General features: G+C 44.6%; 62 protein-coding genes and 4 tRNA genes (1 of these 66 cut by a window edge). 26 read left to right on the forward strand and 40 right to left on the reverse strand.

The window, feature by feature from the left end:
- From nhaC to RBK99_RS01920, 11 genes are all read right to left on the reverse strand, one after another.
- A protein-coding gene (nhaC, locus tag RBK99_RS01870) for a Na+/H+ antiporter NhaC (RefSeq protein WP_317502945.1) crosses the window boundary here: on the reverse strand, positions 1-34 show its 5' portion. It extends 1,421 nt beyond the left edge of the window; only the first 34 of its 1,455 coding nucleotides appear in the window; it begins with the start codon at positions 32-34; its stop codon lies beyond the left edge, outside the window.
- A gap of 12 nt (positions 35-46) precedes the next feature.
- A complete protein-coding gene (locus tag RBK99_RS01875) occupies positions 47-1,432 on the reverse strand; it encodes a sodium-dependent transporter (protein ID WP_317502946.1) in 1,386 nt (461 codons plus the stop codon).
- 111 nt (positions 1,433-1,543) lie between these two features.
- Positions 1,544-3,601, reverse strand: coding sequence for a carboxy terminal-processing peptidase (prc, locus tag RBK99_RS01880; protein ID WP_317502947.1), 2,058 nt, complete (start codon positions 3,599-3,601; stop codon positions 1,544-1,546).
- 9 nt (positions 3,602-3,610) lie between these two features.
- Positions 3,611-4,237, reverse strand: a complete 627-nt coding sequence (gene proQ / locus RBK99_RS01885) for an RNA chaperone ProQ (protein WP_317502948.1) — start codon at positions 4,235-4,237, stop codon at positions 3,611-3,613.
- Positions 4,230-4,520: a hypothetical protein gene (locus RBK99_RS01890; protein WP_317502949.1), complete on the reverse strand. Its 291-nt coding sequence runs from the start codon at positions 4,518-4,520 to the stop codon at positions 4,230-4,232. The genes proQ and RBK99_RS01890 overlap by 8 nt, the downstream gene beginning before the upstream one ends.
- A 1-nt stretch (position 4,521) precedes the next feature.
- Entirely contained in the window at positions 4,522-4,995 is a 474-nt protein-coding gene (locus RBK99_RS01895; protein WP_317502950.1) for a GAF domain-containing protein, read from the reverse strand.
- A gap of 14 nt (positions 4,996-5,009) precedes the next feature.
- Positions 5,010-5,291: a YeaC family protein gene (locus RBK99_RS01900; protein ID WP_317502951.1), complete on the reverse strand. Its 282-nt coding sequence runs from the start codon at positions 5,289-5,291 to the stop codon at positions 5,010-5,012.
- A gap of 4 nt (positions 5,292-5,295) precedes the next feature.
- Positions 5,296-5,625 (reverse strand): eL43 family ribosomal protein, encoded by a 330-nt coding sequence (locus RBK99_RS01905; protein WP_317502952.1) that lies wholly within the window; start codon positions 5,623-5,625, stop codon positions 5,296-5,298.
- Between the two features lie 129 nt (positions 5,626-5,754).
- Positions 5,755-7,431, reverse strand: a complete 1,677-nt coding sequence (locus tag RBK99_RS01910; RefSeq protein ID WP_317502953.1) for an alanine/glycine:cation symporter family protein — start codon at positions 7,429-7,431, stop codon at positions 5,755-5,757.
- Between the two features lie 45 nt (positions 7,432-7,476).
- A complete protein-coding gene (locus tag RBK99_RS01915; protein ID WP_317502954.1) occupies positions 7,477-8,604 on the reverse strand; it encodes a M14 family metallopeptidase in 1,128 nt (375 codons plus the stop codon).
- A 65-nt stretch (positions 8,605-8,669) separates the two neighbouring features.
- Positions 8,670-10,115 (reverse strand): glyceraldehyde-3-phosphate dehydrogenase, encoded by a 1,446-nt coding sequence (locus tag RBK99_RS01920; protein WP_317502955.1) that lies wholly within the window; start codon positions 10,113-10,115, stop codon positions 8,670-8,672.
- 156 nt (positions 10,116-10,271) lie between these two features.
- Between RBK99_RS01920 and RBK99_RS01925 the strand changes: the two genes are divergently transcribed.
- A complete protein-coding gene (locus RBK99_RS01925) occupies positions 10,272-11,060 on the forward strand; it encodes a DUF2989 domain-containing protein (protein ID WP_317502956.1) in 789 nt (262 codons plus the stop codon).
- Here RBK99_RS01925 and msrB read toward each other — a convergent pair.
- Positions 11,042-11,443 (reverse strand): peptide-methionine (R)-S-oxide reductase MsrB, encoded by a 402-nt coding sequence (gene msrB, locus RBK99_RS01930; protein ID WP_317502957.1) that lies wholly within the window; start codon positions 11,441-11,443, stop codon positions 11,042-11,044. The genes RBK99_RS01925 and msrB overlap by 19 nt on opposite strands.
- Positions 11,444-11,547: 104 nt before the next feature.
- Between msrB and pyk the strand changes: the two genes are divergently transcribed.
- Positions 11,548-12,978, forward strand: coding sequence for a pyruvate kinase (gene pyk, locus RBK99_RS01935; protein ID WP_317502958.1), 1,431 nt, complete (start codon positions 11,548-11,550; stop codon positions 12,976-12,978).
- Here the strand turns inward: pyk and RBK99_RS01940 are convergent.
- The 4 genes from RBK99_RS01940 to RBK99_RS01955 are packed head-to-tail and all read right to left on the reverse strand — an operon-like array spanning position 12,975 to position 16,424.
- Positions 12,975-13,820 carry a DUF6279 family lipoprotein gene (locus tag RBK99_RS01940; RefSeq protein ID WP_317502959.1) on the reverse strand — a complete coding sequence of 282 codons (846 nt, stop codon included), beginning with the start codon at positions 13,818-13,820 and terminating at the stop codon, positions 12,975-12,977. The two genes, pyk and RBK99_RS01940, sit on opposite strands and share 4 nt — an antisense overlap.
- Positions 13,821-13,822: 2 nt before the next feature.
- The gene (locus RBK99_RS01945) at positions 13,823-14,641 is read right to left on the reverse strand and encodes a LytR/AlgR family response regulator transcription factor (protein ID WP_317502960.1); all 819 of its coding nucleotides are present in this window, start codon (positions 14,639-14,641) and stop codon (positions 13,823-13,825) included.
- A complete protein-coding gene (locus tag RBK99_RS01950; RefSeq protein ID WP_317502961.1) occupies positions 14,641-15,732 on the reverse strand; it encodes a sensor histidine kinase in 1,092 nt (363 codons plus the stop codon). The genes RBK99_RS01945 and RBK99_RS01950 overlap by 1 nt, the downstream gene beginning before the upstream one ends.
- 2 nt (positions 15,733-15,734) lie before the next feature.
- Positions 15,735-16,424 (reverse strand): flagellar brake domain-containing protein, encoded by a 690-nt coding sequence (locus RBK99_RS01955; protein WP_317502962.1) that lies wholly within the window; start codon positions 16,422-16,424, stop codon positions 15,735-15,737.
- A gap of 76 nt (positions 16,425-16,500) precedes the next feature.
- On the opposite strand from RBK99_RS01955, the gene RBK99_RS01960 reads away from it, so the two are divergent.
- Positions 16,501-18,270, forward strand: a complete 1,770-nt coding sequence (locus tag RBK99_RS01960) for a M61 family metallopeptidase (protein WP_317502963.1) — start codon at positions 16,501-16,503, stop codon at positions 18,268-18,270.
- Here RBK99_RS01960 and RBK99_RS01965 read toward each other — a convergent pair.
- Genes RBK99_RS01965 through RBK99_RS01975 form a run of 3 tightly spaced genes read right to left on the reverse strand, consistent with a single transcriptional unit; the run spans position 18,267 to position 20,670 of the window.
- The gene (locus RBK99_RS01965; RefSeq protein WP_317502964.1) at positions 18,267-19,088 is read right to left on the reverse strand and encodes a M23 family metallopeptidase; all 822 of its coding nucleotides are present in this window, start codon (positions 19,086-19,088) and stop codon (positions 18,267-18,269) included. The two genes, RBK99_RS01960 and RBK99_RS01965, sit on opposite strands and share 4 nt — an antisense overlap.
- Positions 19,081-19,965 (reverse strand): 6-carboxytetrahydropterin synthase, encoded by an 885-nt coding sequence (locus RBK99_RS01970; protein ID WP_317502965.1) that lies wholly within the window; start codon positions 19,963-19,965, stop codon positions 19,081-19,083. Before RBK99_RS01970 ends, RBK99_RS01965 begins: the two co-directional genes overlap by 8 nt.
- A 60-nt stretch (positions 19,966-20,025) precedes the next feature.
- Positions 20,026-20,670: a LysE family translocator gene (locus RBK99_RS01975; RefSeq protein ID WP_317502966.1), complete on the reverse strand. Its 645-nt coding sequence runs from the start codon at positions 20,668-20,670 to the stop codon at positions 20,026-20,028.
- 83 nt (positions 20,671-20,753) lie between these two features.
- Here RBK99_RS01975 and RBK99_RS01980 point away from each other — a divergent pair, with 83 nt between their 5' ends.
- The 6 genes from RBK99_RS01980 to alkB all read left to right on the forward strand — a co-directional run bounded on the left by RBK99_RS01980 (position 20,754) and on the right by alkB (position 24,418).
- Positions 20,754-21,638 carry a LysR family transcriptional regulator gene (locus tag RBK99_RS01980; RefSeq protein WP_317502967.1) on the forward strand — a complete coding sequence of 295 codons (885 nt, stop codon included), beginning with the start codon at positions 20,754-20,756 and terminating at the stop codon, positions 21,636-21,638.
- Positions 21,639-21,735: 97 nt separating this feature from the next.
- Entirely contained in the window at positions 21,736-22,254 is a 519-nt protein-coding gene (locus tag RBK99_RS01985; protein ID WP_317502968.1) for an acyloxyacyl hydrolase, read from the forward strand.
- Positions 22,255-22,327: 73 nt separating this feature from the next.
- Positions 22,328-22,618, forward strand: coding sequence for a PepSY domain-containing protein (locus RBK99_RS01990; RefSeq protein WP_317502969.1), 291 nt, complete (start codon positions 22,328-22,330; stop codon positions 22,616-22,618).
- A gap of 21 nt (positions 22,619-22,639) precedes the next feature.
- Positions 22,640-23,152, forward strand: coding sequence for a cytochrome b/b6 domain-containing protein (locus RBK99_RS01995; protein WP_317502970.1), 513 nt, complete (start codon positions 22,640-22,642; stop codon positions 23,150-23,152).
- Between the two features lies 1 nt (position 23,153).
- Entirely contained in the window at positions 23,154-23,762 is a 609-nt protein-coding gene (locus RBK99_RS02000; RefSeq protein WP_317502971.1) for a GNAT family N-acetyltransferase, read from the forward strand.
- Positions 23,763-23,764: 2 nt separating this feature from the next.
- Positions 23,765-24,418, forward strand: a complete 654-nt coding sequence (gene alkB, locus RBK99_RS02005; protein ID WP_317502972.1) for a DNA oxidative demethylase AlkB — start codon at positions 23,765-23,767, stop codon at positions 24,416-24,418.
- Here alkB and RBK99_RS02010 read toward each other — a convergent pair whose 3' ends face one another.
- Positions 24,419-25,729 carry a TPR end-of-group domain-containing protein gene (locus RBK99_RS02010; RefSeq protein ID WP_317502973.1) on the reverse strand — a complete coding sequence of 437 codons (1,311 nt, stop codon included), beginning with the start codon at positions 25,727-25,729 and terminating at the stop codon, positions 24,419-24,421.
- 390 nt (positions 25,730-26,119) lie between these two features.
- Here RBK99_RS02010 and RBK99_RS02015 point away from each other — a divergent pair, with 390 nt between their 5' ends.
- From RBK99_RS02015 to RBK99_RS02035, 5 genes are read left to right on the forward strand one after another with little or no spacing between them, the layout of a single operon-like run.
- Positions 26,120-26,794 (forward strand): FAD-binding oxidoreductase, encoded by a 675-nt coding sequence (locus RBK99_RS02015; protein WP_317502974.1) that lies wholly within the window; start codon positions 26,120-26,122, stop codon positions 26,792-26,794.
- A 29-nt stretch (positions 26,795-26,823) separates the two neighbouring features.
- The gene (dkgB, locus tag RBK99_RS02020) at positions 26,824-27,615 is read left to right on the forward strand and encodes a 2,5-didehydrogluconate reductase DkgB (RefSeq protein ID WP_317502975.1); all 792 of its coding nucleotides are present in this window, start codon (positions 26,824-26,826) and stop codon (positions 27,613-27,615) included.
- Between the two features lie 39 nt (positions 27,616-27,654).
- The gene (locus RBK99_RS02025; RefSeq protein ID WP_317502976.1) at positions 27,655-30,051 is read left to right on the forward strand and encodes an intermembrane phospholipid transport YdbH family protein; all 2,397 of its coding nucleotides are present in this window, start codon (positions 27,655-27,657) and stop codon (positions 30,049-30,051) included.
- A 12-nt stretch (positions 30,052-30,063) separates the two neighbouring features.
- Positions 30,064-30,249 carry a YnbE family lipoprotein gene (locus RBK99_RS02030; RefSeq protein WP_317502977.1) on the forward strand — a complete coding sequence of 62 codons (186 nt, stop codon included), beginning with the start codon at positions 30,064-30,066 and terminating at the stop codon, positions 30,247-30,249.
- 17 nt (positions 30,250-30,266) lie between these two features.
- The gene (locus RBK99_RS02035) at positions 30,267-30,632 is read left to right on the forward strand and encodes a YdbL family probable chaperone protein (protein WP_317502978.1); all 366 of its coding nucleotides are present in this window, start codon (positions 30,267-30,269) and stop codon (positions 30,630-30,632) included.
- Between the two features lie 156 nt (positions 30,633-30,788).
- Here RBK99_RS02035 and RBK99_RS02040 read toward each other — a convergent pair whose 3' ends face one another.
- From RBK99_RS02040 to RBK99_RS02095, 12 genes are all read right to left on the reverse strand, one after another.
- On the reverse strand, positions 30,789-31,298 hold the full coding sequence (locus RBK99_RS02040) for an outer membrane beta-barrel protein (protein ID WP_317502979.1): 510 nt from the start codon (positions 31,296-31,298) through the stop codon (positions 30,789-30,791).
- Between the two features lie 397 nt (positions 31,299-31,695).
- A complete protein-coding gene (locus tag RBK99_RS02045; RefSeq protein ID WP_317502980.1) occupies positions 31,696-32,292 on the reverse strand; it encodes a hypothetical protein in 597 nt (198 codons plus the stop codon).
- Between the two features lie 123 nt (positions 32,293-32,415).
- Positions 32,416-32,502, reverse strand: a tRNA-Leu gene (locus RBK99_RS02050).
- A 25-nt stretch (positions 32,503-32,527) separates the two neighbouring features.
- Positions 32,528-32,601, reverse strand: a tRNA-Cys gene (locus RBK99_RS02055).
- A gap of 6 nt (positions 32,602-32,607) precedes the next feature.
- Positions 32,608-32,682, reverse strand: a tRNA-Gly gene (locus tag RBK99_RS02060).
- Between the two features lie 96 nt (positions 32,683-32,778).
- Positions 32,779-33,327 carry a CDP-diacylglycerol--glycerol-3-phosphate 3-phosphatidyltransferase gene (gene pgsA, locus RBK99_RS02065; protein WP_317502981.1) on the reverse strand — a complete coding sequence of 183 codons (549 nt, stop codon included), beginning with the start codon at positions 33,325-33,327 and terminating at the stop codon, positions 32,779-32,781.
- A gap of 23 nt (positions 33,328-33,350) precedes the next feature.
- Positions 33,351-35,189, reverse strand: a complete 1,839-nt coding sequence (uvrC, locus tag RBK99_RS02070) for an excinuclease ABC subunit UvrC (protein WP_317502982.1) — start codon at positions 35,187-35,189, stop codon at positions 33,351-33,353.
- Positions 35,186-35,836 (reverse strand): LuxR C-terminal-related transcriptional regulator, encoded by a 651-nt coding sequence (locus RBK99_RS02075; protein WP_317502983.1) that lies wholly within the window; start codon positions 35,834-35,836, stop codon positions 35,186-35,188. The genes uvrC and RBK99_RS02075 overlap by 4 nt, the downstream gene beginning before the upstream one ends.
- A 207-nt stretch (positions 35,837-36,043) precedes the next feature.
- Complete coding sequence (locus RBK99_RS02080) at positions 36,044-36,637, reverse strand: DNA-3-methyladenine glycosylase family protein (protein ID WP_317502984.1); 594 nt, start codon at positions 36,635-36,637, stop codon at positions 36,044-36,046.
- 6 nt (positions 36,638-36,643) lie between these two features.
- The gene (locus RBK99_RS02085) at positions 36,644-37,438 is read right to left on the reverse strand and encodes a thioesterase family protein (RefSeq protein WP_317502985.1); all 795 of its coding nucleotides are present in this window, start codon (positions 37,436-37,438) and stop codon (positions 36,644-36,646) included.
- A 29-nt stretch (positions 37,439-37,467) separates the two neighbouring features.
- On the reverse strand, positions 37,468-38,373 hold the full coding sequence (locus tag RBK99_RS02090; RefSeq protein ID WP_317502986.1) for a DUF3667 domain-containing protein: 906 nt from the start codon (positions 38,371-38,373) through the stop codon (positions 37,468-37,470).
- 130 nt (positions 38,374-38,503) lie between these two features.
- A tRNA-Ser gene (locus RBK99_RS02095) sits at positions 38,504-38,595 on the reverse strand.
- A gap of 232 nt (positions 38,596-38,827) precedes the next feature.
- On the opposite strand from RBK99_RS02095, the gene RBK99_RS02100 reads away from it, so the two are divergent.
- The 5 genes from RBK99_RS02100 (at position 38,828) to RBK99_RS02120 (ending at position 40,840) form a co-directional block, all read left to right on the forward strand.
- Positions 38,828-39,496 (forward strand): Bax inhibitor-1/YccA family protein, encoded by a 669-nt coding sequence (locus RBK99_RS02100; RefSeq protein ID WP_317502987.1) that lies wholly within the window; start codon positions 38,828-38,830, stop codon positions 39,494-39,496.
- Between the two features lie 67 nt (positions 39,497-39,563).
- Positions 39,564-39,908 carry a sulfurtransferase complex subunit TusD gene (gene tusD / locus RBK99_RS02105; RefSeq protein WP_317502988.1) on the forward strand — a complete coding sequence of 115 codons (345 nt, stop codon included), beginning with the start codon at positions 39,564-39,566 and terminating at the stop codon, positions 39,906-39,908.
- 6 nt (positions 39,909-39,914) lie between these two features.
- On the forward strand, positions 39,915-40,232 hold the full coding sequence (locus RBK99_RS02110; protein WP_317502989.1) for a DsrE family protein: 318 nt from the start codon (positions 39,915-39,917) through the stop codon (positions 40,230-40,232).
- Complete coding sequence (locus RBK99_RS02115) at positions 40,229-40,501, forward strand: hypothetical protein (RefSeq protein ID WP_317502990.1); 273 nt, start codon at positions 40,229-40,231, stop codon at positions 40,499-40,501. Before RBK99_RS02110 ends, RBK99_RS02115 begins: the two co-directional genes overlap by 4 nt.
- Positions 40,502-40,510: 9 nt before the next feature.
- Complete coding sequence (locus tag RBK99_RS02120) at positions 40,511-40,840, forward strand: TusE/DsrC/DsvC family sulfur relay protein (RefSeq protein WP_317502991.1); 330 nt, start codon at positions 40,511-40,513, stop codon at positions 40,838-40,840.
- Here RBK99_RS02120 and serS read toward each other — a convergent pair.
- The 6 genes from serS to lrp form a co-directional block, all read right to left on the reverse strand.
- The gene (serS, locus tag RBK99_RS02125) at positions 40,837-42,129 is read right to left on the reverse strand and encodes a serine--tRNA ligase (RefSeq protein WP_317502992.1); all 1,293 of its coding nucleotides are present in this window, start codon (positions 42,127-42,129) and stop codon (positions 40,837-40,839) included. The two genes, RBK99_RS02120 and serS, sit on opposite strands and share 4 nt — an antisense overlap.
- A 7-nt stretch (positions 42,130-42,136) precedes the next feature.
- Positions 42,137-42,526: a fluoride efflux transporter CrcB gene (gene crcB / locus RBK99_RS02130; protein ID WP_317502993.1), complete on the reverse strand. Its 390-nt coding sequence runs from the start codon at positions 42,524-42,526 to the stop codon at positions 42,137-42,139.
- On the reverse strand, positions 42,519-43,859 hold the full coding sequence (locus RBK99_RS02135) for a replication-associated recombination protein A (protein ID WP_317502994.1): 1,341 nt from the start codon (positions 43,857-43,859) through the stop codon (positions 42,519-42,521). Before RBK99_RS02135 ends, crcB begins: the two co-directional genes overlap by 8 nt.
- A gap of 5 nt (positions 43,860-43,864) precedes the next feature.
- Positions 43,865-44,467, reverse strand: coding sequence for an outer membrane lipoprotein periplasmic chaperone LolA (gene lolA / locus RBK99_RS02140; protein ID WP_317502995.1), 603 nt, complete (start codon positions 44,465-44,467; stop codon positions 43,865-43,867).
- A gap of 3 nt (positions 44,468-44,470) precedes the next feature.
- A complete protein-coding gene (locus RBK99_RS02145; RefSeq protein ID WP_317502996.1) occupies positions 44,471-46,873 on the reverse strand; it encodes a DNA translocase FtsK in 2,403 nt (800 codons plus the stop codon).
- 91 nt (positions 46,874-46,964) lie between these two features.
- On the reverse strand, positions 46,965-47,456 hold the full coding sequence (lrp, locus tag RBK99_RS02150; protein ID WP_491015850.1) for a leucine-responsive transcriptional regulator Lrp: 492 nt from the start codon (positions 47,454-47,456) through the stop codon (positions 46,965-46,967).
- A gap of 141 nt (positions 47,457-47,597) precedes the next feature.
- Here lrp and ald point away from each other — a divergent pair, with 141 nt between their 5' ends.
- The 6 genes from ald to infA all read left to right on the forward strand — a co-directional run bounded on the left by ald (position 47,598) and on the right by infA (position 53,621).
- Positions 47,598-48,725 (forward strand): alanine dehydrogenase, encoded by a 1,128-nt coding sequence (ald, locus tag RBK99_RS02155; RefSeq protein ID WP_317502997.1) that lies wholly within the window; start codon positions 47,598-47,600, stop codon positions 48,723-48,725.
- Between the two features lie 154 nt (positions 48,726-48,879).
- Positions 48,880-50,826 (forward strand): alpha/beta hydrolase family protein, encoded by a 1,947-nt coding sequence (locus tag RBK99_RS02160; RefSeq protein WP_317502998.1) that lies wholly within the window; start codon positions 48,880-48,882, stop codon positions 50,824-50,826.
- A gap of 157 nt (positions 50,827-50,983) precedes the next feature.
- Entirely contained in the window at positions 50,984-51,943 is a 960-nt protein-coding gene (gene trxB, locus RBK99_RS02165) for a thioredoxin-disulfide reductase (protein ID WP_317502999.1), read from the forward strand.
- Positions 51,944-51,954: 11 nt separating this feature from the next.
- On the forward strand, positions 51,955-52,665 hold the full coding sequence (gene aat / locus RBK99_RS02170) for a leucyl/phenylalanyl-tRNA--protein transferase (RefSeq protein WP_317503000.1): 711 nt from the start codon (positions 51,955-51,957) through the stop codon (positions 52,663-52,665).
- Entirely contained in the window at positions 52,665-53,393 is a 729-nt protein-coding gene (locus tag RBK99_RS02175) for an arginyltransferase (RefSeq protein ID WP_317503001.1), read from the forward strand. The genes aat and RBK99_RS02175 overlap by 1 nt, the downstream gene beginning before the upstream one ends.
- A 9-nt stretch (positions 53,394-53,402) precedes the next feature.
- Complete coding sequence (infA, locus tag RBK99_RS02180; RefSeq protein ID WP_008489926.1) at positions 53,403-53,621, forward strand: translation initiation factor IF-1; 219 nt, start codon at positions 53,403-53,405, stop codon at positions 53,619-53,621.
- Positions 53,622-53,692: 71 nt separating this feature from the next.
- On the opposite strand, the gene clpA is transcribed toward infA, so the two are convergent.
- Both clpA and clpS read right to left on the reverse strand, forming a co-directional pair.
- Positions 53,693-55,960, reverse strand: coding sequence for an ATP-dependent Clp protease ATP-binding subunit ClpA (gene clpA, locus RBK99_RS02185; RefSeq protein WP_317503002.1), 2,268 nt, complete (start codon positions 55,958-55,960; stop codon positions 53,693-53,695).
- 27 nt (positions 55,961-55,987) lie between these two features.
- The gene (gene clpS / locus RBK99_RS02190) at positions 55,988-56,296 is read right to left on the reverse strand and encodes an ATP-dependent Clp protease adapter ClpS (protein WP_317503003.1); all 309 of its coding nucleotides are present in this window, start codon (positions 56,294-56,296) and stop codon (positions 55,988-55,990) included.
- A gap of 212 nt (positions 56,297-56,508) precedes the next feature.
- On the opposite strand from clpS, the gene cspD reads away from it, so the two are divergent.
- On the forward strand, positions 56,509-56,724 hold the full coding sequence (gene cspD, locus RBK99_RS02195; RefSeq protein ID WP_054487879.1) for a cold shock domain-containing protein CspD: 216 nt from the start codon (positions 56,509-56,511) through the stop codon (positions 56,722-56,724).
- Positions 56,725-56,785 lie beyond the last annotated feature (61 nt).

A 56,785-nucleotide genomic window follows, 5' to 3' on the forward strand; every position in this document is an offset into this window, starting at 1 on the left:
GTAATAAACTCGGTGCTTTTGTTTTATGACTCATTAATTATTCAACCTAAAGTTTTATAAAGCCGATTAGCTGTAAAAAAATAATAATGATAGCGACTGGGGAGATGTATTTGACGCACAATAACCAGACATCATAAATGCCTTTTTTCGTATCCAGTTCATCCTTGGAAAACTCTGAGCGCATCACCCACCCCGCCAAAACGGCTAACAGAAGTCCGCCCAAAGGTAATAATATACTCGACGTCAGAACGTCGATAATATCGAAAAGTGAGCTAATAGGTTTACCAAACCATTCTCCGTCTAATTGTGCCCACCCGGAACCAGCAAATGAATGGATCGTTAACTGGCCTAACAACCAAAGTACGCCAGCGGAAATTAGCGTCGCGGGCCATCTTTTCAAAGAAAACCGCTCGGCAACAAAAGCCACTGAAGATTCGATCATGGCAATAGCGGAAGTAAAGGCCGCTATAACCAGCATAATGAAAAACACCGTTCCGACAAAACTACCGGCAGGCATCTCACTAAAGGCTAAAGGCAGAGTTGTAAAAATTAAGCCAGGCCCTTCACTTGGGGTTAAACCATAACCAAACACCAATGGGAATATTGCCAAGCCTGCCAACAGCGCGACAAAAGTATCGATAACGGCAATCCAGATGCTGGTTTGTACAATTGAGGTCTCTCGTGGAAGGTAAGCTCCATACATAATAACCACACCCGATGCCAAGCCCAGAGTAAAGAACGAGTGGCCTAACGCAATCATCACACCGTTAACACTTAATTTGCTGAAATCGGGCGCAAACATAAATTCAATTGCGGCGCCAAAGTCTCCTATACTCCCCGAATAAACGCATATAATAACCAACAGTACAATCATACAAGGCAGAAGGAAGCGAACCGATCTTTCCAGGCCATTTTTTATACCATTACCAACGACCAAAACTGTGGCAATAATAACCAGGCTATGCCACAACATAAGCTCTCCGGGAGACGCTAAAAGCCCTTCGAACGTTTTGCCTATATCGGCAGCAGATGCTTGTTGAAATACGCCTTGTCCTGCTTTGAATACGTAAGCCAAGGCCCAGCCGGCGATAACGGTATAGAAACTTAACACAAGGTAACCCGTCAACATTCCAAGCCAACCCGCGGTTTGCCACGCTGAGTTTTTGCCGGATTCAACGGCTACCGATTTGGCGGCATACCCCGGAGAATGCCTTCCGCGCCGGCCGATAATGACCTCTGCCATCATAATAGGGATGCCTATGGCTAAAATGCATAGCAGATAAACAAGGACAAAAGCACCGCCACCGTTTTCTCCCATAACATAAGGAAACTTCCAAATGTTACCTAAGCCAACAGCTGCTGCAGAGGAAGCTAAGATAAAACTTAACCGGCTAGACCACCGGCTGGATATTGCCTGATTATTTGTTGTCATTATTATTAATCGGTTGTGTTTATTAACGCGCTATATGACCACAAAACGTGGGTCAATGACAAGTTCACAAAAAAATACCGCCGTAAAGGCGGTACTTTAATAAGAACCGTTTTAATTTGAAGCAAGTTGCTTTTTATCAATAAAATCGAAAGCGACAAAGGCAGCCTGGTTAAGGTATGGGTCTATTTCCATCAACTCTTCCGGCGCATCTTCTACTTTTTCAACCGGCTCTTTACCAGCTCGCTTTAAGCGATCATTGATACGTTCCAACTGTATTGCTTTTTCTTTCTCTTGCTTTTGCTCACGCTCAGCTAAAACCAAACTAACCCAAGTCTTATTTTTTTCTTTCCTATATCGCTCTATTTCTTCAAGAATATAAGCAAATTCTGGGTTCTCTGAAATTCTTTGGTTAAGCTCCCGTTGGAGCTCTTCCACCTCAGCTTCAGTAATTTGGCCAACTTCACTGTAAGAGGCTTTATCAATTTTATCCCATGGTAAAGCGTTATCTTCTTCACTTTCACCCCACTCTGAAGGCTCAACAAATGAAGGGAAAACAACATCAGGCTGAACACCTTTTAATTGCGTACTACCACCATCAATTCGATAAAATTTAGCAATAGTGTACTGCACACTTCCTAAAGGATTGTCGTAAAAATCAAAGCGTCTGGCCAACCCGCGGTGTTGCTGGACGGTTCCTTTACCAAAAGTGTTTTCACCAATAATCAAAGCTCGTTCGTAATCCTGCATTGCTGCAGCAAAAATTTCGGATGCCGACGCACTATAACGGTCGACCATAACGAATAGAGGTCCCTCATAGTAAGTTTTCCCATCGCGATCTTTACTGACCTCAACTCGGCCTCGTCCATCACTAACCTGGACGACAGGTCCTTCATCGATAAACAGGCCGGTTAAGGTAATTGCTTCACTTAAAGAACCGCCACCGTTACCACGCAAGTCGATGACAATGCCTTCGATATCTTTTTCTTTTAAATCTTTTATCAGTTTTTTAACGTCAGCTGTTAAGTTGTTATAAAAGCCGGGTACTTCTATGACACCAAGTCGGCGTCCTTTGTAAGGGCCTTCTTCAAACTCCTTAACCTCCGCTTTCGCAGCGCGATCTTCCAACTTAACGGTATCGCGCACAATCTTCACAACACTCGGTGTTCCGCCGGCTCCTTGGCTGGCTTTTAAAACTTGCAGTCTAACCGTCGTGCCTTTAGGACCTTTAATTAGGTCGACAACGTCGTCCAGGCGCATACCAATGACATCAACAAAATCTTCTTTGCCTTCACCAACACCTTGTCCGACGGCAATGATTTTATCTTCCGGAGAGAGTTCACCAGTTTTATCCGCCGGTCCACCCGGTACTAAGCTTCTGATTATTGTGTAATCGTATTCCGATTGAAGAACCGCACCAATACCCTCTAATTCGAGGTTCATGTTTTGACGAAAACGCTCGGAATTAGACGGTGAAAGATAGCTTGTATGCGCTTCAACAGAACGAGCGAATGCGTTCATTAAGGTCTGAAATACATCTTCGCTTTTAGAGTTCGTTAACCGATTCAAAGCGCTATTGTAGCGTTTGCCCAAGGTTTCTACTATTTCAGGCCACTCTTTACCAGCCAGTTTTAAGTTAAGAGCATCGTATTTCACCCGGTTTTCCCAGAGCTCATTCAGTTCCTCGACAGAACTCGCCCACTCTGATTCTTCCCGATCGTAGTAATACTTATCGTCTTCAACAGAAAAGTCCATGGGCTTTTCTTCGTCGAGTAACGACAGAGCATACTCATAACGCTGAAACCGGCGTTCAAGGCTTTTCTGATATATATCGAAAGCGACATCCAACTCGCCTTGCTTAAGCATATCATCAAATAAATGCTGATATTCTTCCGCAGCCTCAATGTCTTCTTTCAACAAAAACATTTTGCCGTAATCAAGCAGTTTGAAATAACGCTTGTGGATCTTTTCAGATAGCTCGTTGTTCAGTGATAGACTTTTAAAGTGATAACGAGTGAAATAAGAGGTAATACGCTCACTGGCTGTATCATGTTGGGCTTCTTGCTCCAGTTCTGGTAACTCACTGATTTCATGCTCCGGCGGTATCGCAACCGCGACCGGAACAACAAACATCAGTGCCAATGCACATTTTCTTACAGCCGAGTGACTCATTAACAACTCCTACGCACGCAGAAAAATTTTATCTGCTTTAACTTTCATCGTTAGACCATTCTGCAGTTGAACCTGAACATCATCTTTATCCAGTTCCACAATTGTTGCAGACATTGGGGTATTCCCCGCTTTTACCTGTACCTGTTGACCTACGGAAAGCTTATTGAGTTCCACATCAGCCAATTTAACTTTGGGTTTGCTTGGTTTTTTTGTGGGTTTAGGCTTAGACGTAGCAGTACTTTTAGGCTTGTCTTTTGCCTGTGCTTTTTTCGCTGTGGCTTTTGCTGCAGCTTTATTCTTCTCTGCCACTTTAGCTTTAGACTCTTTTAGAGTCTCTTGCGCGTGTTGTTGATGTTCTTCAGTAACCGCCTCAACTTCATTACCATCAAGATCTACGCGCTGACTACCTACTTTCACGCTATAAAGATAACGCCAACTATTCGTGTAATGACGCAGAGCTGTCCGCAAACGGGTCTTACTAACCTTCTCATCATTCTCAAGACGTTTTGCTAGATCTTCAAAAATCCCTATTTTTAAAGGCTTCGCATCGCCTTTTAAACTAAAGCAGTCAGGAAACTGTTCGGCCAAATAGGCAATAACATCTTTACTTTTCGTCAGCTTTTCAGGTTCACTCATTCCATTCTTCTTCCTGTTCGCGGACAACTTTCATTAAGTTTCGAACGTAGTCGTCCATTTCATCAAATGACAAATCTAATAATGCAGGCTCTTCAATCCAGTCGTAAAGCGTACGACGCACCATTTCCTCAAGCTGCTCTGTTGTATCGTCATCCTCTCGTAATGCATTAATGAGATGCAGCATTTCATTGATTTTGTCAGCTGCCTCTTCTTCATGCGCCTCAAAAAACACAACATCGTCTTTTGTTACTAAATAGCTATGAATATCGAATTCAGCAAACATATCAGCTCTGAAGCTCCGACCAGTCCAAGGCCTGACAATATTCAGCAATAGCCTGAATACCGCTTGCATCTTCCTCGGAAAAACGTCCTTTGGATGGGCTATCGACATCTAATACCGCCACCGTCTTACCGTTGACTACGATAGGGGAAACCACTTCACTGTTAGAAGCTGAGTCACACGCGATGTGTCCGGCAAATTGGTGAACATCTTCAACTAGTTGAGTTTCTCGTAATTCAGCTGCGACGCCACAAACTCCTTTGCCAAAAGGGATACGAACGCAAGCTACACGTCCCTGAAAAGGTCCTAGCACCAGTTCCTTTTCAGATCGGGCTAAATAAAAGCCCAACCAGTTAATGTTCTCAATATGCTCATAAAGCAGCGCTGAAATATTCGCAAGATTTGCGGTTAAATCAGGTTCGCCCTCCGTTAACGCTTTAGTTTGAGCTAATAGATCAGAATACAGCTGAGAGCTCATAGTTCGCCTTATTATTAATCCAGTTTAAATCGAGCGATTGGTTCTTCAGAACCGGCTTTAAATTGTTCTTTTAGTTCACGCTTAGTCTTTGTGATCATTTCCCCATTTGCACCAATTGTAAACACCTCTTCCGTGCTAGCGTATCGAGCCTGATACGCCATAATCAACTGAATGGAATTTTCTTTTTGTTCATCAGATAAGCGATTACCATCGGGCCATTTTCCTGTTTCAACGGCCTGAACCAGGCGCTCATAGATTTCCTGATTCATGTTTTTAATTAAGTCATCAAATTTCATCGGCTTATCGCTTCTTCTTTCTCAAAAAGAGAAGTTGAACTCGGTTAATAGTAAACCAAATTAAACCGACTATCATTGCTCCCACCGACACACCATATTGCCAAGTACCGGGCATTGGCTGCTGAAGGAATAGATAAGTAAATGCAGCTATCGCAATAAGTAATGCGAGCATAGAGCGTGACAGGAGCTTATCAGACTTCTCTTGCCGTAGCCTGTGCCATTCGCGCTCGACATCTTCTTTAGACTGGCCCGCTAGAACAAACTGACAATGAGGACATTCTTTCACTTTGCTTGAAATTCGCTTATTACACGAAGGACATTGTGTTAACGCCATAGACAACCTATCTCTTATGCAGTCCCTGCAATATAAGGCTTTTGCTCTCAATTTCAAGCATTGCCAAAGAATAAAAGCTAAACGGCCAACTTTTCATTGACCGTTTAGCTTTAGCTTTTATTAAATAAATTACTTTTTCTTATCGGAGTCACCGAAATCTTTCCAATATGACTTAACCGTTGATTTCATTTCTTTATGAAGCAAAATCATACCCAGCAAGTTAGGTAAAGTCATTAACACGATAGCAACAGCCGAAGCGGTCCAAACTAAAGTAGTATCGGCGAATGATGCCCAGAAGAAGCCAGCTACATAAAGTATTCGATAAGGCATGACTCCTTTCTGACCAACAAGGTAAACCACTGCCCTGTCACCATAATACGACCAGGCTATTGCTGTTGAAAATGCAAACATCAACAATGTTATTGGAATGATGTATTGGCCATAATCACCAAAATAGCCGTTAGCAAACGCCAATGAGGTCAAAGCGGCAGAATGAACAAGAGACTTGCCGATAACCTCAATATCTTCTTTAATTAAGTCGCCATTTTTAACTTTGACTGAGCCTGTGTAAGCCTCCTCTCCGGCAATAACAAACCGGACGTCTTCGGCAACTGAGCGTGCATGTAAAATAGTAAACTCACCATTCGTCTGTGCTTTACCTTCGACAACCCTCACTGTTCCGGTGTACCTCTCTATTTTGGAGTCACCTGTCTCGTTTAAATAGGCGTACAGATCCTTACGATCCGAACTTTCTACATCGTTATATTCGCCAACAATGAAGTCGAGATCGCTTCGGGCAAAGTTATTTTCAAACTTCTGCGTCCAAACCCCCGAAGACAATATAACCAGACCCGTTAAGGTACAAATTAAAATGGTATCAAGGAAAGGCTCAAGAATTGACACTAAACCTTCTGCTACAGGATCCTTTGCTTTAGCGGAGGCGTGTGCAATAGGTGCAGAACCCTGCCCCGCTTCGTTAGAAAACAGTCCTCGGTTTACACCACGGTTAAAGGCATACGCAAAACTAGCACCCAAAAAGCCGCCCGCTGCCGCAGAACCAGTGAATGCATCACGGAATATGGCGACAAAAGAGTCATCAATAGTTTCTATATTAAATAAAATGACACTTAAGGAGCCAATAACGTAAAGAATACCCATAATTGGGACTATCTTTGATGTCACTGCTGCAATACGTTTAATGCCACCAATAATGACCATCGCCAGCAATATCGACAGAATGGCACCAGTCCAGATTGGGTCGATAGCAAACGTTTGTTCCATGGACTGTGCGATATTATTAATCTGTGGCATGTTTCCTGTGCCAAACGAACTAATTATCGTTGCAATAGCGAAGAGAACCGCCAGCCATTTCATATTAAGACGCCGATCCATGTAATACATAGGACCACCGGCCATGGTGCCGTCTTCCGTTTTAACCCTGTATTTGTGCGACAGTGTCACCTCGACAAACTTGGTGGTCATACCCAAAAATGCCGTCATCCACATCCAGAATATTGCTGCCGGACCACCTAAGAAAATAGCCAGTGCAACGCCACCAATGTTACCCGTACCTACGGTACCTGATAACGCAGTCGATAACGCCTGGAAGTGGCTGGTATCACCTTGCGAATCTTTACGATCAAACTTACCTGCTAATACTCTCCAGGCGTGGCGAAAATAGCGCACTTGTGGAAAGCCTAAATACAAAGTGAAAAATAAGCCCACACCGAGCAAAATAAACGGGAAATAGGCGGCTGAGCCTAAAAATCCGTCAATCCAAAGTAAAAAATTGTTGAGCACTTCCAAGGAAGACCCCCTTTGTTGTTATTATTTTGTGATACAACACTAGTTTTAACGCAATTTTGGTGAGACTGCCAATATTGCTGTTAATACGTCTTCGCCTAAACGCTGACAACGTGCTACTGACCAGCCGAAGTCTTCGTCAGGTAGATCGGCGTTGTCTTTAAACGGCATTTCAAGCGTATAAGATAAACATTTAAAGCGCTCGCCAACGGCCGAGTTAGCAACGGTCATGTTTGCTTTACCCGGTGCTTCCAGTTCATAGCCATATTGAACCTGGAATTCAGGCGTTGCCGCTAAGAATGCCTTTTTAAAGGTTTCTTCTAACTCTTTATGTCGCTTGTCATAAGATGGTATGCCTTCGCATCCTGCAACAAAGTTGTACGGCAGATCTTCATCTCCGTGAACATCAAGAAACATATCGACGCCGGTTTCCTGCATACGTTTCAATACGTAAAAAACTTCCGGGCTTTTTTCGAGGCTCGGTTCTGCCCATTCGCGGTTTAAGTTGGTACCTACCGCGTTCGTCCTTAAGTGCCCGCGGACGCTGCCGTCAGGGTTCATATTAGGGACAACATAAAATACATTTTCGTCTAATAATTTCCGGGCAACACCGTCTTCATCGTCCAGTAATCGTGTGATAAAGCCTTCCATAAACCATTCAGCCATAGACTCACCAGGGTGCTGTCTGGCGGTAACCCAAATGGTATTTTTATGTTCAGCCGGCTCGCCGATAACCAATAAATTCAACTCGCGACCATCAATCGTCTCACCCAATAACTCGTGGTAACAATCAATTGATTGCTGAGCCGACTGAATAAGATCCTGGTGACGCTCATAAGAGTAAGGAATGAAATAGGCGTAGAAAACACTTTCTTGTTCTGGCGTGTGTCGAATGATTAATTCTTTGCCGTCATATTCGGTTGGTACACGGAACCAGGTTTCACGATCATAAGATGCCAATGCCTGATAGCCTTTCCAACCGTCTGGATACGCTGATCCTGATGCATTTTCTATGGTCATTACGTGCTCTTCGCCTGCTTCTGCGAACAGCTTAAAGTGAAACCATTGATAGAAGTCGGATTGATGATCCTTTCTAATCGCTAAGCGGATATCATCTGCATTGTTTGCGCTGATAACCTCGATATTGCCACTGTCAAAGTTTGCAGTAATATGCATACTTCACCTTTTAAGTTGTCTCTAAAAAAAATAATAGAAAAAAAGCGCCCTGCAGGCGCTTTCCTTTATTTCGGTAAGTTAGGCACCTTAAGCCCTGCCATCGCTTCTGCTACGCGAACGACCTGGCAACTGTAACCAAATTCGTTATCATACCAAACGTAAAGAACAGCCCTGTCGTCTTCTACGATAGTCGCCTGAGAATCAACAACACCCGCATGGCGCGAACCAACTAAATCTGAAGAAACAATTTCAGTTGAAGCGGTGTAATCAATTTGATTTACCAACGCTGAGTGCAATGCAGTCTGACGCAAGAAATCGTTTAACTCGTCGCGAGTCGTCGATTTTGCCAAGTTCAGATTCATAATCGCCATTGACACATTCGGCGTCGGTACACGGATAGCATTACCGGTTAGTTTACCTTCCATTTCTGGTAACGCCTTAGCAACGGCTTTAGCTGCTCCTGTCGAGGTAATAACCATATTCAAAGGTGCTGAACGACCGCGGCGGTCCGCTTTATGATAGTTATCAATTAGATTTTGGTCATTTGTATAAGAGTGTACTGTTTCAACGTGACCATTACGTATACCGTACTCATCGCTTAACGCTTTCAATACCGGTGTAATCGCATTGGTTGTACAGCTTGCCGCTGAAACAATATGATCACTGTCTTCTATCATATTGTCATTGACTCCGAAGACGATGTTTTTGATGTCGCCTTTTGACGGCGCAGTCAATAACACCTTATTGACACCTTTTGATTTCAGGTGCAGGCCTAAGCCAGCTTCGTCTTTCCAAATGCCGGTGTTATCTATAACAATCGCGTTATCAATGCCGTACTTGGTATAGTCCACTTGATCTGGCCCATCAGAATAGATGACTTTAATGTTCGTGCCATTGGCTTTTATGCTCTGATTTTCGTGATCAACCGTAATTGAGCCATTGAATAGCCCATGAATTGAGTCACGGCGCAGTAAACTGGCGCGTTTTTCTAAGTCACCTTCGCGACCGCCACGCACAACAATGGCCCGCAAGCGCATTTTATTGTTCGCCCCATTACGCTCAATAAGTAGACGAGCCAGTAAGCGTCCAATTCGGCCAAAGCCGTATAAGACCACATCGCGCGGTTCAATATTATCTTCAGAATCAATAATGTCAGCCAACTCGCGTTTAACGTAGTCCATTACTGACAAATCACCGGCTTTGCCACCGAACAGATAACCATAGGCTAGTTTACCTAAGTCAACGCGTGCCGGAGACAATTTAAGATCAGCCATAGCCTGCAAGAAAGGAAAACTCTCGCGTAAACGGACCTTTTGCCCTTCGTGGCGAAGGATAAGACGGTGCGCTTTAATGATGTTGATGGTGGATACATTCAAAAGTGAACGACCATAAACCAAAATTTCGACACCGAAATTACGGTAAAGCTTGCCAAGCAATGGTTGCATTTGCTCCGCGAATTCCTGGCGTTCCTGCCAACTCGATAAGGTTGGATCTTGCTGGTTAGAGTTCATAGTGAGCCCTGTCCTCTATGCTGATGTCAGTGAGCTAATAAAGTGCTACGCTTAAAAACCGCGATATTGTACTGAAAAGCTTGGCATGAAGCCAATTTTAAGAAACAATCGAATTTCACTAAAAAAATGTTGAAGCATATGATGAAAAGAATTGTCATGACAAGCGTAGTTATTGCGCTAACCGGTTGTGTTGAAAGTAAACCGACAGTGCGAGAGATCTGCCAGGCAAGTCCCGCTTTGTGCAGTGACTTAAACGATGACAACTGGTGCAACTCAGAACGTAGGCAACTTATTTTTAGTCGATATAAGCTTCACCAAAAAGAAACCAGTGAAAATCAGTATTTTTTAATGAGGGACCTGCAAACTTACGCTCAATGTATTGAGTTGGCATCGACTATAGAGCATAAAAAGTTAAAAAGTAAGCAATCAAGCCGCATAGAAGCTTTTATAAATTCTCAAAAAAACATAAAACAACTTGCTGAGCGAACGGCAGATTCCGAGCACCCTCTCTGGCTCTATTGGCACTGGTCAAACCGCGGTAATGAAGAGGCTTTACAGAAACTGTTGGCCTTAGAAGGAACACCGAAACTTGAGAAGCCAGAGCTTAAACTGGCCTTGGCGACCTACTACGCCAAACATGATTCAAAGAAAACCTTTAAGCTTCTCTACAATGCAATGAGGTTGTATCGTCCGGGCGACCGTATCAACCCAGAGATTCCTTCGACGCTCGTTTCCATGTACTTAAAAGAGGAAAAACCAGCGAAAGCTTATATCTGGTCCCAGGTAGCCTGGGAGTTAGGTCAGGACAACCTGGATAAAAACAGTATGAAAAATATTGTCAACGCCAGCGATGCCCAATACGAACAGTGGGACGAACAAGCCCAAGCCATTGTCGAAAAACTCAGGGACGGCAACTTTCGTGGCTATTACTCATCATCTTCATGACGCATTGATAATGAGTTAACACAATAACGCTGTCCAGTTTCAGTCGGGCCATCGTCAAATACATGGCCCAGGTGTCCGCCGCAGCGACTGCAAATTATTTCGGTGCGTACCATGCCATGTGTTGAGTCTTCAACATAGTTAACGGCTCCCGAAATCGCTTTATCAAAGCTGGGCCAACCGCAGTGTGCGTCAAATTGATGGGTTGCCTCAAAAAGCTTTTGCCCACAACCCGCACAGCGATAAACGCCGTCTTTGTCACAGCTTAAATACTTACCTGAAAACGGTCTCTCAGTACCCTTTTCCCTCAATACGGAGTAGGCTTCACTTCCCAGTTGTTCACGCCACTCCTGTTCGGTTTTATTTTTCCAGTCGTCTTCACTCATATACGGCTAGCTCCTCTATATTCCTGTTAAATCTCGTACTACTGTAACAGTGATTGTGCTAAACTTAACCCTACATTCATGGCTAATTTTTGCTGAGGTTTTGCATGCTTCGTCGTACCAAAATTGTAACTACTCTCGGGCCAGCTACTGACTCTGAAGAGACTCTAAGAGAGCTTATTAAAGCTGGTGCCAATGTTGTTCGTTTAAACTTCTCTCATGGTAATGGTGATGATCACAAGCAACGCGCGGCTATGGTAAGAAAAATAGCCCGTGAACTGGATGCACACGTCGCTATTTTAGGTGACTTACAAGGCCCTAAAATTCGTATTGCACGCTTTCAGCAAAAGCACATTACATTATCGGCTGGTGATACCTTCATTTTAGACGCTGAACTTGAAAAAGACAGCGGTGACCAGAACCGAGTTGGACTGGATTATAAAGACCTACCTAATGATGTTAATCCTGGCGATATTTTATTGCTCGACGATGGCCGTATTCAGTTAAAAGTCGAAAAAATAAACGGTAGCCAGGTGAAAACCAAAGTGACCATTGGTGGCCTGCTTTCTAATAATAAAGGCATTAACCGGCAAGGCGGTGGCTTATCCGCTGCCGCGCTAACCGAGAAAGATCTGGTAGACATTAAACTGGCTGCGGAAATTGGTGTCGACTATCTTGCGGTTTCTTTCCCTCGTTGTGGCGATGACATAAACCGGGCTCGTCACTTATTACGTGAGGCTGGCGGGCAAGGCGTGTTGTGCGCCAAGATAGAGCGCGCAGAAGCCGTAGCCAGCGAACATGCACTGGACGATATTATCAGAGCATCCGATGCCGTTATGGTTGCCCGGGGTGACTTAGGCGTCGAAATTGGCGATGCTCAACTGGTTGGTAAGCAAAAACAAATCATTTCCCGGGCTCGCCAGTTAAACCGGGTAGTGATTACTGCCACCCAAATGATGGAGTCCATGATTGAAAACCCAATGCCCACTCGTGCTGAGGTAATGGACGTTGCCAACGCAGTGCTGGATGGGACGGATGCCGTGATGTTATCTGCCGAAACTGCTGCGGGTAAGCACCCGGTTGCTACGGTAAAAGCTATGGCTGAAATTTGTTTGGGTGCAGAGACGCATCCATCAGCTCAACTGCGCCATCAGGACCTTGAAGAAATGTTCTCCAGCATTACTGAAGCCACTGCTATGTCAGCCATGTACGCAGCAACCCATTTAAACGGCGTTACAGCTATTATCGCGTTAACTGAGTCAGGGTTTACCGCCAAATTGATGTCCAGAATAACATCTCACTTGCCGATATTTTCGCTATCTCGTCATTCACACAGTCGTGATAAATCAGCGCTCTACCGCGGTGTATACCCAATTAACTTTGACTCAACCAGTGTGAGTAACCCAATAGACGAAGCGATACAAGTCGTTAAGAAAAGTGGGCATATTAAAACCGGAGATTTAGTGATACTCACTCACGGCGACGTAATGGAAACGGTCGGTTCAAGCAATACCTGCAAAATGATCGAAGTCCGTTAATCGCTAAAATCGCTGATTAACGAATCAATAAGGTTGATGTACTCATCGGCCTTATTGATTACTTTCTCCCGCTGCTCATTAGTCAGACTTTGGTACATCTCCCACAAAAACTGTCTCCGACGCTCACTACTTTGTTCTCGTTGTTTTTGAAAACTTTTACTTCTCAGCTGTTGAGGGTTAACAATTAAAGATGCCAGCCGGTCTTTATCCAGTGGTTGGTTCAATAACACTTTTTCAAATTCAGTCAACCAGCGGGAGCGATAACTTAACCATTCTCCCTGTAGTCCAGGGGAGTCATTGACCCAACGACGCAGTAACTTATCCTGCTCTTCCGTTAAATCACCAATAATATCTTCTAAGTCTTCTTCTACCTCGGTGACGCGGTCAAGCCTTTGCAATATAGGATTGTCTTGTTTGTCTTCCTGCCAACGCTGGTAGCGTTCTTCCTGAGCTTCTTCCAAGCGAGCAATCAGTTGCTGACGTTGTTTGACACTGAGCGTGCTAATCAGGTCTGATTCCGCTTCGAGTTGCTCAAGCACATTTCGCCAAAAGACCCAGAGAGTATTCTCGAAAGCTTCTATGTCTCTCAGGGTTAAAGACCGAGTCTTAACTTTATCTCGTAGGGCCTTCAGTTCACTGCGGTACAATGGGAGTTGCGTTTGAGCGTGCCATTGATGCATTGCATCTATTTTTTGAGCAAGCACCTTCTCCTGCTGGTCGTTTAAATCGACATAATCTTTTACTTTCCACTCCACCAAAGTATCGGCAAATTGGTAGCCTATATTGGCAGTGCAACCCGCGATAATGGCAAGAACCGTTAGTACACCCAATAGTCGATACATGATCAGCTCAGAATAAGTTGTTTTATACGGTCTTTATAACTACGGCTAACTTTCAGTTTTTGACCATTCTTGAGTTGTAAATGGTATTCCCCATTTTGCTGATTACAGAGTTTTTCGACCTGTTTTATGTTGACGATGGCCGATCGGTGCACACGCTGAAACAACTTAGGATTTAAATCTTGTTCAAGTTCTTTCATCGTACGGCGCAGAATATGGGTGTCCTCTCCTGCGTGAATACACATGTAATCGCCTGCCGCATCGACCCATTTAATGTCTTTAACCGCTACTCGAGTTATTTCTCCACTGTCTTTTATTGCAATATAATCTGGGTACTCATCGGCAGCAATAGCTTCTCCTGCTGCGAGTCTCTCAAGCAAAGTATCAGCATCCTGACCGGTAACCTCAGCGACCAGATTTATCAGCTTATCCTGCTGCTCATCATTAACATTTTGATGCTCACTTATTACACGCTTAATGCATTCAGCTAAACGATCGTCATCAACCGGTTTTAATAAATAATCCAGCGCTCTTACCTCAAAAGCCTTAATAGCGTAAGAGTCATAAGCTGTGACAAAAACAACAAGTGGAAGTTTACCCTGTCGTTCCTGAACCGCCTGTAATACTTCAAAGCCATTCAACCCGGGCATTTGAATATCTAAAAACACCAAGTCAGGCTTTTGATCTGCGATGACATCGACCGCTTCCCGACTGGTTTTGCACTCGGGCAGCAACTGCAGTTGTTCAAATGCTTCCAGGCGAATAGCCAATCCCTTTCTGGCAAGGGATTCATCGTCAACGACCAACGTTCTCAACTGCTTCATTATTGGTTCTCCAATGTTTCAATCGGGATCGTAATGCGAACACAAAGGCCACTGTCCTGCCCTTTTATCATCTCAAATTTGTAATTCTTACCATACAAAGATTTGAGCCTTTGGCGTGTGTTATTAAGTCCAACACCATCTTTCCGGAAGAGCTTTTCGGCGTCCGTTTGAATTTTAGGACCGTTGTCGCATATTTCTAAAACTAAGTTCCCATTATCTGACCAGGACCGGACTCTAATCTGCCCTACCCCTTCAACATTCGAAATTGCGTACTTTATCGAGTTTTCAATGAGCGGTTGGCATATCAAGCTTGGAACTAATGTGTTCTTTGTATCAGAAGATAGATGAATATCAATTTCAAGCTGCTCATCAAAGCGCACTTTCTCTATATCAAGATACAGAAGAAGCGCATCAACCTCTTTTTCCAGAGTTACTTTTTTTATCGGTTCATTATCTAACGAAAACCGTAAAAAATGGCTGAGCTTATTGACCATTAAATTAGCTTTTTGGTTGTCTTTTAATAAAATAAGCGTGGATATCGCGTTAAGTGTATTAAAGAGAAAGTGGGGGTTAAGCTGATACCTGAGCATTTTTAGCTGAGCTTGATGAGCCATAGATGACGCCAACAAAGCTTTCTGCTTTTCTTCTTGCAGCATCTGATAATACTTAATGCCGAAGTACAAGCCACTCCAACTTAAAACGATATAAAACTTGGCCAAACTGTTCTTTAGGTAAAAGAATGGGCTATCGGGGCGAAAACCGAATTTGTAAATCTCCCAATAAGTTGCATTATCGACAATGGCCCAGGCAACTGCGGTAATATATGAAACGCCAACAGCAATTAGCACCATAAGTGCCGGTGGCATCTCCCATATTCTGCGATAAAGGTACCTAAGAGGTATTGTAATTAGAAAGCCAGCATAGGCACCCAAGATAATAATCAGCGTGTATATGTCACGCATTTCGTGCATTAGTGAACCAATGTAGTTCACTAATGCATACCCAATCCACCCACCGGCCTGTAGCAGCCAAAAGAACCGATTTCGGTTATCCATCAGCAATTGCCATTGCGTTTTAATCGGTTTCTTCATAGTTATCTTGATGACTCTAATCTTGATAGCTCGTCAATATCAACCAAACTTCCGGAGAAGAGTGAGTTCACCTCGTCTTTTTGATTCCCCATAAACTGAACACCGAGCTCAACTTGATCATCAACCTGCTTTATTTGCCGGACAATGGCGTTTAGCGTTAGCTCGCCGTTATTTTTCTGTTCTATCTTAAGTGCAATTTTACTGCCATTTTCCCATGTCTCGTCTAACTTCCCTTCCGGATTCTCGTGTTTTAGACGACAGCCACTTTCAGAAACATCCAAAACATGCCCATTAAACGTTTGTTCTTCACCGTTTACTGAAAGCCCTGAAACTGAGGCTGACAGGAACGCATCGAAACGACGCCCTTTTCTAATAACCCGGTGTTCAACTTGGCTCGGCCATAAAATAAACAGCATTTTGGTCGGATGAGAGATAACGTAACTGACCTCACTACGGAAGGCGCAAATTTCTCCACTTTCATTTTCTAATACAAAACGCACAATAACCGGTGTTTTTTCTTGTAAAAGATCACGCACATCCTTGTATTTTCGGACATCTGGCATGTTCACGATAACCCAGCGATCTTTAACTGCACCAATAAACTCTGAATAAAATCTGGCAGGTACATTCGAACTGGATAACTGAACTTCAATTTTCTGACCGGTGGCAAGCTCTGAAATTTTGCTGGACATAGGGGTCTCTTTGAGGTGAAACGATATGTTACTATGATCGCTAGTTGTCAGGCTGTGTCAAGCAAAGGAGCGTCCCTTGATCGCTTACGATATAACACCCGTCGATTTACATGGGCATTTATTTAGTCTCTCTCTCACCATAGAGCAACCTAATGATGAGCAGGAATTATGGCTACCAAACTGGATTCCTGGAAGCTATCTAATACGAGACTTCAGTAAAAACATCATTGGTTTGCACGCTGAAACTAACGGGCAGCCGCTGGGAGTTAAACAGATAGCTAAAAATCGCTGGAAGCTAGAGCCTTACAAACACCCTGTGACTGTGCATTATCAAGTTTATGCCTGGGATTTATCGGTTCGATCAGCTTATCTTGACCAATTTCATGGCTTCTTTAACAACACCAGCTTATGTCTGGCTGTTGACGGCCAGACTGATCTACCCTGTCAAGTCCATCTGCACGCGCCACCACAAAGCCCTGAATGGAAAGTGGCCACCGGTATGCCCCGAAAGACGGGTAACGCGCATTCATGGGGCACGTTTTACGCTGATAATTATGATGCGTTAATCGATTATCCTTTCCTTATGGGTGATTTAACTATTGAAGAGTTTATTGCTCATGGCATTAAACATTCGTTTGTTTTAAGTGGTCGTCATTTCGCAGATACCGCTAGAATAACAGCCGATTTGGCTCGTATTTGCGAGACACAACTCACTCTATTTGATGAAGCGCCATTTCAGTCATATACATTTCTTACAATGGTTGTCGGTAACGGTTTTGGTGGGCTCGAACACAGAAACTCGACAGCGCTGTTGTGCAGTAGAAAAGACTTAATCAGCGCTCATCAGTATGAGATGAATGACAATTATCAGACGTTTCTCAGCCTATGCTGCCATGAGTACTTTCACAGCTGGAATATAAAAACCCTAAAACCCAGATCATTTCTTCCGTATCAACTTGAGCAAGAGTCTTACACTGAGCAGCTCTGGTTTTATGAAGGAATGACCTCTTACTTTGATGATTATCTTCTGCACACCAGCGGCATTATTAATGAGAAACGTTATTTAAAATTGCTTGGTGATACCCTGTCACGCGTAGAAAGGGGTCCAGGCCAATATCAACAAAGTGTTACTGAATCCAGTTTTCTGGCATGGACCAAGTTTTATCAGCAGAATGAAAATGCGCCCAACAGCATTGTCAGTTACTACGCTAAAGGTGCATTAATCGCCCTTAGCCTTGACCTGATGCTACGGTTGCAGTCCGAGCATAAGCTAACGTTAGCAAAGGTAATGAAAGACCTTTGGCACGAGTTTGGTAAAACGGCAATTGGTACTGCTGACGATACCGTTTTGAGTTGGCTGAACCAGTATCCTGGCATCGATGTCGCCGATTTTTTAAAAGAGGCTCTGTATAACAAAGAGTCACTTTCACTTATCGAGTTATTACAGAATTTCGGCGTCTGTGTTGAAAGACAGGTGCCCACGGACGACAACAGCAGCGGTGGCAAAATAGCTGAAAAGCCTGCAAGAGTTAATTTTGGTGCCAAGTATAAGTCATCACCCCAAGGGCTCGAAGTAGTCAGCGTTTACCATGATGAAACTGCTCATCACGCTGGTTTAGCGGCTGGCGACAGGATCATTGCTATCGACCATTTGCAGGTCACTGAACAATCGATAAAAACCATTCTCGATAGATATGTTCCCGGCGACACCGTAACGCTTCATGCGTTTCGCCGAGATGAATTAATGACCCTGACGCTAACCTGGCTTGAGCCAGCAAAAAGCAGTTACTTGCTGAGCATTGAGCAGCCCGATAAACTTAAAGGCTGGCTAACGCCCTCGGATTAATTCTGATAAAGCTGGGGAAGTAAGGCTGGATCCAGACGTTCATTTCCCCAGTTCACGCGCCAGTCAAGGTGTGGACCTGTTGCCCGGCCTGTTGCGCCGATTTCGCCGATAGAATCGCCCTGCTGCACTTTATCGCCCACTTCGACATGGAGCTCACTAAGATGTAAATAGGTGGTCGTTATTTTATAACCATGCTCGATGATAATTGTGCCACCAGAGTAAAATAAGTCCGGTTCTGCTAACACAACGTTGCCAGGCCACGGTGCTTTAACAGGCGTGCCCGTTGGCCCCGCAATATCTTCACCATAATGAGGGTTACGAGGTTCACCGTTAAAAATACGCTGACTACCATAAACGCCACTGATACGACCTTCTGCAGGCTTGACCACTGGTGTTAAGAAATCGGTTCGAGTCGTTTTTGTTTGTCTTGCCAGCCAAACTTTCTCCGCCTCTTTTCGTGCTCTTTTTATCTGTGCCGGGTCTGGTGTGACTGTCTTTTGTGGGACGCCATTGACCCGGTCAATTTTATAATCACGGGACTCTAAAGTCAGTTTCCGTGTGACTTTGTTGCCGTTTTTCGTAACCACGAGGGTATTTTCCAGCGGCGACTTTCGAGGAAAGCCGAAAACAATATATCCCTGCGATGTAACCTCCAGAGGCTCACCGTTTAGCGTAGCGGTAACGCCAGGCTCAGATTTAGCCAAAATTAAAGCACCTTGCGTCAACGTGCCTTTGATTTCCAGGGGCAGAGGTTGTTCAGCAACAGCAACACTTGCCGAACTCAATAACAAAGTAACGACGCTAATGAATTTACGCATAAGCTATAGCTCCCTTTCCAACGCCTTCGAAAGCTCGAACTTCTACTTTTTTGCCAGGGTTTTCGGCCTTTATCTCTGAGGCCAGATAGTCAGCTATGCATTCGACAGTCGAATCTTTTTCAATAACGAAGTTTTCCGTGTTAGGAACAATTAACTCAAACAACCCCTGATCAGCCGTATAACTGTAACAGGTATGAGTAGAGTCAGACGTTTCGTCCTGTGCCGCTTTCGAGAGTTTCAGACAGCTATGAGAGCGGACGTCTTCCTGTGTTCCTAAATAGATATCCTGCCATTTATCAGACCATTCTTTTTCCAATACCGGTTGGCGGATATTATCGAGTCGAATCTGAATTTTAGACCGGTGACCATGGGCAATTCTCTGGCAATTACCGTCATGTTTTTTCAACCCGTGAGTATAGTGATAGTAAAAGCCATCAATGTTTTCGGGACGAAGGAATAACTGCAAGCCTTCGACATTAAGAGGCAGCTCACGTTTAATGACCGCTTTTAGATAATCAGTAACTGTCTCAACAGAAACCACATTAGAATCAATAAAAGCAAAGGCGTCAGCAGGACAGAATAAGTGAATAGAATGCTTGTTGGGACGTAAAAAATCGACCCAGTTGGCACTGTCATCAGAATTATGAGTGACCCGCGTGCATTGGTGCTCTGCCGGCACAAGCAGCTTATGATCAACCGAGTCATCAATGATGGCTTTCACTTGTTTTTTGACTCGCCCGAAGTCCAATACCATAGACTGCTCATTTAAAGCGCCGTCCAATACAATATCGACAACCCAGCTCTCCCCCACAATGCCCCGTTTAGGGCAAAGGTAAGAGCAATCAATAACGGTCAAATCATTCACAAATAACTGCATAGTGAGGCTTTTCTCATCCCTTCTTCAATAACGGCCCCCAGTATAACCTGAAATGCCTTATCAGATAAGCTCAATCAGGTTGGCCCATTCCCACAATAATTTTAGAGAAAGTAAGATTAACGCGGCACCCATTGCCCTATCCACCCAGTGGCTGTATTGCCAGAGTGTTTTGAATATCCGAGGGTGAGTTAATAGCCAGGTTAAAAACAAAAACCACAGACCAGTCGCAATAATCAGATAAATACCATAACCAAACTTAACGCTAAATGGCGTTTCCGGGGAAATAATTGTGGTAAACAGAGTTAAAAAGAAAATGGTCGCTTTTACGTTTAAGCCATTGGTAATAAATCCAACGATAAACGCTTTACGTTTGCGGGGTTGGGTTGCAGCTAACTCTCCATCCGACATGTCTTTTCGCGGTTTAGCTCTAATGGCCTGTGTTCCTATGAAGCCTAAATACAAGGCGCCTGCACAGAGCAGCGTCTGATACAGCCAATCGGTTTGGTGAATAATAAGTGCTACGCCGATGAGAGAGTAAGTCACATGAATAATGATGCCAGCAGCGATCCCCAGACTGACCCAATACCCGGCTTTTCGACCAAAACTAAGGCTATAGCGCGACACTACAGCAAAGTCTGGGCCCGGGCTTGCCACTGCAAACAGATGGATTAAGGCGATGGTTAAAAATTCACTCCAATAGGACAACACAAACTCCTTATTGCGCAACTGCACTTTAGATGCCAGAATCAAAGTTACTTTTTGTTAATTACAGATTACTATTAATCAATATGAAAAACACTAAACTTCCGTCGTTAAATGCACTAAGAGTGTTCGATGTTGCCGCCCGCAGCGGCTCCTTTAAACAAGCATCTCAAGAGCTAGGCGTTACTCAGTCAGCCGTCACTCGACAAATACAAACGCTGGAAGAACAACTTGAAGTTCGGTTGTTTCAGCGTGACAACAGGGTTCATTCTTTAACGCCGGTTGGTCTTGAACTCGCTCCTCAAATTGAACAGATATTTGAGCAGTTAGAGCGCACTATAGAACGTACCCGAAACCTTAGTGACAATACAACAACGCAGTTAACCGTCGCCATCAGTTCTGAGCGACTGCGTTTTTGGTTAGCAGCAAAGTTACCCGATTTTCATTCGCTGTATCCCCACATCCAGTTAAGCTTTAGCCGTTGCAACGAACATTTTGTTAATGAAAGCGCCGCAGAAATGGCTTCTGCAATCCAGCATCAAAGCTGGGATTTGGCCATTGGTTACGGAAAAACAACCGACAAAAATATCCAATCCATTGCTTTGCAAAAAAATCAGTTGGTTCCGGTTTCAGCCATTCAAACAAACGAATCCCCTTTTCAATTGCCCTGGTTGATAAATCCGGAAAACCCTGACCATCAGGCAATGCTAAAAGCCTATAGCCAACAACTAAAATCAACGCACATGATCCACTGCAACGATGCTCAAATGTCACTGGATTTGTCAGCGGCCGAGCAAGCCATCGCGCTCATCGACAGCAGCCTCATTACTGCCGGTTTGTCGAATTTAAAGGTTTATAATGATTACGCTCGACCCTGTCAGTATTCACTAAGTATATTTTACCGAAAGCGTCAGCGTCAGCCGGTTGCCTTGGTCGCTTTTATAAAATGGCTACAATTAATAATTTCCTGAATGTTATTCAGAACCTTTATTCTTGGAACCAGACGACCATTTACATACAAGCGTGAATGTATGTAAAATGCCCGCTCCCTAATTATTGGAGAGTGAGATGTGGTTAAAAACATCACTGGTAGTACTGATAATATCAAGTTTTTCTTCGTTTGCAGACGAAGTTCATTTAACCGGGGCGTATTCGACAGACCAATTGCGTGGTATCAGGGCGGGTTACAGAGTAACTGATTTGCCTATTGAGCTCCCTGAATGGATTGGGTCTCCGACTGTTCATGTAGAAGCGGCTTTGAATCACTGGCAGGATTCTAACAATACGGCTGATAACATTACGGCGTTTTCTATCAGCCCCATCCTTTCCTGGAAAATAGCAGGGACGCAACGGCCATTGTATTTTGAAGCCGGTATCGGCGGCAGCTATTTTGATAAAACTCGTATCGGTAACAGGCGTCTGTCAACGCAGTTCCAATTTGAGGACAGAATGTCTTTATCCTGGCAATATGACAAGAGCACCCCAGCTCATATCAGTCTGGGCTATACCCATTATTCTAATGCTGACATAAAACTCCCTAATGATGGGCTGGATTTTTTCTGGCTAAGCTGGGCGGTACCAATTTAGTCCCTTATTCATTAGCGTTATCCAGTTGAACTTGCTACATTTACGTTTAGGTTTTAACTCAACAGGAGGCTTTATGAAACGCCAACTTCTTAAATTGTCTGCCGTCGCAGCTAGCGCTTTAGTTCTTTCTGCCTGTGGTAGTCCTGAGTCAGGAACGACACAATGTACAATGGAGCCTCAGGAAAACTGGTTGGATCAAGGTCAGTTTCAGCAATCGCTAAAGGATCAAGGCTATAAAATAAGTGAGTTCAAAGTAACCGAAGGTAACTGTTACGAAATTTATGGCGTTAACCAAAGTCAGCAAAAAGTTGAAATATACTTTAACCCTGTCGATGGCAGCGTTGTAAAAAAAGAAGTCGAATAACCGTTATAAAAGGCAGTACCAATGATCATTTGGGATAAATTTGTTCGATCGTTTCACTGGTTATTGGTGCTGTGTTTTTGCCTCAATTATTTTTTTCTTGAACACGGAAGCAATTTCCATCAGGCAGTCGGGTATACCGCCGCGGTATTAGTCGTTATGCGAATAGTCTGGGGGGTTATAGGCCCTTACAATGCTCGATTTAGTAGTTTCACACCTTCAGTTCCAGGTATTAAAAAGCACCTGTGTGAGCTTAAACAAAGAAAAGTTAAACAAGAGCAGGGGCATAATCCCCTTGGTGGGCTAATGGTATTTGTAATATTAGTACTCTTTTTATTACAAGCCGTGACGGGGTTTCTCCGAGAAGAAATTACCGCTTTATACGGAAATAGTGTTTTAACCTCTATTCATTCGATTTCAGCAAATACTATTTTCTTCTTTTCCATTCTTCACATCATAGCGGTGATTTTTACCGCCTACTTCGGTAGAGTAGAGCTTATTAAGCCCATGATTAGTGGTAAACGTCGAATAAAATAAGATGACTGATAACGAAAAACAAAGAGACCGAATATTTCAGGTTTCAAGTAACCGTGAAAACCCCTCTCATAAGCTGCGTTACATTGAAGCATCCGCTCCTGATGAGAGCGACTGCCGCCTATGTATTGGCTCTCTCACTACAAACCACGAAGGGCCTAATCAGGCTTTAGTAAAAAATGCGGTTTCATCGGATATCCCTCAAATAGCTTTCTTAGAAAAACAGGCTTACGCTAAACAGGCGTACCCTCCTCTTCTTTTTTATCAGGCTTTAAGGCAGTGGCCAGACACGTTTTTATCGCTGAAGCTCGATAATAAAATTGTAGGCTACAGCCTTATGGTACCAACTTCCGGTACAACCTTATCACTTATGTCCTTATTGGTTAGCGAAGCATTTCAGGGGCAAGGCTTAGGCAAGGGGCTCCTATACGAATCAATTAGGGTCGCAAGTAAACTGAACTATCAACGTGTGGAATTAAGCGTTTCACCGGTTAATCATTCGGCAATTTATTTATATGAAAACTCGGGCTTTAATACGACTGAAAGTGTGGATGATTATTTGGGACCCGGAGAACACCGTCTGTTGATGACGCTTTTACTCGATAAAGAATGACAATGTCATCCCTCGATTTATTTATCAATGACTCCTCAACACCGTTAAATACAGAAATCGGAGAGCAAGCCACCCTGTTTCATCAGTTTCTATTTCAGAATGATCAAATGATTTTGAACGAGATCCGCAACGTAGTAAAACTCTCTCCTCTACGTCACTTAAAAACGCCCTCTGGACATAAAATGTCAGTTAAAAGCAGCAATTGCGGAGTTTATGGGTGGGTAAGCGACGAAAACGGCTATCGCTATCAAAAAAGCGACCCTGTCACCGGTGAATTATGGCCTCAAATGCCATCTATTATCAAAATGAAAGCAGTGGAAGTGGCTGAGCTAGCAGGGTTCAAAAACTTCGAGCCTGATGCCTGCCTTATTAATGTGTATATGCCAGGCGCTAAAATGGGGTTGCATCAGGATAGGGACGAAGCCGATTTCACCCAACCCATTGTGTCATTTTCATTCGGGTTACCTGTAACGTTTATGTGGGGAGGGTTTAAACGTTCAGATAAATACCAGAAATTTAGCCTTCAACATGCTGACGCCCTTGTATGGGGTGGTGAAGACAGACTTCGGTATCATGGCGTTCAACAGCTCAAAGAGGCCACTCATCCAGTCACAGGCCGCTGCAGGGTCAACTTAACAATACGCCAGGCTTGCTAACTAATACTTGGCAAGTTGTTCCATGTAATCAAAGATATCGTATTCTTTTGCCTTCTCCATCAGTTCCCTTTTCTTCTCGAAACACAGACTTTCAGTAGAGACATTAAACTCTTCAAACAGCTGAAAGCTTTGCGACAACAAAGCGCTGTCACGTTGATTAAAATTCCCCTTATGCTTACTTGCCCAATAATGCGCATGGTGGAAGAGTTGCTCAGACACTTTGGCAAAAACAAGTGGGTTAAGAACACGGTAATGACGATATTGCTGAAAGCGCTGATAATTCGCTTTACCTTCCTCAGTCAAAAGTTCCATAGGCTCGTCGACAAGCATATAATTATAGAGGTATCGATTATTAAGGGCCGCAAGTCGCTGCCAGTATTCCCTTTCCTCATCATCTTCGCAGGTATCCAGACGCGCACTCAGTTCCGAAATATCATAGAATCTAAAGTTCTTTAATAAATGACTGCGCATGAATCGGATAAATGACTCAGGCTGCTGAACAGAAAAGTTTTCAAACACTTCGAACAGCTCAAGTGTGATGTAATTGAATTTAGGTTTCAGCGTTTCATACTGAACGAGCAAACGTTGAAACCGTGGACTTTCTCTAAGCGGCTTTAAATCTTCATCATTGAATAAGCTTGCCATACCCGAATAGCGAAAATTCAAAGCTAATTCTATGCAATCTAGCGCACTCTCTTCCTCATCGGCTAGCCAGTAAACACAGGCGGCATTATGCAAAATAGACGGGTTTATCCAACTGTAATGCGCCATACTGAGATAAAGCTGAATTCCTGCATCAAGAAACGATGGATCAGGCTGACGCTTATACGCATCGCAGCAAAGAGCCAGATAATATTGTATCAGGTTGTAAAACTCCGAAGTTTCTCTGTACGTTTCCCACTTCTCATCAAAATTTTTGCTAAACCATTTCTCTATCAACTCTAATGATTTTAAAGTTGAAAAGTCTTCAACTGCGGGCAACTGCATACCCTTACCCAAATTGTTGTCATTTGCAGCTTCATTAACAACCACAGTATTTCTGGCCTTTTCGGCTTGTTCTAAAGAGCGGTATACCTTGTCTCCGATAACCACATAATGTTTATCGGCTAATCCATAAGGCTTAACAGCAGCAGTCGCCACATCCAGTTCGGTTAAACAAGTGCAGTGACCCGTCGTATGGTTGTAGGAATAGATAAAACAGCCGTTGAAAAAATAGCTGTACTGAGCATCATTTTCCAGCGGATTACTGTGCCCCAGAAACGTGGGAGTCTCCGGTGTCACATTGACTGAGGTATTGGTTATTGTGCTCACAGCTAGCTCCTGTCACAGGTTATTAAAGGCCATTACAGGTTAATTAATAGACAGGTTTAAGACTATCTTTGCCACGTCCCCTATAAAAGCGCCTTTACAGAACTTTAACCTTTACTAACAATTTTTGACCAGAAGCCAAGACAACTAACGAGGCCCCTACAGTTAGCAAAATTTTTTAATTATGAGCTAAATAGTAGTTTATATTCGTGGAAAGACATAAAGAATCAACTGACGAAACTAGGCTAGTTTGGATATTCTTTTGATCTTTTCCTAGATTTAGTTCGTGTACAAAAGAACAGGTTAACGAAAACAGGACATTCCAAAAGGCTATAAAAAAGTAACTGTAATGAGCCGAGTATGAGTGTAAATGGAAAGGATATGAGGTGAAGCATGAGCCATAAATTAGACATTCAGGACATTGACGAGATTACTCATAACGTCAGAAGGATCCGGCTGACTAAACCCGAAGGGTATGAGTTCACACCGGGACAGGCAACCGAAGTCGCCGTTGACCGCGATGGCTGGAGGGATGAAAAACGCCCATTCACCTTTACCTCCCTCAGCAGTGACCCATGGTTAGAATTTGTGATTAAGATTTATCCTGACCATGAGGGCGTAACCGAGCAGATCGGGCAGCTCGCTAAGGGGGATGCGTTAATCATCGGCGATCCCTGGGGCACAATAGAATATAAAGGCGAAGGAACATTTCTGGCTGGAGGTGCTGGAGTGACACCTTTTATCGCCATTTTGCGAGACTTGCACAACAAAGGAAAGATAGGAAAGAATCAGTTAATTTTTTCCAATAAAACCGATCAGGATATTATCCTGAAAGAAGAATTCGAAGCGATTCTGGGCGACCAGTTTATTAATGTTATTACCCAGGAAAAGCCATCAGACAATCATATTTTCTTAGATGGCGTTATCGATAAGGAGTTTTTGAAATCGCATATTGAAGACTTTACTCAGGCCTTTTATGTGTGCGGTCCCGAACCATTTAACGACAGCATCATGGACACGCTTAAGGCGCTCGGCGCTAGCCCTGACTCATTAGTATTTGAAGAATAAGCGCTTTATTAAGCTAATAAGGAGGCATTATGATACCGAATTTTGGAATGGGAACCTTTCGTCTAAAAGGACCCACTTTAACCGAACTGATTACTGAGGCCGTTCAAATGGGTTATCAGCAAATCGATACTGCCCAGGCCTATGAAAACGAGGCGGACGTTGGTAAAGCACTCGCTCAAACGCAATCCGATGATGTCTTCGTGACGACTAAGGTCTGGCATGAAAATCTTAAACACCAGCACGTGCTGGACAGCTTAAAAACGAGTTCCGATAAGCTACAGCGTGACTGTATCGATCTCGCGTTGATCCACTGGCCTTCGCCAAATGATGAAGTTCCGCTGGAAGAGACGCTCGACGCGTTAACAGAAGCGAAAGAACGCGGGCTGATTAAACATTTTGGTGTTTCTAACTTTACCATAGACCTCTTAGAGCGAGCGACTCAACACGTTGGTTCAGAAAATATCATGACCAACCAAGTTGAAGTACATCCCTTTATGCAAAACCGAAAGGTTACCGAATCCTGCCAGCAAAAAGGCGTTAAAGTGACAGCCTATTTACCATTGGCCAAAGGTGAAGTCATGAGCAACAGCACGTTACAGAAAATTGCTCATGAACATAACGCGACAGCGGCACAAGTGGCCATCGCATGGGAATTACATAAAGGTTATGTATCCATCCCTTCCACCACCAAAGTCTCGCATCTGCGATCGAATTTTGCCGCACAGAAATTGCAATTAACCGATCAGGACATGGCGGATATTGAGGCTATAGATCAAGGTGAACGAATGATCGACCCAAGTTTCGCGCCTGACTGGGATTAGCGCGTGAGACGCTGGCGTCGATGGTTATGGCGTCTCCTTTTGACAGTTGGCAGCCTGGTGCTGTCGCTGTCACTGTTGGCTGGGGTGGGTCTGCTGATTGGCAAGCTCATTGTCGACCAGCAGTTAGCTAAATTCGGCGAGACAGAATGGTCGGTAGAGATTGCCAGTGTATCCTCAAGGCAGATTGTATTTGAGCAGATTTCATTAACGCTCAGAAGACCGCCTGAGGCTGAACCAGAAGCGGATAAGGAAGAGCCGTCGCCAGTAACCCTAGCCAGCTTGTTAAGAACACCTTTACCGACTTGGTTACCTGAAAAGATCACAATTAACGAGCTGATCATTCGGGGTCGTGCACTAGTCCCCTACTCGCCTGTTAAAGCGCAATTGACGCTAATAACAGAGCCGCAAAAGCTCGATATACAACTGCAAACACCCGAGTCGCTTGAACTTGTGGTCACCCGCGCTGATGCCAGTATCATGGTTAGCGCAACCCACGCGCTGGGTACGGCGTCGCTCGACTATCAACTCTCAAACGGCCAGTTAATTGTAGCCGCGCACATTGACTTACCACGACTAACGGTAGAAACGCCACCAACTCCCCTTACTGTAGAGACCGATACCGTTGATATTTCGGTAAAAGGGTCCCTCTCGCCCAAGGTGGCAGTAAGCGACCTTAATGAAGTTGTAGAAGGTTTTTCTGGTCACGTTGCAGCCAATCTACCCGATGGCAGCAAATTAATGAGCGAGACATTGGCAACAGAGCTTGGCGGTGATATCGAGCTACAGTTAAACAACGGGATTATTCAAAGTTATCGTTTATTGGTACATGGCGATTTACTTCACTGGCCGGAGTTACCACTTCCGTTAGATACCATCGCGTGGCAGCTTAGAAGTCAGGAGCAGCTGACCATTAAAGCAATGGATTATCAGCAAATAGTAAGCAAATCCCGCTGGCCGCTAGAGCTCACGGCAAAGGTAAACGGCGCGGCAGCGAAAGACTTAGTGATTAAAGGTAATGGCGCGTTAATACTAAACAGCGGTGCGTTTAAACAACTGCGTCTACCCCGGCTAGCACTGAGTGCAGAGAGACTTAGGCTCGAAATGCCGGATAATCCGTTACAAAAAATAACGGCTGAATCATTTAATTTCTCCGGAAACTTAGCCATCGACAGTAAAGAAATGCTGATTGAATCTACCGGTAAATCGTCCGCGTTGTTAACAACACCATACGCCAAGTTCGACCTGACAATGCAACAGGCGTCAGCCCGTTTGCCGATGAATGCTCCTCAAAACGCAGACGCATCGGCATTATTGAAACTTGATAACTTTAGCGAACTGCCAGTGTCGATAAAGGGTATAGATCCGAAAATGAGCACTCAACTGGCTTACCATTCCGGCGCAATTTCAGCAACAGGCCATATTGAACTTACTCAAAACCTAAGTGCTCAACATGAGACAACTATAACACCTCAGTTGCGGCTTTCATCTTCCCTTAAGTTGGATTTAGAACAATTCAGCGAATCGGCCCAGTCATCCATACCGAAAAAAGAGCTCAATCAACTCTTACAGCAACTAGCGCCCCTGCTCGTAATTAACGAAGCCAGCGGAGACCTATCAGCGGATCTGGAAGTGGATTTAAATACTGGCGCCTGGCAAGTTTATAATAGTCATTTAACCCTTAACAAGGCCGACTTTATTTACGACACTCTGGTCGTTACCGATGCCATTCTGAAAGCCGATTTGCAGGTAGACGAAACACAACTGAGTGTCACCAACGGAAATTTGAGTATTGCCAGTATCCAACAGGGATTTAGCATTGGACCGCTCAGGGCGCAATTTACGGCTGACGTTCCCCTTAATCATCTGGCAGACAGCAGTTTTTACCTTGGTGAACATAAGATCAATGCGTTTGACGGCAGCGTTACGTTACCTGAACAACGCTATAGCCTGAACCAGAGCATTCAAATACCTATTGTGTTTGAGCAAATAAAATTGGGCGAGCTTCTGCGTCAATACCCAACGAATAATATAGCCATCGATGGTGCCGTTTCAGGAACCATTCCACTGTATTGGGACTCTCAAGAGTTAACCGTTAATAATGGCTATTTGAGTGCCGTTGCGCCCGGTGGACACTTACAGGTGGACGCCTCAGCATTGTCTTCCGCTATGGGCAACAACCCCAGTCTGAAAATACTGGCCGGGGTTTTAGAGAATTTTTACTATCAGGAGCTTTCAAGCGTTATCGACTATGATGAAAATGGTGAGCTGATGCTTAAATTGCAATTACAGGGATATAATCCAGACTTTCAGAATGGTCGTACGATTAATTTAAACATCACCATTGACGAAGATTTACCGGCGCTAATAAAAGGCTTACAACTTAGCAGCAGTGTCAGTGACATTATCCGTCAGCGCATCCAAAAACGAGTTAACTGATCAGAGGAAGCTATGAAATACGGATTATTAATAACGGCCTTCGAGCTGATACTTTTAGGCTGTACACCGACTGTTCAGGTGGCAGCACCCAAAGAACCCATTACCATCAATTTGAATGTAAAAATTGAGCACGAAATTTACGTCAAAGTCGACAAAGCGCTCGACGACGTGATCTCAGAATCAAGCGGCTTATTTTAATTTTAAAGGATTATGACATGAGACTTATAGCATCAGGTATCTTTATCGCCCTACTCGCAACAGCTGGTATGACACATTCTACGGCAGCTTTTGCCCAAGAGCTGACGCTTCAGGAAGCGAAAGAACAGCTGCAAGAGGCAAAGGATAATGGCTTAGTCGGTGAGCAGCCTAACGGATATTTAGGTACTGTTGCGTCATCCGCGCGCGCAGAGCAAATAGCCGAACAAATTAACGAAGCGCGCCGTAAAGAGTATGTCCGCATTGCAGATACCAACGATATTGCTGTAGCCGATGTTGAACTACTGGCCGGGAAACGAGCGATTGAGCGTACTGACTCAGGTCACTACATCAAGGTTGATGGACAATGGAAGAAGAAGCCTTAATTGGCTTCTTCTGTTTAGTTGTTTCCAAAACCGTTCAGTCGATAAGGTTACGCAGATAAACCCAGGAAACTTTACCGTCCTTTTTTCCTAAGCGGGCAGGAATAGAGCAAAACAGCCCACATTGTGGGGGCTGTCTTTTTGGTTGTGTGTAAAAGCTTAAAAGGTGTAGCGGAAGCTGAAAGAGGTAATATCAGCACTATCGAACTGCTCATACATCGCTTCGATCGAAGCATTCTTACTCAGCTTGTATGATGCACCAGTACCAATGCCAGTTTCCCATCCATTATCAGATATCGATTCACCCACGAAACTTGCTGTCGCCTCGATACGTCCATATGAAGGTTGCACAAAAATACCAAAAGATTCATTAACGTTATATTGACCACGCACACTCGCCACGACAAGGTTATCGACTTCAATATTAACACCATTGGCAGAGTCGTCTCCCACTCCAAAGCCTAAGCGCACTTCTGGCATAAATGTAAAATCACCGCGATCAAACGTATAACCCAGGCCACCGTAAACCGCACCTAGACTGATACTCTCAGACGAATCAATATCACCTTCAAAGCTGGAAAAGCCACCAGATACGGACCAGCCAGCATTTGCACTCATGGACGCTGTTAATAATAAAGAGCAGCTAAATGCTTTGATTAACATTTTCATTATATGTTCCTATTTTGTTTCTGAATGCCTACTATTGACCGTATACGTTGCAAGAGTTCACAATCACTCGAATAAATCATAACATTTTTATATGTTAATTAGCGAAATCTATTAGCGTTGCATATTCAAAATGGCAGAATTAATTGCCTTATCACTTGGTGATATAGCTACTCAGTAAATGTCTGGCTCCAAGCTTAAACTCAGCTAACAATCGAAACAGGTGCTCGTCAACTTTCAATTTGTACTTAAAAAATTTTGGGGGCAGAAAACGAAAGAATTAAAATGAGCAGACTCGAAAGTGCCATAAATTTATAAATATTATCAGTAGGCATAATCACGTTCTATATCTCATCAAAAGCTATTAAAATCAAGGTCCCTTGCGCCAAGGCGCAAGCTGCTAGTCGATATAATTTCTGACGTAGATCCAGCGAATTTTGTTGTTTTTTATGCCGAGCCGCAATGGGGCGGTGCCCATATCACCGTATTGGGTGGTGTAAATAAGTTCGTTGCCGGTGGTTACCGTGGGTTTCCCGAGGCGCTTTTTGATTGTCGTTACCGGTTGGCATAGGTAGCTTTGAAACGGTGAATTGAGCTGGCAATTATCGATGTAAATGTCGGTAATGAAAGTCTTGTGGCTCCAACTCATTAGTCGAATAACCAAACCATCGTACTCTAAGGTCACCTCGGTGTTAGTTTCATCTTCATTATGGCGGTTGGGGACTTCTTCGACATAGCGGTTGAGTGGCTCACCCAACTGATTGCGAATAGCGTCTTCATCGCTGCCGAATGCGGTGAGATAGTCAGTGAGATTATGAGGCTCAGAATCTTTACGATAGGTTTCATAATAAGATGCCGACATCCACTCGTCGGTCGTTGACTCTGGAAACAGGCTTTTATTGTCACTGGTCTCTTGGGTGTAGGCGTTAGCACTTAGCGTTAATAACAACGCGAGGCTCAGAATGTAGGCTAAACAGGAAACAAAAGACTTAGTCATGTGATACATCCTTGTCTAATCAATAATTTGTGTACTAGATAGACAATTACGCTACAGATGATGACTTGATATTACCAGTCTTTATAGAGATTAGTTCTTGCGTCAAGACGCAAGCTAAGGAATTGGTGCCCGGGGCCGGACTTGAACCGGCACGAAGTTACCTTCGAGGGATTTTAAATCCCTTGTGTCTACCAATTCCACCACCCGGGCACTACATAGAAGTGTTATCGAATAATGGAGGCGGGTCCCGGAGTCGAACCGAGATCCACGGATTTGCAATCCGCTGCATAGCCATTCTGCCAACCCGCCAGACTTTGGAGCGGGAAACGAGATTCGAACTCGCGACCCCAACCTTGGCAAGGTTGTGCTCTACCACTGAGCTATTCCCGCACCGTCATCTGCCGTGGCATTCTACTGTCTAATCGTTTTCAGTCAATGACTTTTTATCAATTTTATGACTGTTTGCACAAATTTACGGCAAAGCTGTTAATTTCTAGTCAATTCGTTCTTGGCCCCACGCAGGTATTCCCACATTGACCACAACGTTAAAACAAAAGCTGCATAGAACAAAAACATGGACAACCAATAAATATAGGCATTCATGTTCCACAGTAGCCCAATTAACGCCAGCATTTGCGCAACAGTTTTCCATTTACCTAAGCTGGAAACTGCAACCTTTGCTCTGTGGCCGCTTTGAGCCATCCACTCTCGCAGAGCACTGACAATCAGTTCGCGACAAATCATGGTTAGTGCCGGAATGGTAATAAATGCCGAATTGTAATCTTCAACAATGACCACCAAAGCAGCGACGACCATCGCCTTATCTGCAACCGGGTCAAGAAATTCACCAAATTTTGTGAACTGATTAAAACGGCGGGCAATATACCCATCAAGCGCGTCAGTTATTGCTGCCAACCAAAAGATAAAAGCAGCCCAAAAGCGCGCATCATCCATTGGTAAATAGAAAATCACCAGAAACACCGGTATAAGTACTATCCGGAAGCTGGTCAAAATATTAGGGATATTCCACTTCATTATCCGCTGATTCCTTGTGGTTTTTACTCATCACGGAATGAGTAATAGATTTTCTCTGCCAATGCCTGACTAATTCCAGGTACGCTAGCCAATTTCTCAATACTAGCGTTTTTTACCTCTTGTAATCCACCTAGATTTTTTAATATTGTCTGTCTGCGCTTAGCGCCTACCCCTTCAATCCGCTCCAGGGTTGAGGTTTTTTTAACTTTTGCTCGTTTTTGTCGATGCCCTGTTATTGCAAAACGGTGTGACTCATCACGTATATGTTGAATCAAATGAAGTGCGCTCGCATCTTTGCTCAGAGGTATCGTTTCATAGTTTCCGGCCATAATTAAGGTTTCTAAGCCCGGCTTACGAGATTCGCCCTTGGCCACACCAATAAGCACTGGCGCTTCTTTTCCCCAGTCACTAAAATAGTTTTCAGCCTGAGACAACTGACCTTTGCCACCATCAATAAATAAAATATCCGGTATATTGCCGCGCTCTTTCGCGTTGTCGTAACGCTTAGCCAGCGCCTTAGACATTGCTGCGTAATCATCGCCCGGTATTATCCCGCTGATATTATAACGTCGATAGTCCGACTTTTTGGGTCCGTTTTGATCAAATACCACGCAAGAAGCTACGGTTTGCTGGCCCATAGTATGACTAATATCAAAACATTCCATTCGCTGTATGGGGACACCAAAATCCAGCACTTGCTGTAATGCCTGAGTTCGTCGATTCATCGTACTTTGCTGATTTAACCGGCTCTCCAATGCGTTCACAGCATTTTTCTGTGCCAGAGACTGGTACTGACGCTTATCTCCCCTTACCGCACTCTGTAACTTAACCGGTTGTGAAAGTGCATCACTCATCACCTCAGCCAACACATTGTCTGGCTTAATACCTATTGGTAAAACAACTTCTTTAGGAATTTTCCGGCCGGCGGTATCTGACAGATAAAACTGCAGCAAAAAGGCTCTGAGCACTTCATCGTCGGGTGTGTCTGTTGGTACTTTAGGAAAGTAGCTTCGGCTGCCCTGCAAATGATTATCTCTGATAAACAGCATTTGTACTGTGGTCATGCCGTTGCCACGCGCTAAACCAATTACATCCAGCTCTTGCTGGCTGCCCGTAACCGAATTTCGTTCCTGAGTTTTTCTTAACGCCCCAATTTGATCACGAAACCGTGCCGCTTTTTCAAAGTCGAGATTCTCACTCGCTTGTTCCATTTTTTTCATCAGCTCATCAATAACCTGCTGATTTTTCCCCTGTAAAAATTGTCGTGCCAAAACCACCTGTTCGTCGTATTCCTCGTCGGTGCAAACATTGACGCAGGGCGCCAGGCAACGTTTCAACTGATGCTGTAAACAAGGGCGGGTACGCGCCCGATAATAGGTATCGTCACACTGACGGATAGGAAACAGCTTTTGCAATAGATTTAAACTTTCGCGCACTGCCGACCCGTTTGGGAAAGGCCCGAAATAGTCACCCTTGGTACGACGAGCGCCACGATGAAAGCCTAACCGGGGGTGCTGGTGCGACGTTAGAATAATATAGGGGTACGACTTGTCGTCACGCAATAATACGTTATAGCGCGGTCGATACCTTTTGATAAAAGAGTTTTCTAATATTAAAGCTTCCGCTTCCGTATTCGTAACGGTGACATCCATAGAAGCTATCTGTTTGACCAGCACCTGTGTCTTCATCCGGTCAACTTTCTCGCGAAAGTAGCTGGATACACGATTCTTTAAGTCTTTTGCTTTGCCAACATAAATCACGTCACCCGAATCATCATACATCCGGTAAACCCCGGGCTGATGAGTCAGGTGACGAAGAAAGCTTTCGCTGTCAAAATGTTTTTGTTGATTACCTTCCGTCATCTACCTTCAAACTGAATAAGGTCAACGAGACCCGACTGAATTGCAAGATGAGACAATTGTACATCACCATCGATGCCGAGTTTAGAAAAAATCCGGTAACGAAAGGTATTTATGGTTTTACTGCTAATACATAAATGCCGGGCAATTTCTCTTACGCGAATACCGCGGCTCAACATTTGCGCCACCTGTAGCTCGCGTTCACTCAACATATCGACCATTGTTTTTTGCTGTTGAGAACGCGGGTTTTGAGCAAGGTAAGCGGCAACAGAAGCTGCCACATAAACGTTGCCTCGCTTTAAGGAACGAATCGCCTGTACTAAGTCAGAGCTGTCACACGAATCAAGCAGGTAGCCGTCGACGACGCTAATGCCGCACTGGAAGTCCAGTATATCCTGCTGGTTACTACCCCAGACAATAAGTTTCAGATCGCAGTATCGTCGTTTAAGTCGTCGCCAATGTTCAACGGTAGCGGCCCCGCCTAACTGACTGCATAGTACAACAACGGCATCTTCATGTTCATAGCAAGCACGGCGTAAATCAGCAATACCGCTGACAGTCAGTATTTGATCGCTAAAGTGGTGTTGCAGAACGGATGCCATGCCAGCGCTAATGATGGGATTTGGGATCCCTAAAATAATACGGTTCATTCAAAAGTTCCTTATTTTTATACCTGTGTTTTCTTCCTGATTAGGTTAAATCCGTACCGCCCTGCCCGAATTCGCATCGCATATTCTGAGCTTTCAAAGACAATAACAAGCGTCTTTTACAGAACTTTACAATAACTCTGAAAAACGAAGCCTACGGTGTGAAAACAACAGTTCTAGCGAGGGTTTAGCGGGCGTTTTATTTGTTGTTCACAAACGCGCCTGATCCAGCATATCCCATAAGTAACACGCCAAATAACTTCGGTAAGGCTGGGCCCGTTCGGGAATAATAAGAATATCCTGATCTTTTAAAAGGCTCATTGCTTTACGTAGTGAACTGTCCTGGATAGGGAAAAGATCTTCGTGAGCAAAATGGAACATCGCCAAAATGGATGCCGTCCAGGGACCAACACCCTTTAGTCTGGTGACGTCTTTGATAAGTTCTGCCGATGCCATTTGCGACCACGCTGCTATTCTGTCTGGTTGTGTCCGGTGACAATGAGCTACGCTATTGATTGCTGCAGCCTTTGAACGGCTCACACCACAGAGGGTTAGTGCTTCAACCGGAAGATATGCAATAGGACCAGCCTCCAGATCCTTTGCCTTTTGCTCTACTCGACCAATAATAGTAGCTGAAGCTTTCAGCGACAGCATTTGTCGAATAATGATGCGCGGCAGAGCCTCTATAACCGGAGTGTCGGACGGCACCAGAAGATCCCGCTCGGGTAACTGCAATAACAACAAGTCGATACCCGGTTGCGTATCAATGAGGTGTTGTCTGACTAATTCCGGAGTCGTTTTCATATTATTTTACGCAAATACGGTGAATGTCTGTCGGCTGATAGCCAGTAACTCACCCTCTGCACTCCATAACCCGGCCCGACTATGGCCATAGCCGTTTTCAGCATGCTCAATAAACGCTTCATACTGAAACCAGTCGTGCGTATTAAATTCTTGCAAAGGGGTATCCGGAAACTCAATTGTCCATGTTAGAGACGACGCGGGTGCTGGACTGTCTAAATGCGGTAACACCGCTGGAGGCCAGGCATCAACTAATGCAAAAATTGCCGCTGTTGTCAGTTTCTCCTGCTCTTTACGAAACCGTATCCAGCCGCCAAACGTTCGTCCCGGCTGACCACTGAATGGCATTCCGCCAGAAGTAATGCGATAGTCAAAGTTCTTCGCAAATTCAGGAACGATATCCGCTTCCGGTAACCCCGGCCCGTCATTAATGGTTTTTAAATCTGGGGCGGTTTCTCCGCTTACCGATACTGTCGACTGGCGACCTTTACCCAGACTCGCTAAGCCAGTCAACATCACCTCATCATTTTGAATCAGCTCCACCGCGACTTGCAGAACCGACGATCCCTGACGCAGTACTCGATAGCTCAACGTCGCTTTTCCAGGGCTGGCTGGGGCAACAAAGGAAATTGCTAAGCTTCGAAGATGGTAGTCGGCTGGAAATTGTTGTAATAAAAACTGTGCCGCCATAGCTGCGCTAAAGCCACCAAAGAACGCTCTTCCCTGCGCCCAGCCAGAAGGTAACTCCACCACTTGGTTGTTTTTGTCGCTTTCGATTAACGCTAAGGTTTGATGAAACTGCATAACCCTTTCCTCTTAAACACCCGTTTAAATTAGCTGTTAAGAATACCAATTATCACCATAATGACAAACGATGTGGTAAGTAGCGCAACATAAACCGCACCCGACACCATAAACTTCAGGACAGTTAGTGACCAACGCTGCTGATAAAATCGTTTTTGAGTCAGTATTAAGTAGCCAAATAGCCAAATCAATAGGATGTTCGTTGCCCAGTCCCCCACTATTGCCAGCCAAGACCACGTCGAAAATTGACGCATTGGCTCGGTCAGTTCAGCAATAATGGTTATGATCATCAGCGTTAGCAAAATAAAGGCATGGGTATGCAACGCGACGGTTAGATGCTCTAGATAGTAACGCTGACCGAATAGGTAGATTATTTTCAGAAATAGCGCCCAAAATGGAAGCATAAGCAGCATCATTTGCGGTGTCATTGAAACTAATTTTTGTGAAAACTGTGCAGGGTTTTCTGCTAAATACTTTAACTTCTCTTCAAGTCGCAACTCTTCTTCTGGCGTCATAAAGGGTATGTCGGTTTCCTCAGGTGACAGGTCAAGAGGCCCTGTCGCACGTTTTTCGGCATCAACATAGGGCTTTACTTCGGTGCTCGACTTTATTTCAAACTCAATAAGGGAGGTAAAGACCATAAAAGAGATTAGCGATATAAAGAAATAGAGTCGCAATGGTGGTACGTAGGATGCATGGCGACCCTGCACAAATTCTAACGAAAGAAAGCCCGGATTAAGAAATAAACCTCGTAGTGTGCGATAAAAGCGTGAATCCCAGTGACCTATCTCACCAAATAAGTCTCCGACAACAGCAAAGATGCTACGTATGTACTGTTTATCTTGCTGCCCACAACGATGGCAATATTCACCCTGCAGTTCTGCCTGGCAGTTTTTGCAAAGGTTTGTGTCTGGGGTTGAGTTTGAGGCTGTCATGACAAATCTCTTTTTGCTGAATATATCAGTAAATTTTAATTTGTCTAACGAGCGTTGTACTTATCGTACCGCGGTACTGTGGACTAAAACAAAAAAGCCCCACTCGATTGAGTGGGGCTTTTCCTAAATATGGCGGAGAGGGAGGGATTCGAACCCCCGGTGGGAATGAACCCACGCCTGATTTCAAGTCAGGTGCATTAAACCGAGCTCTGCCACCTCTCCGTATTGTTGTTCTCTTCAACTGCGTCGTTGAGAACGAAGCGAATATTAAAGACCTAAATTACGCTTGTAAAGTAAAAATTCGAACAAAGTGCCCGTTTGAACGTTTATTAGGCAAACTGCACAGAATTTATTGAAAATGACTGCGCATGCCCCCAATTAATGCTGTAGTATTGAGGAAACTTTTTAGATAAAAAACCGTCTTAACAAATAGACGTTCAACACGGAGACGACTATGAACAATCGCAGTCAGACTTATGTCGGTCAGAATGAATCGACGCTGGCCGTTAACAAGGTATTACGTAACACTTACACATTGTTGGCAATGACACTGGCGTTCAGCGCAGTAGTTGCCTCTATCAGCACTATGATGAATTTGCCTTATCCTGGCTTGATCATTACGTTAGTTGCCTACTTTGGTCTGCTCTTTGGTATTCACAAAACCAAAGACAGCGGCATGGGTATTGTACTCACCTTTGCTTTAACCGGCTTTTTAGGTTACACCCTTGGTCCCATCATTAATATGGCATTATCAATGCCTGGTGGTGGCGAAATGGTAGCTACTGCGTTAGGCGGTACGGCTCTCACCTTCTTTGCAACCTCGGCTTATGTCTTAACCACGAAAAAAGACATGTCTAAGCTCGGCGGTCTGGTTACTGCCGGTATTATCATGGTCTTTGTAGCAATGCTTGCTAACCTGTTTTTCCAATTGCCGGCTCTGCAACTCGCTATTTCAGCGATAATGATTCCGCTTATGGCAATGTTGATTATGTGGCAGACCAGCGAAATTATTAAAGGCGGCGAGCGCAACTATATTATGGCAACCGTCACTTTGTATGTTTCAATTTATAACTTGTTCGTTAATTTGCTCATGTTATTAATGGCATTTGGTGGCGACGAGTAATCGCTCCTGCTAAAATTGCAATAGGCGCCCCGCATTGCGGGGCGTTTTTGTATGGAGCTTATAATTCATGGCTAAATTAACTCTCATTCTTCAAAGTTCAGTTAAAGAGCATGCTAAATCTCTGGATGCTTTGGCGTTCGCACATGCGTCAATCGAAAACGGGCATGAAGTTACCTGTGTCTTTTTCTATCGAGAATCAGTAAACCACGCGCTATTTCCTACTCCATTAGAAGATAAAGCCCTGGTCACGCAGTGGGAAAACTTTAGCTCTCAGTATCAAGTGCCTTTAATTGTGTGCCATACGGTCGCTGAGCGAGAAGGAATCGAAGCGTTCCACCCTTCTTTCGAAGCCTCTGGCTTAACGGCTTTAGCTACCGCCGTTGCCAGCAGCGACCGAACTCTGCAGTTTTAAATAGCTATGAAAAAAATCGCCATCTTACAATGCAGCTCAACGCTTAACGCAGCAACGGAAGCACTAGACATAGCCCTGGCGTTAGCCAGCTTTGACTACCCTGTCCAACTTATATTATCCGGCGAGGGTACCAACTGTTTGCTGAACAACCCCTCTAAGCGTTACGCTATGCTCGACCTACTTGATGCAGAACCGATAGCAATTGCTTCACAGAGCCGAATTGACACAAACACTCTGCCCACAACAATTGAAACCGTTATTATTCCACCAGAGCAACTCAAACAACACCTGAGCCAATTTGACGAGGTACTGCAGTTCTCATGACAGCAACTTTACATTGGTTAAGAAATAGCTCTTTATTGCCCTGGTTACAGCAACACAGTCACCTACTCGGTGATGATGACGCACTCTTACTTTCGGGCGAAGCTTTAAAAGAGCTATCCGTTACCAAGCATTCTATTCAGCAGCCTATTTTTGCACGCGAGCGGGAGGTTGAAATACTGAATACTACTGTGCCCGATTATGTCATGTTAAAATCCGACAGCGAATGGGTTGAGCTGGTTCTCAGCTTTCCACAACAAATTACCTGGTAATAACGCGGCATGATTGAATTTAACGGCAAAACTTACGAAACCGACAAGCACGAATATCTGGCCAATTTGGATGACTGGAGCGAGGATTTAGCCCTTTATTTTGCAGAGCTTGAAAACATTGAGATGACCCCGGCACATTGGGAAGTTGTTACTTTCGTACAAGACTTTTACCGGGAGTTTGATACCAGTCCGGCTATGCGTGTTCTGGTTAAAGCAATGAAAAAGCAGCTGGGGGAAGACAAAGGAAACAGCCGTTATCTCTATAAGTTATTTCCTAAAGGTCCGGCAAAGCAGGCCACCCGAATTGCAGGCCTGCCCAAACCGGCGAAATGCATTTAAGCTTTCAGCACGTCAAGTCCACGCATGTAAGGGCGTAACACTTCCGGCACAACAATTGAGCCATCTTCCTGCTGATAGTTTTCCAATACCGCTACCAAAGCACGGCCAACCGCCAGACCCGAACCATTTAACGTGTGCATAAGCTCTGGTTTCTTTGTGCCTTTGCGGCGAAAACGTGCCTGCATACGACGCGCCTGAAAGTCCTGCATATTTGAACAAGAACTGATTTCACGGTATGCGTTCTGTGCCGGCAACCAAACTTCCAAATCGTAGGTTTTGGTTGCGCCAAAGCCCATATCACCGGTGCAAAGCAATACTTTACGATAAGGGAGTTCAAGCTTTTGTAGTACCGTTTCAGCGTGATTCGTTAGTTGCTCCAGCGCATCTGTTGATTGTTCTGGTTTAACCAGCCAAACCAGTTCAACTTTGTCGAACTGATGTTGGCGAATAAGCCCGCGAGTATCACGCCCGTGAGAGCCCGCTTCACTACGAAAACACGGTGTATGTGCTGTAAACTTAAGCGGCAATTCCTCTTCATCGGCAATTTCATCGCGATACAAATTGGTTAGAGGCACTTCTGCGGTCGGAATTAGCGACATGGGAATTTGGTCTTGCGATTCACCCTCGATATGGAATAGATCCTTACCGAATTTAGGTAATTGCCCAGTACCGTACAGAGAGTCCTGGTTCACCATGTAAGGCACGTAAGTCTCAATGTAACCATGCTCTTCGCTGTGCAAATCCAGCATAAATTGAGTCAGTGCACGATGCAGCCGCGCGATACCACCACGCATCACAACGAAACGCGCACCGGTTAATTTAGCGGCGGCCTCAAAGTCCATACCTTTTGCTAACGCTTCACCTAAATCAACATGGTCTTTCACTTCAAAATCGAAAGCCTTAGGTCTGCCCCAGGTCAGAACTTCCAGGTTTTCACTCTCGTCCTTACCTTCGGGAACTTCGTCTGCCGGTAAGTTAGGAACCCCCATAATAATATCGTTGAGCTCCTGCTGAATTGATTTTAACTCATCTTTGGCATTGTCCAGCTGCTCACCTAAATCGCTTACCGCGTCCAGCAAAGGCTGTATGTCCTCACCCGAAGCTTTGGCTTTGCCTATGGCTTTAGAGCGACTATTACGCTCAGCCTGCAACTGTTCAGTACGTACCTGAACTTCCTTACGCTGCTCTTCCAGTTTTTGTAATTTGGCAACGTCTAAGTCAAAGCCTCTTTTGGCTAGCTTCTTTGCGGTTTCGTCTAATTCCTCACGGAAGTATTTTGCGTCTAGCATGAGTGTCCTATTTAACCGTTGTTGAGTACAACATCATTGCTGCAACCACCGCAGCAATACAAATAATTACGTTTAAACCTACGTGCAAAGCGGCTTTAAATAGCTCGCCCTGACTGGCCAGGGCGACAACCTCAACAGAAAACGTTGAGAAGGTTGTAAAAGCGCCCAGTAAACCAACTCCTAAAAACAAGCGAGTGGATTCAGAAAGTGGTTGCTGCTGAGCATAAGCCAGTAGCAACCCCAGAAAAAATGAGCCTAATATGTTAACGGTCAGCGTAGCAAAAGGGAATGCCCGCAACCCAAATGATTGCATCGCAAGGCCAATAGCAAACCGACCTGAAGCGCCTACTGCTCCGCCGGCGGCAACGCAAAAGAAATGAACAAGCAAGTTATTCATCAGGCTCCCTCTGCCAATCAGACTTTGAGTCCATGTCCTGAAGCCAACGGAGTTTTTCTTGTAGTTTAACCTCTAAACCCCGTGGTTCCGGAAGATAAAACTGAGTACCGTCCAGTTTTGACGGTAAATAGCGTTCGCCCGGTACATAAGCATTTGGGTAGTTATGCGCGTACTGATAATCCGCCCCGTAACCCTGCTCTTTGTGGATCTTTGTTGGCGCGTTTCGTAAATGTTCCGGCACCGGCGCGTCGCTATGTTCTTTTGCCGTTCTCAGTGCGCTCTTAAAAGCGTTATATACTGCGTTACTTTTCGCTGCGCAGGCGCAGTAGATAGTCGCCTGAGCAATGGCTCGCTCACCTTCTGCCGGGCCCACTCTATGATAGGTGTCCCAGGCATTTAACGCCAACTGCAGCGCGCGAGGATCAGCATTACCAATGTCTTCAGACGCTATCGCCAATAAACGGCGGGCAATGACTAATGCATCCCCTCCACCGGTTAGCAAACGTGCATACCAATACAAAGCGCCATCCGGAGATGAGCCCCTGACCGATTTATGAAAGGCGGATAAAATATCGTAATAATGGTCACCCTGATGATCAAACGCCGTGGCTTTTTCACCAATGGCGGCGGTAATTAATTCTGGTGTAATAGGCTGGCTGCTGCTTTCGACAAAATCAGCAACCACCTCAAGGTAATTTAATAGCCGTCGCGCATCGCCACCGGATAAATCCAGTAATTTGGCTCTGGCTTCGCCTTCAAGCTGCAACTGACGCTGACCCAGACCGCGTTCCGAATCTGTTAAAGCGCGTTCTAAAGCCACTTCAAGATCATTCTTTGAGAGCGTTTGTAGGCGATAGACTCGTGCACGAGACAACAGTGCGTTGTTTAATTCAAACCCGGGATTTTCTGTGGTAGCGCCAATGAAAACAATGGTGCCATCCTCAATGTGGGGTAAAAATGCATCCTGTTGGCTTTTGTTAAAGCGGTGCACCTCGTCCACGAACAAAATAGTGCGGCGGCCTTGCTGTTGAGCCAGCAGTTTCGCTTCTTCTATCGCTTTTCTAATGTCTTTTACACCCGAGGTCACCGCACTTATTCGGCTGACCGTGGCCTCTGCCTGTGTGGCGATTATCTCGGCTAACGTGGTTTTACCGGTTCCCGGAGGCCCCCATAAAATCATTGAGTGCAAATGCCCTTGCTCTACCGCTACTCGCAGCGGTTTTCCGGGAGCGAGTAAATGTTGCTGTCCCACATACTCTTCAACACTTCTAGGCCGCATTCTTGCAGCTAGCGGTTGAAAGTCAGGCTGAAAATCGAGATCCAGGCTTGCCACAACGCTTAACTTTGGTCGTCAACATCAACGCCGGCAGGCACGTCAAAAACAAACTGCTCGTCGCTAATCGCCTTATTCAACGTCACATTTCTCAACATCAATTCAGTTCGTTCGCCCTGCGCCTGAATCATCGTTATCTCTGTTAACTTTTCATCGTTAAAGGCAAGCTCAAGTTGACTGCCATTGGTAGCATGTTCAACAAAATAGCGAGTGCCTTCTGCACGAACAGTGTAGTTTTCCCACTGTTTCCCATTGCTATCCAAAACCAGCAGCAGTGGGCTATCGTCAACCATATCTTGCTGCGCGTAGACGGTCACCTGTTCAACAAAAGGATTGTAGTACCAAACCTTATTGCCGTTAGCGACCATGACGCTCTCATCAGGCTGCCTGGTGTGCCAATAAAGGTTAGCTGGACGCTTAAGCTTTAACGTGCCGCTTAACGTTTGTAAAACTGCCCCTTGCTCATCTTTTACCTTTTGTTCAAATTCAGCAGATAAGCTTTGGGTTTGTTTTAGTAGTCGTTGGAGTTCCTGCTTATCGGACTCACTGCCAACAGCGAACACATTAAAAGAAATGGCCATAACAATGGCAAATACAACTGTTTTCATGAATTAATCCCTTGGTGCTCTTGGGGCCAGTACATCGCGCTGACCATTATTACCAGCACTACTTACGACACCGCTCATTTGCATTTGTTCGACAATACGAGCCGCTCGGTTATAACCAATACGAAACTTACGTTGGACACTGGACACTGAAACTCTCTGGGTTTCTGTGACAAAAGCCACCGCTTCGTCGTACAGCGGGTCAGATTCAGCATCATCTGACTCCTGTTGCTCCCCCGGTAAAAGCGCTTCTTCGCCCTGATCACCCGATAAGATTTCTTCTAAGTAATTGGGTCGTCCCCGCTTCTTCCAGTCTTTCACCACCGCGTGCACTTCATGATCATCAACAAAGGCACCATGTACACGAACTGGAGAGCCACTGCCGGGAGGCAAATACAGCATATCGCCCTGCCCTAATAGCTGGTCAGCGCCCGGTTGGTCAAGAATTGTTCGGGAGTCCACTTTAGACGACACTTGAAAAGCAATTCGGGTGGGGATGTTTGCTTTTATTAAGCCCGTAATGACATCCACTGACGGACGCTGGGTAGCCAAAATTAAATGAATACCAGCCGCTCGCGCTTTCTGGGCAATCCGGGCAATAAGCTCTTCCACTTTCTTTCCGACAATCATCATCATGTCGGCAAACTCATCAATCACCACAACGATGTTAGGCAGTTTTTCAAGCAGAGGGGGTAACTCATCCATAGAGTCACCAGGTTTCCAGATAGGATCGCGAAGCGGCTCTCCGGCTTCCTGCGCAGCCTTAACTTTCGCGTTATAGCCTTTCAGGTTTCGTACGCCCAGAGCCGACATCAGTTTATATCGGCGCTCCATTTCACCAACACACCAACGCAGCGCATTGGCTGCATCTTTCATGTCGGTTACCACTTCTGTCAATAAGTGTGGAATACCTTCGTAGACTGACAACTCAAGCATCTTAGGGTCGATCATTATAAGGCGAACGTCTTCTGGTGTACTCTTATAAAGCAAGCTCAGAATCATGACGTTAACGCCAACAGACTTTCCGGAACCCGTCGTACCGGCAACCAACAGATGAGGCATTTTCGCTAGATCGACGACGACCGGTGTGCCGGCAATGTTTTTACCCAGAATCATTGTTAGTGGAGAACCGCTATTAGTGAATTGATCACTATTAATAACCTCACTAAGCTGAACAATTTCACGATGTTTATTCGGTAACTCCAGACCAACGTATGATTTCCCCGGAATAACCTCAACCACACGAACAGCCACCGCAGATAAGGTACGGGCAATATCTTTTGCCAGATTGGAAATTTTAGATACCTTAACGCCCGGTGCTAAATCAAGCTCAAAACGCGTAATGACTGGCCCCGGCTGAACATGCGCCACACGCACATCAACCCCAAAGTCCTTAAGCACGGTTTCGACCGTACGGGATACCTGATCAAGTTCTTCCTGCGTTATTGGGTTTTCTTTTTTGTTTGGGCGGTCCAGAAGTTCTATCGAAGGCAGTGGCGGAAGTAACTCGCCTTCACTTGTGCTTTCTTCTTTTATTTCTTCTGCTTGAGCTGACTCACCGGCTGAGCTTGAAGTCGCAGATTCCTTTACCGCTTCTTTCTTCTTAGCAGCAGGTTTACTAAATCTGGAGACATCATTCTCGTCATCGTTATCAGCATCAACAGCGTTCATTGATGGCAAGCTCAATACAGGTTCTTGTTTGCTGCTACCAAATAAATCGCTGGTTAAGCTGGCAGGTTCTTTTTCACTGAGTCTGTCGTCTGAATCGTCTTCAAACGGTGGTTCGTCTGCCTCATTGTTTTCAGTCTCCGAACTTCCACGGCTTTGCCAAAGAATTTTAATTTTCTCCACCAACCAAAGAACACCTTCTATTACCCATTCGCCCAGCTTGTCTGCAACCTGCAACCAGCTTATGCCTGTCACTAAGGTAACCCCGGTGAAAAAGAAGGTCAGTAAAAGTAAGGTGGTGCCGACGAAGTTTAAATAGGGTAACAACGACGTTGCTATAACATCTCCGATAACACCGCCGGCGGAAAAATAAAAAATATCATCAAAGTTCATAGACGACAGTGCGGAAGCACCAATGAGCGCAAGCATCGCGCCTATCATCCTCAGGCTGACCGCCAAATAATCCATTTCTAACAGGTGATACGTTTTACGGAACAGCAGATAACCAAGGCCAACAAAGCCAAAAGGGATAAGGTAGGCAACAAAACCAAGGGAAAACAAGAGAACATCAGACACCCAAGCGCCTACAGCGCCGCCTGCATTATGTATGCTTCCTTCATAACCGGTCTGTGACCAACTGGGATCAGCAGGGTTAAAACTCACCAAGGACAAAAAAATGAAAATGGCTAGCGCACCACTTATTAGCAACCCTGCTTCTAAAACTCTCTGTACACCTGTCATTATCTTATTGCAGCGCCTTCGTTATGTAATTCGTTGAAAATATATCAGTGCATCAGTATCCGCATGATTGTATCGAATGTCAGCCCTAATGTTACCCCTTTACCAATACTTTATTTTCTTGTTTTACTTCTTCCATCACGACATACGTTCGAGATTCATCAACGCCGGGCATCATTAACAGGGTTTCGCCTAATAGTTTACGATAAGCCCGCATATCCGGAACGCGAGCTTTTATCAAAAAATCAAAATCACCCGCAACTAAATGGCATTCGAGGATTTCATCCGTTTTACGCGCAGCATCGCTAAATTCAGCAAAGGCATCGGCGGAGGTTCTCGTTAGCGTAATTTCCACAAAAACCATCAAGTTAGCGCCTAATTTAGCAGGATTAATCCTTGCGTGGTAACTTTCAATGACCTGCTCTCGCTCCAACTTGCGCACCCGTTCCAGACAAGCTGTCTGACTAAGGCCTACACGCCTTGCCAACTCCACATTTGACATGCGCCCATCATCCTGCAAAAGACGCAGGATCTTTCTGTCCGTCTTATCAATAGTGACTTCTGCTGGTTGCTCCGCATTAAACATAATAAATCTCTAAATAGTTAACTTTAAACAGTATATCACACCAAAAAATAACTTAAAAAAAGTAAGTCATGCACTATAGTTTGCGTCTATAATTTGCGCCAAATAATTTCCATTAAACACGAAAATTGTAAGAGGCAGACAATGCTAATTGGTGTACCAAAAGAGATTAAAAACCACGAATACCGTATCGGCTTAACTCCAGCGGCTGTGCGTGAATACGTGGAAAATGGCCACGATGTCATCATTGAGAATAACGGTGGTGCGGCAATAGGCTTTACTAATGAACAGTACATGGAAGCTGGCGCAACCATTATTGATACACCAGAAGAGATTTTCCAGCGTGCCGACATGATAGTAAAGGTGAAAGAACCTCAACCGAACGAGTGCAAAATGCTTCGTGAAGGTCAAATTCTTTATACTTTTCTTCATTTAGCGCCTGACCCAACTCAGACTGAGCTATTGGGTAAAGCTGGCTGTACTGCTATTGCTTACGAAACTGTCACCGATAACCGTAACGGTTTGCCCCTGTTGGCTCCTATGAGCGAAGTTGCCGGCCGTATGTCTATTCAGGCCGGTGCGCATTACCTCGAGAAAGCACACGGCGGTAGCGGTACTTTGCTAGGTGGTGTTCCGGGTGTAGCGCCGGGCAAAGTACTGATCATTGGCGGCGGTGTTGTTGGTACTAACGCAGCTAAAATGGCGATTGGTCTGGGCGCAGAAGTCACTATTCTGGATCGCTCTCTGCCTCGTTTGCGTGAACTGGATGATATTTTCGCTGGTCGTGTACAAACCGTTTATTCTACCGTTGATGCTATCGATAAATATTCTCGCGAAGCAGACTTAGTGGTTGGTGCGGTTCTTATTCCGGGTGCTGCTGCCCCCAAACTGCTGACGCGCGACAACATCGGCAACATGAAACCAGGTTCGGTCCTGGTCGACGTTGCTATTGATCAGGGCGGTTGCTTCGAAACATCAAAAGCAACAACACATCAGGACCCTGTTTACATCATTGACGATGTTGTTCATTACTGCGTTGCCAACATGCCGGGCGGCGTTGCACGCACCTCGACTATCGCGCTGAATAATGCGACCTTGCCATACGGTATTGCGTTAGCAAATAAGGGCGTAAAAGCCATGTTAGAAAACGAACACCTGCTGCGTGGTCTGAACATGCACAAAGGCAAAATTACTTATAAAGCAATTCATGATGACTTAGGCCAACAACTGGGTCTGGATTATCAAGAGCCGCGCGAAGCGCTGCAAAGCTAGAGTAAAACGCCCCCCTACTTTAAAGCCCGTGAACAAAAGTTTGCGGGCTTTTTTTATTGCACTATAGGACGATGGCTATTGGTATTGAGCAAGGTGAATTATTGAAAAAAAGCCTCCCACTCTGTAAGCTGTTACTTCTTTTTAACGATACCTTATGACTATGATAAAAATAATAATAAAGATTGTCGCTATTTCTCTTCTCTTTTCAGGCTTTACGTCAACAAGCTCCGCAGTCGATAACACGACTGATGTAAAGCAATTCGCGCATTTACCAATGGTTCAACAGCCTAGTGTCTCTCCTGACGGCAAACATATTGCCGTAATGGTAAGCAACGGCGACACTTATGATGTCGCTGTAACGCCTTTCGGTAAACAAGATTTAATCACAGTGGCCACTCTCAAAGAAGGTGAAGCTCGAATCGAATGGATTGAGTGGATCAACAACGAACGACTGCTAATTTCATCTAGTTTCGTTGAAAATATTGCGGGGAAAAATTTTAAAATTGGTCGCTTATACGCGGTAAACCGCGATGGCAGCAATTTCATCGAAATAAAGCGTCGGGCGCAGAAGGATGATTCTCTGGCTCGTTTTCGCGATAACGATAATGTATTGAGTTATCTGGATGATGATCCTCGTCACATTATCTTACAAGGTTATAACCAACGGGAAAGCTACCCCGTTCCCTACAAGGTTAATGTTTACGATAATACATTCGAAAAGCTACTAGTTAACCGTTACGAAGTGTCGTCCTGGTATACTGACAGTAAAGGTCAAGTTGTATTGGGGTTAGCCTATGACGACAGAAACCCACTGTTACGAACCTTTTGGTATTTAGAGAAGAATTCTAGTGAGTGGAAGAAGCTTAAATCTTTCGAAGTAACCAAAGAAGCTTACTTCAATCCTGTAGGATTTGATTCTGAACGGCAACTGGCTTACGTCTTGTCTGCCCACAAAATCGGCAGAGTGTCGCTTTATACCTTTAATATAAAAACTGGCAAGTACGTCGATCTCATCTACACGAATCCTAAGTATGATGTAAATTCCATAATTGAAAAAGATGACGAAATTATTGGCGTTACTTACTTCGACGATTATTTAAAAAAGCATTATTTCGATGAAGTTGATAATAAACAAAGCCAGTTGATCAGTAATACATTTAAACAACTAGAAACCTATATCGTTTCACGCAGTAAAAGCAAACAGAAACTACTTGTTTATGGAGTAAAAGATAATATCCCCGGACGGTATTTTTTAATTGATCTTGAGAAGGGTAAAGCCACTCCGTGGTATAGCGAGTATCCTTATTTAGAAGGTAAAGGGCTGGCTAAAAAGGAGAATTTTAGCATTCAAACTGAAGATGGCTTAACCATTCATGGCTACCTCACGAGACCTCTAAATAGCAGCGGTAAGGTTCCGTTGATTGTTTTTCCTCATGGCGGCCCAAGTAGTCGAGACTATAAATATTTTGATTACGCGGTGCAGTTTTTTGCGAGCCAAGGCTATGCGGTATTGCAACCTAACTTTCGGGGTTCATCCGGTTATGGTACGGCTTTTGAAGCCTCAGGGTATGGCCAGTGGGGCCTAAAAATGCAGGACGATGTTATGGCTGCAGTCGATTGGGCTGTTGCTCAACCAGGTATCGATGGTAATAAAATGTGCGCTGTTGGTGCAAGCTACGGTGGTTACGTTGCACTTACTGCAGCCTTTAAAACGCCCGAACGCTTTCGTTGCTTTGTTAGTATCGCTGGCGTTAGTGATTTAAACAGTTTGGTAGAGAACGATAGTCCTTTTGATATTCTTAGCGCCCTACGCTCTAGAATGATCGGAAACTATAATAATCCTGCTGACGCGAAACGCATGCGTGAAAACTCGATTATTCATCATGTGCAAAACGTTAAACGTCCTATATTATTGATTCACGGAAATATCGATACACGGGTTAATATTGCACAATCAGAGGATCTCTACGATGCACTTAAAAAGGCCGGAAAACCAGTCGAGTTCATAACTCTCGATTATGGTTCTCACTTTTTAGATCGTGAGCCAAGCCGGCTTAAGGCTTTTAGTACAATACAGAAATTTTTGGATGAAAGCCTGTAATAGAGAATCGAAAATAGGAAATGGGTTACGGGCCCGTGAACAAAAGTTTGCGGGCTTTTTTTATTTCAGTTCTTGTCGCTCAAGCTTGTAAACCCTACAATCAATCCCCATAGCTAAAGAACAAACAATCAAAAATCGAATTAACGGAGTTTTCCTAATGGCTGAAGCCAAGCACTGCAAATTACTTATTCTGGGTTCAGGCCCCGCTGGCTATACTGCTGCAGTTTATGCCGCACGCGCTAATTTAGACCCGGTTATGGTCACCGGTATGCAACAAGGTGGTCAGTTAACAACTACCACAGATGTCGAAAACTGGCCTGGAGATGCAGAAGGCTTAACTGGCCCGGATCTTATGGTACGTATGCAAAAGCACGCGGAACGTTTTGACACTGAAATTGTGTTTGATCATATCAGCAGCGTGGACTTCTCTAAGCGCCCTTTCCAGTTCAAAGGTGACGTTGGTGAGTACACTGCTGACTCTGTCATTATCAGTACTGGCGCATCTGCTAAATACCTAGGCTTAGACTCCGAAGAAGCCTTCATGGGCAAAGGCGTTTCAGCTTGTGCAACTTGTGACGGCTTTTTCTATAAGAAACAAAAAGTCTGCGTTGTTGGCGGTGGTAACACCGCGGTTGAAGAAGCGCTTTATCTTTCTAATATTGCCAGCGAAGTCCACGTTATTCATCGTCGCGACACTTTCCGTGCCGAGAAGATCCTGGTTGATCGCCTGAATGAAAAAGAACAGAACGGCAATATTACCTTTCACCTGAACAAAACCTTAGATGAGGTTCTTGGTGATGACTCTGGCGTTACAGGTGTTCGTATCAAAGACACAAAAAACGGCAGCACCGAAGAGCTAGAAGTGGCTGGCTGCTTTATTGCTATCGGTCATCAGCCTAACACCGGCATTTTTGACGGCAAACTCGACATGCAGGACGGCTACATTCAAGTCCAAAGTGGGCTGCAGGGCAATGCGACAGCAACCAGCGTCCCAGGTGTATTCGCTGCGGGTGATGTAATGGATCATGTCTATCGCCAGGCCGTTACGTCAGCAGGAACAGGTTGTATGGCTGCGCTAGACGCCGAGCGTTACTTAGACGCTTTGACTAAGTCGTAGTTTCGCGAACTGTGATTGTTCAGCTCGACTCGACATCGATAAGTTTTCCACCAACAGCAACCGCATTACATGAGCCAAACGGCTTACTCGCTGTTGGGGGGGATTTATCGCCGGGTCGACTGATACACGCATACCAGCAAGGCATATTTCCCTGGTTTTCAGAAGAAGATCCTATTTTATGGTGGTCTCCAAATCCCCGAGCCGTATTCTTTCCCGATAAACTACATATCAGTCGTTCTTTGGCTAAAACAAACAAAAAGCCGAATTGGCAGGTCACCATAAACAATCACTTTGCTGAAGTCGTTCACGCCTGCGCCAACCAACGTGTTGATAACGAAGGTACCTGGATTACGGAGGAGATGATTGAGGCGTACTGCAAGCTCCATAAGCTAGGTCATGCGCACTCGGTCGAGGTTTGGTTCGATAACAAACTAGTTGGCGGTTTATATGGGGTTTCTGTTGGTCGGGCGTTTTGTGGTGAAAGCATGTTTCACCAAAAGACGGATGCATCCAAAGTTGCCTTACTGCGTTTTGCCAAACACTTTGAGCTAAATGGTGGGCAATTAATTGATTGCCAGGTGGGTAACCCACATTTGTTTTCACTCGGAGCTATAAATCTCCAGCGGGAACGCTTTTTAATGAAGCTCAATATTGCGCAGCAACAACCAATGCCCGATACTTTTTGGCAGCCCCACGAGATTATTAGTTCTGGAGAATTGTAGTGCAATTTGGAGTGACGAAAGAAAGTCCGTGTCATTATTTAACCGCTCAAGATGAACGACTGGTTGTCGCCCTGCCGAATGAACTCGAATGCCTCAACCCGAGTGCCTACCAGCAATTAATGCAATACGGTTTCCGTCGCAGTCACAACGATGTCTACCGTCCCCATTGCAGAATTTGCAGCGCCTGCCAGTCATTGCGTGTTGTTGTACCTGAGTTTCGTTTTAGCAAAAATCAGAAAAGAATAATAAAAAAGAACAATGACTTAGAGCTAAAAATTAAAGAAGCACCAGAAGTTGAATACAGTGAGCTGTTTTCGAAGTTTATTGAGGAAAGGCACCCGGATGGTGAAATGTACCCTCCTGATCCGGACAAGTTCTGGAGCTGGGTATCATGTGACTGGTTAAAACCAGAGCTACTGGAATGGCGCGATGCCAACAATGAATTAATCATGGTGTCAGTTGTGGATCGCACTGCAGACGCTATGTCAGCCGTTTATACTTTCTTTCATCCTCAACAGGAAAAGCGTTCACCCGGCACCTACGCTATACTTGAAATGATCAGGCTAGCCCAACAGCGGCAGGTTTCGCGACTCTACTTAGGTTATCAAATTGATGACTGTAAAAAGATGAATTATAAGGTTCGATTTGCGCCATATGAACGACTGGTTGGCAATCATTGGAAAAAAGAGCTAAAATCGCACACACTTAAAGCTCAAAACAAATATTAGAGGATTTTAATGGCGAAAGAAGACAGTATTGAGATGCAGGGAACGGTTCTCGACACCCTTCCTAACACTATGTTCCGAGTAGAATTGGAAAATGGCCACGTGGTTACTGCCCATATTTCAGGCAAAATGCGTAAGCACTATATTCGCATCCTGACTGGCGATACCGTGACTGTGCAGTTAACTCCTTACGACCTGACAAAAGGCCGCATCGTCTTCCGCGCACGTTAATCCGCACTGAGGATTAAAAAAACCGGCTCATTTCGCAATGGCCGGTTTTTTCATTTTTGGAGACTACCTATTTAGCCTTCGACGGTTTCATTCTTACTATCGTACTCGAATTGCAATCCATCGTTATCATCAGCGCTCACTTTGACGCTGCCTCCACGGGCTAATTTTCCGAATAGAATTTCATTCGCTAAGGTTTTCTTCAGGTGTTCCTGAATGACCCGACTCATTGGACGAGCTCCCATTTCCTTGTCATACCCTTTTTGGGCAATCCAGGCATGGGCTGATGGGTCGACTTCAAGCGAGACCCCCTTCTTATCTAGCTGAGCCTGCAGCTCGCAAACAAACTTATCAACGACCTGCTCAAGCACTTCTGGTGTCAGATGATTAAACCAGACAATTCCGTCTAAGCGATTACGAAACTCGGGCGTGAAAATGTTATTGATTTCAGCCATTGCATCGAAGCTGTGGTCCTGCTGTTTAAAGCCAATCGATTTTCGTACCGTTTCACGTACGCCAGCATTGGTTGTCATCACTATAATCACGTTTCGGAAATCGGCCTTACGTCCATTATTATCGGTTAAGGTACCGTTATCCATAACCTGCAACAGAATATTGAAAACATCGCTATGCGCTTTTTCAAGTTCATCCAGCAACAACACACAATGAGGTTGTTTAATAACCGCATCGGTTAATAGGCCCCCCTGCTCATAGCCAACGTAACCCGGAGGTGCACCTATTAAACGGCTGACCGCATGGCGCTCCATGTACTCCGACATATCAAAGCGTACCAGCTCAATACCCATGGCTTTAGCCAGCTGCTGCGTTACTTCAGTTTTACCCACACCGGTTGGGCCAGCAAAAATGAAAGAACCGATTGGTTGATTTTCATTAGCCAGACCGGAACGTGACAGGCGAATAGCAGCTGTCAGTTTATCAATAGCCTCATCCTGGCCAAACACTACCATTTTCAGGTTACGGTCAAGCTGTTTCAGTAGGTCCTGGTCGGTTCGTGAAACCGACTGTTCCGGTATCCGGGCTATTTTCGCAATAATGGTTTCAATATCCGATACTCCCACCGTCTTACGACGCTTAGAAGGCGGTAATAAACGTTGCGAAGCTCCGGCTTCATCCATCACATCAATGGCTTTGTCCGGCAAATGACGTTCGTTAATGTATTTAGCCGATAACTCCGCAGCTGCTTTAATTGCAGGCTGCGTATAACGAATACCATGGTGGCTCTCGTAACGTTCCTTTAGCCCCATCAATATCTTAGTCGTGTCTTCAACAGAAGGCTCAACCACGTCCACTTTCTGGAAACGACGAACCAGTGCCCGGTCTTTCTCAAAGACATTTTTAAATTCATTGTAAGTGGTTGAGCCAATGCATTTTAACTGACCGCTTGAAAGCAAAGGTTTGATCAAATTAGACGCATCTAAAACACCGCCACTGGCTGCACCAGCACCGATAATCGTATGAATTTCATCAATAAAGAGAATAGCGTGGTCTTTTTCCTGTAACTCTTTCAACAGCATTTTAAAGCGTTTCTCAAAGTCACCCCGATACTTTGTACCAGCCAGAAGATCGCCCATATCGAGAGAGTAAATAGTGGCATCCGCCAAAATCTCAGGAACTTCACCTTTAACAATTCGATACGCTAAGCCTTCAGCGATGGCTGTCTTACCAACGCCGGCTTCACCCACTAGCAATGGGTTGTTTTTTCGACGACGACAAAGAATCTGAGCACAGCGCTCGAGCTCATAATCACGACCTATCAAGGGGTCAATTTTACCCTCTTTCGCCTGCACATTAAGGTTCGCACAGAAGCGCTGCAAGTAACTTTGCTGCTCTTCATTGGATTTAACATGCTCTTCCTCTGCCATTTCTTCGTCAATCGGCTCATCATCAATGCGGGAAATGCCATGCGAAATGAAGTTAACGATGTCCAGCCGAGTAATATCATTCTTACTCAACAAATAAACCGCTTGCGATTCCTGTTCACTAAAAATAGCGACAAGAACATTAGCACCGGTTACCTCAGCATTACCTGATGACTGCACATGAAATACCGCACGCTGTAATACGCGTTGAAAACCCAAGGTTGGTTGAGTATCAGGGCTTTCCTCATCGGGACCAAATAACGGCGTACTGCGGTCAATATAACTGAGCAGCTCTTCTTTTAACTGTTGAAAGTTTGCCCCGCAGGCACGAAGCGCTTCTGATGCATCTGGGTTATCCAGAAGTGCAACCAACAAGTGCTCAACTGTCATCAGTTCATGATTACGTTCGCGCGCTAGCCGAAACGCATCGTTTAGCGTTAATTCAAGGGCTTTATTCAACATAGACCACTCCTTACCAGACAACCCGGCTTAATCTTGTTCCATAGTACACAATAATGGATGCTGATTTTCCCGAGCGTATTGGTTTACCTGTACGACTTTTGTTTCGGCGATTTCCGCAGAATAGACACCGCAAACGGCCTTCCCTTTATAATGCACCTGTAACATGGTGTCCGTGGCGCGCTCCTGATCCATCTTAAAAAATCTCATCAATACTTCAATCACAAAATCCATGGGGGTGTAATCATCATTATTGATAATTACTTTATACATGGATGGTGGCTTGAGCTCCTGCTTTTCCTCTGTATCACTAAGGTGCTGGTGGTCAAACTGACTCATTTATTAACAACCTGTCAAAATAATAGTTTTAAATTTACCCGAAAACACAAAAAAACAACCAAAATATTAACAATCTAGATTATTTTTTAAACTTTAGGGCTTGACTAATCACGCACGTCACCTAGAGTTAAACATGGTGCTAAATCGGCGATTTTTCAAGCCACGCACCTAATAATAATAAACTATCTGTTGCAGAAGAAGGATGTAGAAGTATGGCTACCGGAAAAGTCAAATGGTTCAATAATTCGAAAGGCTTCGGCTTTATCGAAAGCGAGGACCGCGAAGGTGATATTTTCGCTCACTATTCAACCATTGAAATGGAAGGCTATCGCACACTTAAAGCGGGTCAACCTGTAGAGTTTGAACTCGAAGAAGGGCCCAAAGGTTTGCACGCCAACAACATTGTTCCCGGTCCTGCCGATAAATAATACCGGCTTCACCAAACAATTTAAGTACTTTTAAAACGCCGGGTCATCCGGCGTTTTAATT

The organism is Idiomarina solivarensis (assembly GCF_033052755.1).
Taxonomy (GTDB): domain Bacteria; phylum Pseudomonadota; class Gammaproteobacteria; order Enterobacterales; family Alteromonadaceae; genus Idiomarina.

Bases quoted from the DNA above. Each gene is read 5' to 3' on its own strand.
- RBK99_RS01980 (WP_317502967.1), top strand. From the start codon at position 20,754: ATGAAAAACACTAAACTTCCGTCGTTAAATGCACTAAGAGTGTTCGAT.
- RBK99_RS02160 (WP_317502998.1), top strand. From the start codon at position 48,880: ATGACTATGATAAAAATAATAATAAAGATTGTCGCTATTTCTCTTCTC.
- clpS (WP_317503003.1), bottom strand. From the start codon at position 56,296: ATGAGTCAGTTTGACCACCAGCACCTTAGTGATACAGAGGAAAAGCAG.
- RBK99_RS01905 (WP_317502952.1), bottom strand. From the start codon at position 5,625: ATGGCGTTAACACAATGTCCTTCGTGTAATAAGCGAATTTCAAGCAAA.
- alkB (WP_317502972.1), top strand. From the start codon at position 23,765: ATGTCATCCCTCGATTTATTTATCAATGACTCCTCAACACCGTTAAAT.
- dkgB (WP_317502975.1), top strand. From the start codon at position 26,824: ATGATACCGAATTTTGGAATGGGAACCTTTCGTCTAAAAGGACCCACT.
- RBK99_RS01965 (WP_317502964.1), bottom strand. From the start codon at position 19,088: ATGCGTAAATTCATTAGCGTCGTTACTTTGTTATTGAGTTCGGCAAGT.
- lrp (WP_491015850.1), bottom strand. From the start codon at position 47,456: ATGTTTAATGCGGAGCAACCAGCAGAAGTCACTATTGATAAGACGGAC.
- RBK99_RS02085 (WP_317502985.1), bottom strand. From the start codon at position 37,438: ATGCAGTTTCATCAAACCTTAGCGTTAATCGAAAGCGACAAAAACAAC.
- infA (WP_008489926.1), top strand. From the start codon at position 53,403: ATGGCGAAAGAAGACAGTATTGAGATGCAGGGAACGGTTCTCGACACC.
- RBK99_RS02115 (WP_317502990.1), top strand. From the start codon at position 40,229: ATGACAGCAACTTTACATTGGTTAAGAAATAGCTCTTTATTGCCCTGG.
- RBK99_RS02000 (WP_317502971.1), top strand. From the start codon at position 23,154: ATGACTGATAACGAAAAACAAAGAGACCGAATATTTCAGGTTTCAAGT.
- RBK99_RS01915 (WP_317502954.1), bottom strand. From the start codon at position 8,604: ATGCATATTACTGCAAACTTTGACAGTGGCAATATCGAGGTTATCAGC.
- trxB (WP_317502999.1), top strand. From the start codon at position 50,984: ATGGCTGAAGCCAAGCACTGCAAATTACTTATTCTGGGTTCAGGCCCC.
- RBK99_RS01890 (WP_317502949.1), bottom strand. From the start codon at position 4,520: ATGTTTGCTGAATTCGATATTCATAGCTATTTAGTAACAAAAGACGAT.
- pyk (WP_317502958.1), top strand. From the start codon at position 11,548: ATGCTTCGTCGTACCAAAATTGTAACTACTCTCGGGCCAGCTACTGAC.
- RBK99_RS01970 (WP_317502965.1), bottom strand. From the start codon at position 19,965: ATGCAGTTATTTGTGAATGATTTGACCGTTATTGATTGCTCTTACCTT.
- proQ (WP_317502948.1), bottom strand. From the start codon at position 4,237: ATGAGTGAACCTGAAAAGCTGACGAAAAGTAAAGATGTTATTGCCTAT.
- RBK99_RS01950 (WP_317502961.1), bottom strand. From the start codon at position 15,732: ATGAAGAAACCGATTAAAACGCAATGGCAATTGCTGATGGATAACCGA.
- serS (WP_317502992.1), bottom strand. From the start codon at position 42,129: ATGCTAGACGCAAAATACTTCCGTGAGGAATTAGACGAAACCGCAAAG.
- RBK99_RS02090 (WP_317502986.1), bottom strand. From the start codon at position 38,373: ATGACAGCCTCAAACTCAACCCCAGACACAAACCTTTGCAAAAACTGC.
- RBK99_RS02015 (WP_317502974.1), top strand. From the start codon at position 26,120: ATGAGCCATAAATTAGACATTCAGGACATTGACGAGATTACTCATAAC.
- RBK99_RS02075 (WP_317502983.1), bottom strand. From the start codon at position 35,836: ATGAACCGTATTATTTTAGGGATCCCAAATCCCATCATTAGCGCTGGC.
- RBK99_RS02040 (WP_317502979.1), bottom strand. From the start codon at position 31,298: ATGAAAATGTTAATCAAAGCATTTAGCTGCTCTTTATTATTAACAGCG.
- RBK99_RS01925 (WP_317502956.1), top strand. From the start codon at position 10,272: ATGACAAGCGTAGTTATTGCGCTAACCGGTTGTGTTGAAAGTAAACCG.
- RBK99_RS02100 (WP_317502987.1), top strand. From the start codon at position 38,828: ATGAACAATCGCAGTCAGACTTATGTCGGTCAGAATGAATCGACGCTG.
- RBK99_RS02080 (WP_317502984.1), bottom strand. From the start codon at position 36,637: ATGAAAACGACTCCGGAATTAGTCAGACAACACCTCATTGATACGCAA.
- RBK99_RS02035 (WP_317502978.1), top strand. From the start codon at position 30,267: ATGAGACTTATAGCATCAGGTATCTTTATCGCCCTACTCGCAACAGCT.
- RBK99_RS01900 (WP_317502951.1), bottom strand. From the start codon at position 5,291: ATGAAATTTGATGACTTAATTAAAAACATGAATCAGGAAATCTATGAG.
- RBK99_RS02120 (WP_317502991.1), top strand. From the start codon at position 40,511: ATGATTGAATTTAACGGCAAAACTTACGAAACCGACAAGCACGAATAT.
- RBK99_RS01940 (WP_317502959.1), bottom strand. From the start codon at position 13,820: ATGTATCGACTATTGGGTGTACTAACGGTTCTTGCCATTATCGCGGGT.
- uvrC (WP_317502982.1), bottom strand. From the start codon at position 35,189: ATGACGGAAGGTAATCAACAAAAACATTTTGACAGCGAAAGCTTTCTT.
- tusD (WP_317502988.1), top strand. From the start codon at position 39,564: ATGGCTAAATTAACTCTCATTCTTCAAAGTTCAGTTAAAGAGCATGCT.
- RBK99_RS02045 (WP_317502980.1), bottom strand. From the start codon at position 32,292: ATGACTAAGTCTTTTGTTTCCTGTTTAGCCTACATTCTGAGCCTCGCG.
- ald (WP_317502997.1), top strand. From the start codon at position 47,598: ATGCTAATTGGTGTACCAAAAGAGATTAAAAACCACGAATACCGTATC.
- RBK99_RS02145 (WP_317502996.1), bottom strand. From the start codon at position 46,873: ATGACAGGTGTACAGAGAGTTTTAGAAGCAGGGTTGCTAATAAGTGGT.
- RBK99_RS01985 (WP_317502968.1), top strand. From the start codon at position 21,736: ATGTGGTTAAAAACATCACTGGTAGTACTGATAATATCAAGTTTTTCT.
- cspD (WP_054487879.1), top strand. From the start codon at position 56,509: ATGGCTACCGGAAAAGTCAAATGGTTCAATAATTCGAAAGGCTTCGGC.
- RBK99_RS01895 (WP_317502950.1), bottom strand. From the start codon at position 4,995: ATGAGCTCTCAGCTGTATTCTGATCTATTAGCTCAAACTAAAGCGTTA.
- RBK99_RS02030 (WP_317502977.1), top strand. From the start codon at position 30,064: ATGAAATACGGATTATTAATAACGGCCTTCGAGCTGATACTTTTAGGC.
- prc (WP_317502947.1), bottom strand. From the start codon at position 3,601: ATGAGTCACTCGGCTGTAAGAAAATGTGCATTGGCACTGATGTTTGTT.
- RBK99_RS01945 (WP_317502960.1), bottom strand. From the start codon at position 14,641: ATGAAGCAGTTGAGAACGTTGGTCGTTGACGATGAATCCCTTGCCAGA.
- pgsA (WP_317502981.1), bottom strand. From the start codon at position 33,327: ATGAAGTGGAATATCCCTAATATTTTGACCAGCTTCCGGATAGTACTT.
- lolA (WP_317502995.1), bottom strand. From the start codon at position 44,467: ATGAAAACAGTTGTATTTGCCATTGTTATGGCCATTTCTTTTAATGTG.
- RBK99_RS01920 (WP_317502955.1), bottom strand. From the start codon at position 10,115: ATGAACTCTAACCAGCAAGATCCAACCTTATCGAGTTGGCAGGAACGC.
- RBK99_RS01995 (WP_317502970.1), top strand. From the start codon at position 22,640: ATGATCATTTGGGATAAATTTGTTCGATCGTTTCACTGGTTATTGGTG.
- RBK99_RS01875 (WP_317502946.1), bottom strand. From the start codon at position 1,432: ATGACAACAAATAATCAGGCAATATCCAGCCGGTGGTCTAGCCGGTTA.
- clpA (WP_317503002.1), bottom strand. From the start codon at position 55,960: ATGTTGAATAAAGCCCTTGAATTAACGCTAAACGATGCGTTTCGGCTA.
- RBK99_RS01955 (WP_317502962.1), bottom strand. From the start codon at position 16,424: ATGTCCAGCAAAATTTCAGAGCTTGCCACCGGTCAGAAAATTGAAGTT.
- RBK99_RS02110 (WP_317502989.1), top strand. From the start codon at position 39,915: ATGAAAAAAATCGCCATCTTACAATGCAGCTCAACGCTTAACGCAGCA.
- crcB (WP_317502993.1), bottom strand. From the start codon at position 42,526: ATGAATAACTTGCTTGTTCATTTCTTTTGCGTTGCCGCCGGCGGAGCA.
- RBK99_RS01990 (WP_317502969.1), top strand. From the start codon at position 22,328: ATGAAACGCCAACTTCTTAAATTGTCTGCCGTCGCAGCTAGCGCTTTA.
- msrB (WP_317502957.1), bottom strand. From the start codon at position 11,443: ATGAGTGAAGACGACTGGAAAAATAAAACCGAACAGGAGTGGCGTGAA.